52 protein-coding genes and 1 tRNA gene are annotated in these 55,201 nt (G+C 69.7%); 25 read left to right on the top strand and 28 right to left on the bottom strand.

Features of this window, described 5'->3' with window-relative positions; all coding sequences use genetic code 11:
• Window positions 1–48 precede the first annotated feature (48 nt).
• The gene (gene hemJ / locus ACE3OG_RS10825; RefSeq protein WP_374308460.1) at window positions 49–477 is read right to left on the bottom strand and encodes a protoporphyrinogen oxidase HemJ; all 429 of its coding nucleotides are present in this window, start codon (window positions 475–477) and stop codon (window positions 49–51) included.
• Window positions 474–1,511 (bottom strand): uroporphyrinogen decarboxylase, encoded by a 1,038-nt coding sequence (hemE, locus tag ACE3OG_RS10820; RefSeq protein WP_374308458.1) that lies wholly within the window; start codon window positions 1,509–1,511, stop codon window positions 474–476. The genes hemJ and hemE overlap by 4 nt, the downstream gene beginning before the upstream one ends.
• Window positions 1,512–1,949: 438 nt before the next feature.
• Between hemE and ACE3OG_RS10815 the strand changes: the two genes are divergently transcribed.
• The 5 genes from ACE3OG_RS10815 to dnaQ are packed head-to-tail and all read left to right on the top strand — an operon-like array spanning window position 1,950 to window position 5,616.
• On the top strand, window positions 1,950–2,783 hold the full coding sequence (locus tag ACE3OG_RS10815) for a pyruvate, water dikinase regulatory protein (protein WP_374308456.1): 834 nt from the start codon (window positions 1,950–1,952) through the stop codon (window positions 2,781–2,783).
• Window positions 2,780–3,397 (top strand): Maf family protein, encoded by a 618-nt coding sequence (locus tag ACE3OG_RS10810; protein ID WP_374308454.1) that lies wholly within the window; start codon window positions 2,780–2,782, stop codon window positions 3,395–3,397. Before ACE3OG_RS10815 ends, ACE3OG_RS10810 begins: the two co-directional genes overlap by 4 nt.
• The gene (locus ACE3OG_RS10805; protein ID WP_374308452.1) at window positions 3,394–4,272 is read left to right on the top strand and encodes a shikimate dehydrogenase; all 879 of its coding nucleotides are present in this window, start codon (window positions 3,394–3,396) and stop codon (window positions 4,270–4,272) included. The genes ACE3OG_RS10810 and ACE3OG_RS10805 overlap by 4 nt, the downstream gene beginning before the upstream one ends.
• On the top strand, window positions 4,273–4,893 hold the full coding sequence (coaE, locus tag ACE3OG_RS10800) for a dephospho-CoA kinase (protein WP_374308450.1): 621 nt from the start codon (window positions 4,273–4,275) through the stop codon (window positions 4,891–4,893).
• 6 nt (window positions 4,894–4,899) lie between these two features.
• Window positions 4,900–5,616: a DNA polymerase III subunit epsilon gene (gene dnaQ / locus ACE3OG_RS10795; protein ID WP_374308448.1), complete on the top strand. Its 717-nt coding sequence runs from the start codon at window positions 4,900–4,902 to the stop codon at window positions 5,614–5,616.
• A gap of 1 nt (window position 5,617) precedes the next feature.
• Here the strand turns inward: dnaQ and glcF are convergent, their stop codons facing one another.
• The 12 genes from glcF to ACE3OG_RS10735 form a co-directional block, all read right to left on the bottom strand.
• Complete coding sequence (gene glcF, locus ACE3OG_RS10790) at window positions 5,618–6,913, bottom strand: glycolate oxidase subunit GlcF (protein WP_374308446.1); 1,296 nt, start codon at window positions 6,911–6,913, stop codon at window positions 5,618–5,620.
• 17 nt (window positions 6,914–6,930) lie between these two features.
• On the bottom strand, window positions 6,931–8,136 hold the full coding sequence (glcE, locus tag ACE3OG_RS10785; RefSeq protein WP_374308444.1) for a glycolate oxidase subunit GlcE: 1,206 nt from the start codon (window positions 8,134–8,136) through the stop codon (window positions 6,931–6,933).
• Between the two features lie 105 nt (window positions 8,137–8,241).
• Window positions 8,242–9,255 carry a type I pantothenate kinase gene (gene coaA / locus ACE3OG_RS10780; protein ID WP_374308576.1) on the bottom strand — a complete coding sequence of 338 codons (1,014 nt, stop codon included), beginning with the start codon at window positions 9,253–9,255 and terminating at the stop codon, window positions 8,242–8,244.
• A gap of 26 nt (window positions 9,256–9,281) precedes the next feature.
• Entirely contained in the window at window positions 9,282–9,632 is a 351-nt protein-coding gene (locus ACE3OG_RS10775; RefSeq protein ID WP_374308442.1) for a phosphoribosyl-ATP diphosphatase, read from the bottom strand.
• A 24-nt stretch (window positions 9,633–9,656) separates the two neighbouring features.
• Window positions 9,657–10,427 carry an imidazole glycerol phosphate synthase subunit HisF gene (gene hisF / locus ACE3OG_RS10770; RefSeq protein WP_374308440.1) on the bottom strand — a complete coding sequence of 257 codons (771 nt, stop codon included), beginning with the start codon at window positions 10,425–10,427 and terminating at the stop codon, window positions 9,657–9,659.
• A 14-nt stretch (window positions 10,428–10,441) separates the two neighbouring features.
• On the bottom strand, window positions 10,442–11,188 hold the full coding sequence (hisA, locus tag ACE3OG_RS10765) for a 1-(5-phosphoribosyl)-5-[(5-phosphoribosylamino)methylideneamino]imidazole-4-carboxamide isomerase (protein WP_374308438.1): 747 nt from the start codon (window positions 11,186–11,188) through the stop codon (window positions 10,442–10,444).
• Window positions 11,176–11,829, bottom strand: coding sequence for an imidazole glycerol phosphate synthase subunit HisH (gene hisH, locus ACE3OG_RS10760; protein WP_374308436.1), 654 nt, complete (start codon window positions 11,827–11,829; stop codon window positions 11,176–11,178). Before hisH ends, hisA begins: the two co-directional genes overlap by 13 nt.
• Window positions 11,829–12,290, bottom strand: a complete 462-nt coding sequence (locus tag ACE3OG_RS10755; RefSeq protein ID WP_374308434.1) for a DUF2628 domain-containing protein — start codon at window positions 12,288–12,290, stop codon at window positions 11,829–11,831. Before ACE3OG_RS10755 ends, hisH begins: the two co-directional genes overlap by 1 nt.
• 23 nt (window positions 12,291–12,313) lie before the next feature.
• Window positions 12,314–12,907, bottom strand: coding sequence for an imidazoleglycerol-phosphate dehydratase HisB (gene hisB / locus ACE3OG_RS10750; RefSeq protein WP_374308432.1), 594 nt, complete (start codon window positions 12,905–12,907; stop codon window positions 12,314–12,316).
• A gap of 236 nt (window positions 12,908–13,143) precedes the next feature.
• Window positions 13,144–13,629: a glutathione peroxidase gene (locus tag ACE3OG_RS10745; protein WP_374308430.1), complete on the bottom strand. Its 486-nt coding sequence runs from the start codon at window positions 13,627–13,629 to the stop codon at window positions 13,144–13,146.
• 23 nt (window positions 13,630–13,652) lie between these two features.
• Window positions 13,653–15,017, bottom strand: a complete 1,365-nt coding sequence (gene hemN, locus ACE3OG_RS10740) for an oxygen-independent coproporphyrinogen III oxidase (RefSeq protein WP_374308428.1) — start codon at window positions 15,015–15,017, stop codon at window positions 13,653–13,655.
• Between the two features lie 208 nt (window positions 15,018–15,225).
• A complete protein-coding gene (locus ACE3OG_RS10735) occupies window positions 15,226–16,200 on the bottom strand; it encodes an SMP-30/gluconolactonase/LRE family protein (protein ID WP_374308426.1) in 975 nt (324 codons plus the stop codon).
• A 227-nt stretch (window positions 16,201–16,427) separates the two neighbouring features.
• Here ACE3OG_RS10735 and hslV point away from each other — a divergent pair, with 227 nt between their 5' ends.
• Window positions 16,428–17,000 carry an ATP-dependent protease subunit HslV gene (hslV, locus tag ACE3OG_RS10730; protein ID WP_374308424.1) on the top strand — a complete coding sequence of 191 codons (573 nt, stop codon included), beginning with the start codon at window positions 16,428–16,430 and terminating at the stop codon, window positions 16,998–17,000.
• Between the two features lie 103 nt (window positions 17,001–17,103).
• The gene (gene hslU, locus ACE3OG_RS10725; protein ID WP_374308422.1) at window positions 17,104–18,411 is read left to right on the top strand and encodes an ATP-dependent protease ATPase subunit HslU; all 1,308 of its coding nucleotides are present in this window, start codon (window positions 17,104–17,106) and stop codon (window positions 18,409–18,411) included.
• 10 nt (window positions 18,412–18,421) lie between these two features.
• On the opposite strand, the gene ACE3OG_RS10720 is transcribed toward hslU, so the two are convergent.
• A complete protein-coding gene (locus ACE3OG_RS10720; protein ID WP_374308420.1) occupies window positions 18,422–19,138 on the bottom strand; it encodes an MgtC/SapB family protein in 717 nt (238 codons plus the stop codon).
• 260 nt (window positions 19,139–19,398) lie between these two features.
• Here ACE3OG_RS10720 and trpS point away from each other — a divergent pair, with 260 nt between their 5' ends.
• Window positions 19,399–20,433, top strand: a complete 1,035-nt coding sequence (gene trpS / locus ACE3OG_RS10715; protein WP_374308418.1) for a tryptophan--tRNA ligase — start codon at window positions 19,399–19,401, stop codon at window positions 20,431–20,433.
• A 16-nt stretch (window positions 20,434–20,449) separates the two neighbouring features.
• Here trpS and ACE3OG_RS10710 read toward each other — a convergent pair whose 3' ends face one another.
• Window positions 20,450–20,812 carry a metalloregulator ArsR/SmtB family transcription factor gene (locus ACE3OG_RS10710; protein ID WP_374308416.1) on the bottom strand — a complete coding sequence of 121 codons (363 nt, stop codon included), beginning with the start codon at window positions 20,810–20,812 and terminating at the stop codon, window positions 20,450–20,452.
• A 119-nt stretch (window positions 20,813–20,931) separates the two neighbouring features.
• Between ACE3OG_RS10710 and ACE3OG_RS10705 the strand changes: the two genes are divergently transcribed.
• Both ACE3OG_RS10705 and ACE3OG_RS10700 read left to right on the top strand, forming a co-directional pair.
• Window positions 20,932–21,120, top strand: a complete 189-nt coding sequence (locus tag ACE3OG_RS10705) for a DUF2892 domain-containing protein (protein WP_374308414.1) — start codon at window positions 20,932–20,934, stop codon at window positions 21,118–21,120.
• Window positions 21,121–21,152: 32 nt separating this feature from the next.
• Window positions 21,153–21,482, top strand: a complete 330-nt coding sequence (locus ACE3OG_RS10700; RefSeq protein ID WP_374308574.1) for a carboxymuconolactone decarboxylase family protein — start codon at window positions 21,153–21,155, stop codon at window positions 21,480–21,482.
• Window positions 21,483–21,543: 61 nt separating this feature from the next.
• On the opposite strand, the gene ACE3OG_RS10695 is transcribed toward ACE3OG_RS10700, so the two are convergent.
• Window positions 21,544–22,542, bottom strand: a complete 999-nt coding sequence (locus ACE3OG_RS10695; protein WP_374308412.1) for a Dyp-type peroxidase — start codon at window positions 22,540–22,542, stop codon at window positions 21,544–21,546.
• 13 nt (window positions 22,543–22,555) lie between these two features.
• Window positions 22,556–24,409: a M3 family oligoendopeptidase gene (locus ACE3OG_RS10690; protein ID WP_374308410.1), complete on the bottom strand. Its 1,854-nt coding sequence runs from the start codon at window positions 24,407–24,409 to the stop codon at window positions 22,556–22,558.
• Window positions 24,410–24,732: 323 nt separating this feature from the next.
• Between ACE3OG_RS10690 and ACE3OG_RS10685 the strand changes: the two genes are divergently transcribed.
• The 4 genes from ACE3OG_RS10685 to ACE3OG_RS10670 all read left to right on the top strand — a co-directional run bounded on the left by ACE3OG_RS10685 (window position 24,733) and on the right by ACE3OG_RS10670 (window position 31,315).
• Window positions 24,733–26,148: a sigma-54-dependent transcriptional regulator gene (locus tag ACE3OG_RS10685; protein WP_374308408.1), complete on the top strand. Its 1,416-nt coding sequence runs from the start codon at window positions 24,733–24,735 to the stop codon at window positions 26,146–26,148.
• Window positions 26,149–26,395: 247 nt separating this feature from the next.
• The gene (locus ACE3OG_RS10680) at window positions 26,396–28,216 is read left to right on the top strand and encodes a murein L,D-transpeptidase (RefSeq protein WP_374308406.1); all 1,821 of its coding nucleotides are present in this window, start codon (window positions 26,396–26,398) and stop codon (window positions 28,214–28,216) included.
• A 164-nt stretch (window positions 28,217–28,380) separates the two neighbouring features.
• On the top strand, window positions 28,381–29,055 hold the full coding sequence (locus tag ACE3OG_RS10675) for a TerC family protein (protein ID WP_374308572.1): 675 nt from the start codon (window positions 28,381–28,383) through the stop codon (window positions 29,053–29,055).
• Between the two features lie 7 nt (window positions 29,056–29,062).
• Entirely contained in the window at window positions 29,063–31,315 is a 2,253-nt protein-coding gene (locus ACE3OG_RS10670; protein ID WP_374308404.1) for a primosomal protein N', read from the top strand.
• Window positions 31,316–31,380: 65 nt separating this feature from the next.
• On the opposite strand, the gene ACE3OG_RS10665 is transcribed toward ACE3OG_RS10670, so the two are convergent.
• A complete protein-coding gene (locus ACE3OG_RS10665; protein ID WP_374308402.1) occupies window positions 31,381–33,432 on the bottom strand; it encodes a thioredoxin domain-containing protein in 2,052 nt (683 codons plus the stop codon).
• A 45-nt stretch (window positions 33,433–33,477) separates the two neighbouring features.
• Here ACE3OG_RS10665 and mnmE point away from each other — a divergent pair, with 45 nt between their 5' ends.
• From mnmE to ACE3OG_RS10640, 5 genes are all read left to right on the top strand, one after another.
• Window positions 33,478–34,803: a tRNA uridine-5-carboxymethylaminomethyl(34) synthesis GTPase MnmE gene (gene mnmE, locus ACE3OG_RS10660; RefSeq protein WP_374308400.1), complete on the top strand. Its 1,326-nt coding sequence runs from the start codon at window positions 33,478–33,480 to the stop codon at window positions 34,801–34,803.
• Between the two features lie 46 nt (window positions 34,804–34,849).
• The gene (gene mnmG, locus ACE3OG_RS10655; protein ID WP_374308398.1) at window positions 34,850–36,709 is read left to right on the top strand and encodes a tRNA uridine-5-carboxymethylaminomethyl(34) synthesis enzyme MnmG; all 1,860 of its coding nucleotides are present in this window, start codon (window positions 34,850–34,852) and stop codon (window positions 36,707–36,709) included.
• Window positions 36,706–37,365, top strand: coding sequence for a 16S rRNA (guanine(527)-N(7))-methyltransferase RsmG (gene rsmG, locus ACE3OG_RS10650; protein WP_374308396.1), 660 nt, complete (start codon window positions 36,706–36,708; stop codon window positions 37,363–37,365). Before mnmG ends, rsmG begins: the two co-directional genes overlap by 4 nt.
• 67 nt (window positions 37,366–37,432) lie before the next feature.
• A complete protein-coding gene (locus ACE3OG_RS10645) occupies window positions 37,433–38,254 on the top strand; it encodes a ParA family protein (RefSeq protein ID WP_374308394.1) in 822 nt (273 codons plus the stop codon).
• Window positions 38,255–38,270: 16 nt separating this feature from the next.
• Entirely contained in the window at window positions 38,271–39,158 is an 888-nt protein-coding gene (locus ACE3OG_RS10640; RefSeq protein ID WP_374308392.1) for a ParB/RepB/Spo0J family partition protein, read from the top strand.
• An 8-nt stretch (window positions 39,159–39,166) separates the two neighbouring features.
• Here ACE3OG_RS10640 and ACE3OG_RS10635 read toward each other — a convergent pair whose 3' ends face one another.
• Window positions 39,167–39,895 carry a response regulator gene (locus tag ACE3OG_RS10635; RefSeq protein ID WP_374308390.1) on the bottom strand — a complete coding sequence of 243 codons (729 nt, stop codon included), beginning with the start codon at window positions 39,893–39,895 and terminating at the stop codon, window positions 39,167–39,169.
• A gap of 1 nt (window position 39,896) precedes the next feature.
• Window positions 39,897–40,451 (bottom strand): MarR family winged helix-turn-helix transcriptional regulator, encoded by a 555-nt coding sequence (locus ACE3OG_RS10630; RefSeq protein ID WP_374308388.1) that lies wholly within the window; start codon window positions 40,449–40,451, stop codon window positions 39,897–39,899.
• 268 nt (window positions 40,452–40,719) lie between these two features.
• Between ACE3OG_RS10630 and ACE3OG_RS10625 the strand changes: the two genes are divergently transcribed.
• The 3 genes from ACE3OG_RS10625 (at window position 40,720) to ACE3OG_RS10615 (ending at window position 43,293) form a co-directional block, all read left to right on the top strand.
• Window positions 40,720–41,607, top strand: a complete 888-nt coding sequence (locus tag ACE3OG_RS10625; protein WP_374308386.1) for a branched-chain amino acid aminotransferase — start codon at window positions 40,720–40,722, stop codon at window positions 41,605–41,607.
• Window positions 41,608–41,644: 37 nt separating this feature from the next.
• A complete protein-coding gene (locus ACE3OG_RS10620; RefSeq protein ID WP_374308384.1) occupies window positions 41,645–42,613 on the top strand; it encodes a hypothetical protein in 969 nt (322 codons plus the stop codon).
• Window positions 42,614–42,687: 74 nt separating this feature from the next.
• Window positions 42,688–43,293 carry an ABC-type transport auxiliary lipoprotein family protein gene (locus ACE3OG_RS10615; RefSeq protein WP_374308382.1) on the top strand — a complete coding sequence of 202 codons (606 nt, stop codon included), beginning with the start codon at window positions 42,688–42,690 and terminating at the stop codon, window positions 43,291–43,293.
• A gap of 4 nt (window positions 43,294–43,297) precedes the next feature.
• Here ACE3OG_RS10615 and ACE3OG_RS10610 read toward each other — a convergent pair whose 3' ends face one another.
• The 5 genes from ACE3OG_RS10610 to gshB all read right to left on the bottom strand — a co-directional run bounded on the left by ACE3OG_RS10610 (window position 43,298) and on the right by gshB (window position 50,418).
• Window positions 43,298–44,323 carry a zinc-binding alcohol dehydrogenase family protein gene (locus ACE3OG_RS10610; protein ID WP_374308380.1) on the bottom strand — a complete coding sequence of 342 codons (1,026 nt, stop codon included), beginning with the start codon at window positions 44,321–44,323 and terminating at the stop codon, window positions 43,298–43,300.
• A gap of 78 nt (window positions 44,324–44,401) precedes the next feature.
• Window positions 44,402–45,592, bottom strand: a complete 1,191-nt coding sequence (locus tag ACE3OG_RS10605) for a glycosyltransferase (protein WP_374308378.1) — start codon at window positions 45,590–45,592, stop codon at window positions 44,402–44,404.
• Window positions 45,593–45,949: 357 nt separating this feature from the next.
• Complete coding sequence (gene grpE, locus ACE3OG_RS10600) at window positions 45,950–46,537, bottom strand: nucleotide exchange factor GrpE (RefSeq protein ID WP_374308376.1); 588 nt, start codon at window positions 46,535–46,537, stop codon at window positions 45,950–45,952.
• A gap of 103 nt (window positions 46,538–46,640) precedes the next feature.
• Complete coding sequence (locus ACE3OG_RS10595; RefSeq protein ID WP_374308374.1) at window positions 46,641–49,424, bottom strand: [protein-PII] uridylyltransferase; 2,784 nt, start codon at window positions 49,422–49,424, stop codon at window positions 46,641–46,643.
• 43 nt (window positions 49,425–49,467) lie between these two features.
• Entirely contained in the window at window positions 49,468–50,418 is a 951-nt protein-coding gene (gene gshB, locus ACE3OG_RS10590; protein ID WP_374308372.1) for a glutathione synthase, read from the bottom strand.
• A gap of 217 nt (window positions 50,419–50,635) precedes the next feature.
• Here gshB and ACE3OG_RS10585 point away from each other — a divergent pair, with 217 nt between their 5' ends.
• Both ACE3OG_RS10585 and ACE3OG_RS10580 read left to right on the top strand, forming a co-directional pair.
• Window positions 50,636–51,640, top strand: a complete 1,005-nt coding sequence (locus tag ACE3OG_RS10585; RefSeq protein WP_374308370.1) for a transporter — start codon at window positions 50,636–50,638, stop codon at window positions 51,638–51,640.
• Between the two features lie 138 nt (window positions 51,641–51,778).
• Window positions 51,779–51,855: transfer RNA gene (locus tag ACE3OG_RS10580), tRNA-Arg, on the top strand.
• On the opposite strand, the gene ACE3OG_RS10575 is transcribed toward ACE3OG_RS10580, so the two are convergent.
• On the bottom strand, window positions 51,826–53,502 hold the full coding sequence (locus ACE3OG_RS10575) for a recombinase family protein (protein WP_374308368.1): 1,677 nt from the start codon (window positions 53,500–53,502) through the stop codon (window positions 51,826–51,828). The genes ACE3OG_RS10580 and ACE3OG_RS10575 overlap by 30 nt on opposite strands.
• Before the next feature lie 392 nt (window positions 53,503–53,894).
• Entirely contained in the window at window positions 53,895–54,524 is a 630-nt protein-coding gene (locus ACE3OG_RS10570; RefSeq protein WP_374308366.1) for a LysR family transcriptional regulator, read from the bottom strand.
• Between the two features lie 230 nt (window positions 54,525–54,754).
• Here ACE3OG_RS10570 and ACE3OG_RS10565 point away from each other — a divergent pair, with 230 nt between their 5' ends.
• Window positions 54,755–55,111 (top strand): MFS transporter, encoded by a 357-nt coding sequence (locus tag ACE3OG_RS10565; protein ID WP_374308364.1) that lies wholly within the window; start codon window positions 54,755–54,757, stop codon window positions 55,109–55,111.
• Window positions 55,112–55,201: the final 90 nt, after the last annotated feature.

The raw sequence follows: 55,201 nt of genomic DNA, 5'->3' as shown, positions 1-55,201 counted from the left end.
TCGCATCGCGCCCATTTTGACAAGCAAGGCGCGCCCGCGCCGGAAAGACTAGAACGGCTTCAGCGCCACGAGAAACACGACGCCGACCATCAGCAAAGTCGGCGCCTCGTTGAGAATGCGGTAAAAACGGGGGGAGCGGGCGTTCGTTCCTGCGGCGAAAGCGCGCCGCTCCCGTTCGAGGAAGACATGGATCGCGCTCATCGCGGCGACGAGGGCGAACTTGGCGTGCAGCCATCCCGCGCCAAAAAAGCCGCCGCTCCAGGCGAGGAAAAGGCCGCTCAGCCAGACGACGACGAGCGCCGGCGTCATGATCGCCCGCATCAGCCGCCGCTCCATCGTCTCGAAGGTCCGCGCCGGCTCGGCGCCGCGCGGCCGTCCGGCGTGATAGACGAACAGGCGCGGCAGGTAGAGCATCCCGGCCATCCAGGAGATGACGGCGAGGATGTGCAGCGCCTTGACGGAGAGATAGGCGCTCAACGGCCTTCCCTGCGCACGAGCTCGACCAGCGCCGCGACATGTTCGGGCGGCGTCTGCGGCGTCACGCCATGGCCGAGGTTGAAGATGTGCGGGCGGCCGCGGAAGGCGTCGAGGATGCGCCGCGCGCCCGCCTCCAGCGCCGGCCCGCCGGCGACGAGCGCGAGCGGGTCGAGATTGCCCTGCGTCGTCTGGCCGCGCGGCAGCGCCTTCGCCGCCCAGAACGAGTCGACGCCGCTGTCGAGGCCGACGCCGGCGACGCCGGCCGCCTCGCCGAAGCCGGCGAGCCGCGCGCCGATCCCTTTCGGAAAGCCGATCACCGGAACGCGCGGCGACACGGCCGCGGCGATGCGCCGCAGGGGCTCGAGGCACCAGCGCTCATATTCGCCGGGCGCGAGCGCCCCGGCCCAGGTGTCGAAGATCTGAACGACCTCGACGCCGGCGTCGATCTGACGATGGAGATAGGCGATCGAGGCCTCGACCAGCCGGTCGATCAGCGCCGCGAAAAGCTCGGGGTCGCGATAGGCCATGAGCCGCGCCGGCCCCTGGTCGGGCGTGCCGCGACCCGCGACCATGTAGCTCGCCACCGTGAAGGGCGCGCCGCAGAAGCCGATCAGCGCGGTCTCCTCCGGCAGCGTCTCGAGGATGCGTCCGATCGTCTCGAAGACGGGCGAGAGCCGCTCGAGGTCGATCTGCGGCTTCAGCCTTTCAAAACCGGCGCGGTCGAGGATCGGATCGAGCCGCGGCCCCTCGCCCGCTTCAAAGCGCACGACCTGGCCGAGCGCGTCGGGGACGACGAGAATGTCGCTGAACAGGATCGCCGCGTCGAAGCCGTAGCGGCGGATCGGCTGCAGCGTCGCCTCCGCCGCGATCTTCGGCGCGTAGCAGAAGTCGAGGAAGCTCGGCGTCCTCGCGCGCAGCGCGCGATATTCGGGCAGGTAGCGCCCGGCCTGGCGCATGAGCCAGATCGGAGGCGGGTCGACCGCCTCGCCGGCGAGGACGCGCAGGAGCGTCTTGGCGCTCGCCGGGCGGGTCAAGGAACTATCCTCACAGCGGCGTCCTTAAAAGAGAGAGAGTCTTAAAGAAGGATTTCTTCTTCTTCATATTGGGGCCTCGAATAGTCCGGCGCAGCGCTTTCCACAATCGCCTTGCGCGGGCGTTGCGCTATCCCCGCAACGCGCCGGGCCGGGGGCCGTTAGGATTTCGTTAAGGATTGCGTCTGGTTAACGCATTCTTAACGGTTTGCGGCCAACCTTCGCGAGGCTCCGCGCGCGGGTTGATCACAGCGCTGTGAATCCTTCGTCCCGAGCCCCGCCCCTGTGCCCGAATCTGTGGCCTGAGGGCGGCGGAGAACGTCAAGCCGGCGCGCGTCCTTGGTCGGACGGCGCGTTTGAGGTAGCTTATCCACTATAATCCTCAGCGTCAGACTGGGAGGCGAGCGCGTGCGACGCGTCGCGCATCGAGGGAGGGCGGCCATGGGACGCCAGCATGTCATCCTGCATCTCGTCTCCGACGCGACCGGCGAGACGCTCATCGCCGCGAGCCGGGCGGTCGCCTCGCAATATCAGGGCGTGGACCTGATCGAGCAGATCCATCCGATGGTGCGCAGCGCCGCCGCGCTCGAAGACGTGCTGCGGGAGATCGAGGCCGAGCCCGGCATCGTCCTTTTCACCCTCGTCGAGGAGGAGCACGCGCGCCGGCTGATGGCGGCGTGCGCGGCGATCGGCGCGCCCTGCCTCTCGCTTCTCGCCCCGATCATGGCGCTGTTCCAGTCCTATATCGGCGCCGCCGCCGCCTCGCGTCCGGGCGCGCAGCATTCGCTCAACGCCGAATATTTCCGCCGCATCGACGCCCTCAACTACACGCTGGGCCACGACGACGGCCAGCAGGCCGACAGCTACGAGGCGGCGGACGTGGTGCTCATGGGCGTCTCGCGCACCTCCAAGACGCCGACGAGCATCTATCTCGCCAACCGCGGCGTGAAGACCGCGAACATTCCCTTCGTGCCGGGCGCGGCGCTGCCGAAATCCCTCGAGGAGTTGCGCAACCCGCTCGTCGTCGGGCTCGTCGCGTCGCCCGACCGCATCGTCCAGATCAGGACCAACCGCATCCTGTCGATCGAGGCCGACCCTGAATCGCCCTATGTCGACCGTCGCCTCGTCGCCGAGGAGATCGCCCAGTCGAAGCGCCTGTTCGACGCCAGGGGCTGGCCGATGATCGACGTGACGCGCCGCTCGATCGAGGAGACGGCGGCGGCGATCATCAGCCTGCACAAGTCGCGCAAGGCGAAGCTCAAACCCGCCGCATGAGCGCTCTGTGGCTTGAAAGGGAGCCGCTCCTGCTCGCCTCCGGCAGCGCGACGCGGGCGGCCCTGCTGCGCGCCGCGGCCCTGCCCTTCGAGGCGCGCCGGGCCGACGTCGACGAGCGCGCGCTCGAGTCCCGGCTCGTCGAAGAGGGCGCGGACGGCGTCGCGGTGGCGCTGGCCCTCGCGCGCGAGAAGGCGCTCGCCGTGTCAAGGCTCGCGCCCGGCCGGCTGACGCTCGGCGCCGACCAGACGCTGACCTGCGGCGCGCGCCGCTTCGCCAAACCCGGGAGCCGCGCCGGCGCGGCGGCGACGCTCGAAGCGCTGTCCGGGCGCGTCCACGAGCTCCATTCCGCGCTCGCCCTCGCGCGCGGCGGGATCATCCTGTTCGACGTCGTCAAGACGGCGAGGCTGACGATGCGCGCGCTTTCGCCCGGATTCGTCGAAGCCTATCTTGACGCCGTCGGCGCGGCGGCGCACGCCAGCGTCGGGGCGTATCAGGCCGAGGGACCGGGCGTGCATCTTTTCGAGGAGATCGAGGGGGATCATTCGACGATCCTCGGCCTGCCGCTTCTTCCGCTTCTCGCCTTCCTGCGCGCGCAAGGGTTCGTCGCGTCATGAGCGCGGCGCCGTCCGAGGGCCCGCGCGCCTTCGTCGCCGGCTGGCCGGCCGCTCATTCGCGCTCGCCGCTGATCCATTCCTACTGGCTGCGCGAAAACGGCCTGCCCGGAAGCTATGTCGCGCGCGCCGTGCCGCCGCCGGACTTTCCCGGCTTCCTCGAAGGGCTCGCCGCCGAAGGCTTCGTCGGCGGCAACGTCACCCTGCCGCTGAAGGAGCAGGCCTTCGCGCTCGCCGCCGAGCGCACGGCGACGGCGCAGGCGATCGGCGCCGCCAACACGGTCTGGCGCGAGGACGGGCGCCTCATCGCCGACAACACCGACGCGGAAGGCTTTCTCGGCGCGCTCGACGAGGAGGCGCCGGGCTGGGAGCGCGCGACCGGCTGCGCGCTCGTGCTTGGCGCGGGCGGCGCGGCGCGGGCGGTCGTCGCCGCGCTCGCCTCGCGCGGGCGGGAGATCGTCGTCCTCAACCGCACGCGCGAGCGCGCGGAACGGCTCGCGGGCGGTTTTCGGGGCGCGACGGCGGCCGACTGGCGCGAGGCGCCGGGGCTGCTGGCGCGCGCCGGCCTTCTCGTCAATACGACCTCGCTCGGCATGCACGGCCAGCCGGAGCTCGACATCGACCTGTCGCCGCTGCCGCCGGAGGCGGTCGTGGACGACATCGTCTATTATCCGCTCGAGACCCGGCTCATCGCGCAGGCGCGCGCGCGCGGCCTTCGCGTCGCGCCCGGCCTTGGCATGCTGCTGCACCAGGCGGTCCCGGCCTTCGCCCGCTTCTTCGGCGTGCGCCCGAGCGTGAGCGCCGGGCTTCGCCGCTTCGTCGAGGCCGACATGGAGAAAAGCGCGCCGGGAGCGGCCGCGCTGGAGAAAACCTCCTGAATGTTCGTCCTCGGCCTCACCGGCTCCATCGGCATGGGCAAGAGCACGACCGCCGGCCTGTTCCGCAAGCTCGGCGTTCCGGTGCATGATTCGGACGCCGCCGTGCATGCGCTCTATCGCGGCGAGGCGGCGGCGCTGATCGAGGCGGCGTTTCCCGGCGTCCTGCGCGAGGGCGAGGTCGACCGCGCGCTGCTGGGCGCCCGCGTGCGCGAGGATCCCGTCGCCATGGCCCGGCTCGAGGCGCTGGTGCATCCGCTCGTGCGCGCCGAGCGTGAAAAATTCCTGCGGCGGGCCAGGGCGCAGGGCGCCCGCGTCGCGGTGCTCGACGTGCCGCTCCTCTACGAGATCGGAGCCGACCGCGAATGCGACGCCTGCGTCGTCGTGACCGCGCCGGAAGCTGTGCAAAGAAGCCGCGTCTTCGCCCGGCCGGGCATGACGCCGGAATGGCTCGAGGTCATAATGTCGAAGCAGACGCCCGACGCCGAGAAGCGGCGGCGCGCGCATTTCGTCATCGACACGAGCCGCGGGCTCGAGGCGGCGCAGCGGCAGGTCGAAGGCGTGCTCCGCGCCGTCGCCGGCCCGGCCGCCGGGCGCGGCGCGGCGAAACCCGACAGGGCCTGAATAAAGTTGCGCGAGATCGTCTTCGACACGGAAACGACCGGCCTCGACCCGGCGCAGGGCCACCGCGTCGTCGAGATCGGCGCGGTCGAGCTTTTGAACGCCATTCCGACCGGCCAGAGCTTCCACGTCTATCTCGACCCGCAGCGCGACATGCCCGAGGAGGCCTTTCGCGTGCATGGGCTGTCGAGCGAGTTCCTCGCCGGCAAGCCGGAATTCTCGGCCGTCCTGCCCGATTTCCTCGCCTTCGTCGGCGACGCGAAGCTCGTCGCGCACAACGCCGAATTCGATTTCCGCTTCCTCAACGCCGAGTTTTCGCGCGCCGGCGCGCCGCCGCTCGAATGGCGCCGCATCGTCGACACACTGGCCCTCGCGCGGCGAAAATTCCCCGGCGCCTCGAACAGCCTCGACGCGTTGTGCGCCCGTTTCGGAATCGACGCCTCGCGCCGGGTCAAGCACGGCGCGCTGCTCGACGCCGAGATTCTGGCCGAGGTCTACGCCGAGCTTCTCGGCGGGTGCCAGGCGGCGCTCATGCTCGGAGCCGGGACGCGCCGGGGCGCGGACGGCGGCGCTGCGGGCGAGGCGCTGCTGACCGCCCGTCCGGCGCCGCTCGCGCCGCGCCTTTCGGCGCAGGAGCTCGCCGCGCACGCGGCTTTCGTCGCGAGCCTCGGCGAGAAGGCGGTATGGCTTCAGTATGAGGAAGCGGAGACGGCGGCGGCGCGATAGCTCAAAGCTCCGCCGGCTTCTCCCCGCCATAAGCCCAGTCGAGCAATTCCACGGTATGCAGCGCCGGCGCGCCGTCGACCTCGCCGATCTGCGTCATGCAGCCGATGTTGCCGGTCGCCACCGCGTCCGGCGCCACGGAGCGGATGTTGGCGATCTTCCGCGCGCGCAGGCGCGAGGCGATCTCGGGCTGCAGGATGTTGTAGGTGCCGGCCGAGCCGCAGCACAGATGCCCCTCGGGCGGATCGCGCACCTCGAAGCCCGCCGCGCGCAGAAGCTCCTTCGGCAGGCTCGTGATCTTCTGGCCGTGCTGCATCGAGCAGGCCGAATGATAGGCGAGCACCATGTTCCGCGGCGCGAGCGGCGCAAGCTTCAGGCTCGCCAGAAACTCGGTCACGTCCTTCGCCAGCGCCGAGACCTTCGCCGCCTTCGCCGCATAGGCCGGATCGTCGCGCAACATGTAGCCGTAGTCCTTGATCACCGTGCCGCAGCCCGACGCGGTGACGACGATGGCGTCGAGCCCCCCGCCCTCGATCTCCCGCGTCCAGACGTCGACGTCGTGGCGCGCCTGGGCTTTCGCCTCCTCCTCGCGGCCGAGGTGATGGACGAGCGCGCCGCAGCAGCCCTCGTCCTTCGGCTGGACGACCTCGACGCCGTGCCGGGTGAGCAGCCGGATGGCGGCGTCGTTGATCGCGGGGCGCAGCGACTTCTGGGCGCAGCCGCCGAGAATGGCGACGCGGGCGCGGCGCGCCCCGGCCGGCTTCACCGCCTCCTGCGGAAACTGCGTCGGCTTCGGCGCGCCTGACGGCGCGAGCGCCAGCATGGCGGCGAGCCGCGCGCCGGCCTCGCCCATTTTCGCGAGCAGCGGAGCGAGCGGACGCGCGAGTCTGGCTGCGCGCGTCGCCAGGCGAAAGCGGCCGGGATGGGGAAGCACGGCGGCGAGCAGCGCCCGCACCGCGCGGTCCGCGGGCGGGCGGGCGAAGGTCTCCTCGACATGGGCGCGCGCTTCGTCGACGAGATGCATGTAGTTGACGCCCGAGGGACAGGTCGTCATGCAGGAGAGGCAGGACAGGCAGCGGTCGAGGTGCCTGACCGTCTCGGCGTCGGCCGGGCGGTCCGCCTCGAGCATCTCCTTGATGAGGTAGATGCGCCCGCGCGGGCTGTCGAGCTCGTCGCCGAGCAGCGTGAAGGTCGGGCAGGTGGCGGTGCAGAAGCCGCAGTGCACGCATTTGCGCAGGATCGGCTCGACCGCGGCGACGCGCGGGTCCTTGAGCCGTTCAGGGGAAAAATGCGTCTGCATGTCGTTTGATCAGCTCGTCAGCTCGCGGCGCGCAGGCGTCCGCGCTCCAGAATGGACCAGGGGTCGAACTGCGCCTTGAGCCGCCTCGACAGGGCTTCGAGCGCCGGCGGCGGCGGCTGGAACACCGGCGCCCGCGCGCGTAATTCGTCGGACGCGCGGATCAGCGTCGCGTGGCCGCCCTCCTGCACCGCGACCGCGCCGCGCACCAGCTCCGCCCCGCCGTCCGGCGCGGCGTCGGGGTCGAGCGCGAGCCAGACGAGCCCGCCGGACCAGTCGAACATCGCCTCGCCGCCGAGCGTGCGCTGGACGGCGGCGGCGACCGCCGGCCCGCTGGTCGGCGCGACCGACACGCGCCAGATGATCTTTTCACGCGCTTGCGCGAGGGGAACGACGTCGCGCACGGCGCGCCAGACGCGCTCCGTCTCCTGCGCGTCGAGGCGTTCGCCGGCCGCGAAGTCCGCAAGCTGCGCCCGCAGCCTGTCGAAGCGCTCGTCGACGGAGGGAGAAAAGCCTTCGAGCCGCAGCAGCGTCGCCGGCGCGGGAAAGCCCAGCGCCTTCGCCGCATACGCCGGCAGATGGGCGGCGCCTGAGACGTCGACCGGCGCGCCCATGGCGGCGCACAGCGCGGCGACGGCGGCTTTCGGCGCAAGCCCCGGCAGCATCAGCGTCGTCGCCGTCTGCGCGCGCGGCAGCACCTTGAAATTGACCTCCGTCACCACGGCGAGGGCGCCGTAGGAGCCGGCGAGCCCGCGCGCGAGGTCGTATCCGGTGACGTTCTTCACCACCGTGCCGCCGGCCTTGTAGGCCGCGCCGCGCCCGTCGATCGCCTTGAGCCCGAGAATATGGTCGCGCGCGGCGCCGGCCTTGACGCGGCGCGGGCCGGAGAGATTGGCCATCAGCGCGCCGCCGATCGAGCCCCGCCCCGCGCCATAGAGCGCGTCGAAGGACATCGGCTCGAAGGCGAGCTCCTGCTCGTTGGCGGCGAGCAGCGCCTCGATCTCCGCGAGCGGCGTCGCCGCCCTGGCGCACAGCACGAGCTCGGCCGGCTCATATGTCGTGACGCCGGAAAGGCGCGACAGGTCGAGCCGCCGCTCGGCGTTCCACGGGCGCCCGAGCGCGGCTTTCGAGCCGAGTCCGACGATCGAAAGCGAGGCGCGGTCGGCGGCGGCCTGCGCGACCGCCTCGGCGGCTTCAGCGGCGTCGGCCGGCGTGAGGGTGGTCATCGCACGTTTCCTGGCGGTCCTCCCGGCGGGACGTTCCGGGGCGAGCAAGCGCGTTTCCTAGGTCAATTTCATGAGGCGGCCTAATGATTTCTGGACCGTCCGCCGTCACAATTTGCGCAGCTCGACCTCGGCGATGTGGTGGTCGGAGCCCTTGGTCAGCACCAGATTGGCGCGCGCGCGCGTCGGAAGAAGATTCTCGCGCAGGTTGCGCAGGTTGATCTCGCGCCAGATCTCGCGCGCCGCCGCCTCCGCCGCCTCGGCGGACAGGTCGGCGTATTTGCGGAAGTAGGATTGCGGATCGCGGAAGGCGGTCCGGCGCAGGCGCATGAAGCGCTCGACGAACCACAGCTCAAGGTCGGCCTCGCCGGCGTGCAGATAGATCGAGAAGTCGAAGAAGTCGGACACGAACGGCAGGCCGCGCCCGTCCTTGGCCGGGCGGTTCGGCAGCAGCACGTTGAGCCCCTCGACGATCAATATGTCCGGCCGGTCGACGACGATGCGCTCGTCGGGCACGACGTCATAGACGAGATGCGAATAGACCGGCGCGGCGACGCGGCGGCGCCCGGCCTTGACGTCGGAGAGGAAGCGCAGCAGCGCCGTGCCGTCGTAGCTTTCCGGGAAGCCCTTCTTGCGCATCAGCCCCTCGGCCTCGAGCACCGCGTTGGGGTGCAGGAAGCCGTCGGTCGTCATGAGCTGGACCTTCGGCGTGTTCGGCCAGCGCGACAGCAGCGCGGTCATGACGCGCGCGAGCGTCGACTTGCCGGCCGAGACGGAGCCGGCGACGCCGATGATGTAGGGCGTCTTGCCGCCCTCGGCGCCGAGGAAGCGCTGCGTCGCCTTGTAGAGGCCCTGCGTCGCCGCGACGTAGAGCGCCAGCAGGCGCGACAGCGGCAGGTAGATCGCCACCACCTCGTCGAGCGAGATCGGGTCGTTGATGCTCTTGAGGCGCGAGAGGTCGTCGCGCGTCAGGGTCAGCGGCGTGTCGGCGCGCAGCGCCGCCCATTCCTCGCGCGTGAAATGATGATAGGGCGAAAGCTCCTCGACCGGGTCCTCGTCCGCCCCGTCCGCCGGGACGAGGCCCGGCGCGGAAGCGGAATGAGGCAGCGCGTCGCGCGCCATCTCGCGCGCTACGTCGCCCTTGGCGTTCACGTGGCGGGGCTCCCGACGGACGCGTCGGCTCGCCGGCGCGCGGCCTTCTCCTCATGGCCCGACTGCGCGGAGCGGCGCGCGAGCTCGCCCAGCACCTCGTCGAGCGCCACGCCGCGCGACTGCAGCACGACAAGGAGATGATAGAGCACGTCGGCGGCCTCGGCGACGACGTGCCGGCGCTCCGTCTCGACGGCGGCGATGACCAATTCGACCGCCTCCTCGCCGAATTTTTTCGCGGCGCGCGGCGGCCCGGCGTCGAGCAGCGACTTGGTGTAGGAGACGGCGGCGTCGGAGCGCGCCCTTTGCGCGATGACGGCGGCGAGGTCGTCGAGGGTGAAGGCGGCCATCGGTGCGTCCCGCTCCTTGAGGCTTCAGCCTAATCCATCCAGCCGCATCCGCAATCCGCATTTGGCCATATGGCGCTTGGCCTGCGCTATGCTGAACGTCCCGAAATGGAAGATCGAGGCGGCGAGCACGGCCGAGGCGCGGCCCTCGCGCACGCCCTCGACGAGATGGTCGAGCGTCCCGACCCCGCCCGAGGCGATCACCGGAACCTTCACCGCGTCGGCGACGGCGCGCGTCAGCGCCAGGTCGAAGCCGGTCTTCAGCCCGTCGCGGTCCATGGAGGTGAGCAGGATCTCGCCGGCGCCGAGCGCCGTGACTTCTCGCGCGAAGTCGACCGCGTCGATCCCCGTGGCCTTGCGCCCGCCATGGGTGAAGATCTCCCACCTCTCCGGCCCAACCTGCTTGGCGTCGATGGCGACGACGACGCATTGCGCGCCGAACTTCTCCGCCGCCTCGCGCACGAAGCCGCGATTGTTCACCGCCGCCGTGTTGATCGAGACCTTGTCGGCGCCGGCGAGCAGCAGCTGGCGGATGTCCTCCAGCTTGCGCACCCCGCCGCCGACGGTGAGCGGCATGAAGCAGGCTTCGGCCGTGCGGCGCACCACGTCGAGCAGGATCGGCCGCTCGTCGGAGCTCGCGGTGATGTCGAGGAAGCAGAGCTCATCGGCGCCGGCCGCGTCATAGCGAATCGCGCATTCGACCGGATCGCCGGCGTCGGCGAGATCGACGAAATTGACGCCCTTGACGACGCGCCCGTCCTTGACGTCGAGGCAGGGAATGATGCGGACCTTGAGCATGGGTCTGTCAGTCCTCAGGCGGCCTTCGCCCCGGCGATCAGCGCCAGCGCCGCCGCTGGATCGAGCCGCCCGTCATAGAGCGCGCGGCCGGCGATCGCCCCTTCGAGCCGCGCGCAGTCGGGCCGCAGCAGGCGCTTCACATCCTCGATCGAAGCGAGGCCGCCCGAGGCGATCACGGGAATCGTCAGCGCGTCGGCCAGCGCCGCCGTCGCCTCGAAATTGAGCCCCTTCAGCAGCCCGTCGCGCGCGATGTCGGTGAAGATGATCGCCGCGACGCCGGCGCCCTCGAAGCGGCGGGCGAGCTCAAGCGCGCTCACTTCGCTCACCTCGGCCCAGCCCTCGACGGCGACGAAGCCGTCGCGCGCGTCGATCCCGACCGCGATCCGGCCGGGAAAGCGCCGCGCCGCCGCCTTCACGAAATCCGGGTCGCGCAGCGCCGTCGTGCCGATGATGACGCGGGCGATTCCCTTGCCGAGCCAGCCTTCGACGGTCGCAAGGTCGCGCACCCCGCCGCCGAGCTGGACGGGAATCTTCACCCGCGCCAGCACGGCCTCGACCGCCGCGGCGTTTTGCGGCTTTCCGGCGAAGGCGCCGTCGAGGTCGACCATATGCAAATAGGAGAAGCCCGCCCGCTCGAAGCTTTCGGCCTGCGCCGCCGGATCGTGTGAGAAGACGGTCGAACGCGCCATGTCGCCCTGCACGAGGCGCACGCAGCGCCCCTCCTTGAGGTCGATGGCCGGAAACAGGATCATGGCGTCCACTTCAGGAAATTGGCGAGCAGGCGCAGGCCGAGCGCCTGGCTCTTCTCGGGATGGAACTGCACGCCGGCGATGTTGTCGCGGGCGATCATGGCGGCGAACTTTCCGCCGTAGTCGGCGCTCGCCGCGACCGCTTGCGGCTCCGTCGGACGAAAGGCGTAGGAATGCACGAAATAGGCGTGCAGGCCGTTCTCCCCGAGCGGAATTCCGCCGAGCAGCGGATGAACCCCGCCTTCGGGCTGAAGCGTGTTCCAGCCCATGTGCGGAATGCGCAGGCTTTCGTCGTCCGGCTCGAGCGCCGCGACCTCGCCCCCGATCCAGTCGAGGCCCTGCGTCTCGCCATGCTCGAGGCCGCGCGTCGCCAGAAGCTGCATGCCGACGCACACGCCAAGGAAGGGGCGGCCGCGCTCGAGCACGGCGTCGCGCAGCGCCTCGAGCATGCCGGGAACGGCGCGCAGGCCCTCGCGGCAGTCGGCGAAGGCGCCGACGCCCGGCAGCACGATTCGATCGGCGGCGCGCGTCTCCCCGGCGTCGGCGGTCACGGCGATCGTCGCGTCGAGGCCGGCCTCGCGCGCCGCGCGCTCGAGCGCCTTGTGCGCCGAATGCAGGTTTCCCGACCCGTAGTCGACGACGGCGACCTTCATCAAACTCCGCCCCGCGTCTGCGCCGGAGGCAGGCTGCCGAGGACGCCGAGCGGACGCGGCGGGACAGGCGGCGCGGGAGGCGCGGGAGGCGTCGCGCCGAGCCCGCGGAAGAAGGACATCTCGGCCTCCTCCAGCGTCGGGGCGGCGGCGATCAGGGCGAGGTCGTAGCCGCGCCGCGCCAGCCGTCTTTCGACGAACCGGCTCGCCTCGACGCCGAGCCAGGCGTGCATGAGCAGGGCGAGCGCGAAGGCGCCGCCGGGCCAGACGATCGAGGCGCCGGCCAGCGTGGCGAGGCCGAGGATCAGCGCAATCCAGATCGCCGCCGCGAGGAAAAATCCGCGCGCGAGAAGCCACAGCGGGCCGAACACGAAAGCCGGCCAGCAGAAGCCCTGCCGCACGAAGGCGGCGTCCGGCGCGTCCCTTGCGCCCTCCGGGGGCAGATGGACCGAGAAAACCGCCATGGCGCGTTACTCCCCGCGCGGGCTCAGCCCGCGAGCGTGCCCTTGGTCGAGGGGACCTTGCCCTTCTGGCGCGGATCGATCTCGATCGCCGCGCGCAGCGCCCGGGCGAGGCCCTTGAAGCAGGATTCGGCGACGTGATGCGCGTTGAGGCCGTAGAGCGTCTCGACGTGCAGCGTGAGGCCGGCGTTCATCGCGAAGGCCTGAAAGAACTCGCGCACCAGATCGGTGTCGAAATCGCCGATCTTCTCCTTGTCGAACTGCGTCCTGAACACGAGGAACGGCCGTCCCGACACGTCGATCGCGACGCGGGTCAGGGTCTCGTCCATCGGCAGCAGAACGTCGGCGTAGCGGGCGATGCCGGCGCGGTCGCCGAGAGCCCCTCGCAGCGCCTGCCCCAGCGCGATGCCGCAGTCCTCGACGGTGTGGTGCTGGTCGATGTGCAGGTCGCCCCTGGCGGCAAGCGTCACGTCGATCAGCGAATGGCGGGCGAGCTGGTCGAGCATATGGTCGAAGAAGCCGACGCCGGTCGAAATCGCGGACGCGCCCGTTCCGTCGAGGGCGACCTCGACTTCGATCTGCGTCTCTTTGGTGCTTCGGGCGATTTTCGCGGCGCGCATGGCGTGCTTTTTCAGGTCGGTTTCGGGCTTTCGGCGCAGGCGGTCTCTAGCAAGCCGGCCGCCGCTTGGCTAGCCGGCCCGCGCCGGCGCCGCCGCTCTTGGGTCAGCGAGACGGCGCCGGCGCCGCCGCTCTTGATCAACGAGGCGGCGCCAGCGCCGCCGCTCTTGGGTCAGCGAGACGGCGCCGGCGCCGCCGCTCTTGATCAACGAGGCGGCGCCAGCGCCGCCGCTCTTGATCAACGAGGCGGCGCCAGCGCCGCCTCTATGGCGCCTTCGAGCCGGCGCGGCGCGGTCGCCGGGCCGAAGCGGCGCAGCGGCCGCCCGTCTCGGCCGATCAGGAACTTGGTGAAGTTCCAGCGCACCTTGCGCCCGAGCAGGCCGGGCAGCGCCGCGGTCAGCCAGGCGAACAGCGGATGCGCGCGCTCGCCGTTGACCTCGACCTTCTCGAAGACGCGAAAGCCGACGCCGTAGCGGGTCAGGCAGGCCTCGATCTCGGGCCGCCCGCCGGGCTCCTGGCCGCCGAACTGGTCGCAGGGGAAGGCGAGCACGTCGAGGCCCCGCGCGCCATAGGCCTCATGCAGCGCCTCGAGCCCGGCGTATTGCGGGGTGAAGCCGCACAGGCTCGCCGTGTTGACGACGAGGGCCGCGCGGCCCTTGAAGCGCGAGAAGGCGATCTCCTCGCCCTCGAGGCTTCGCGCCGACAGCTCGTAAAACCGGCTCATGGCCTCTTATGGCGCGGAACGGCTCAGACGGCCAGCGAATGGCGCGCGCCGCCCGCCCCGAGATAGGCGTCGAAGCGCGCGGCGACCTGCCGCGCGAAGGGCCGCGCCCATTCGCGCAGACGGAAGCCGTCGAGGGTCGGCTCAAGGAAGCCGTCCGCGTCAGCCGCAAGGGCCGCCCGCGCCTCGCGCGCGAGAGGCTCGGCGAGGCCGCCGTAGCGCTCGGCGAGGGCGCGGCCGGGAAAAGAGAAGTCGCACATCAGCCGCTCGATGACGAAGCCGCGCATCTCGTCCTCGGGAGCGAGCGCGAAGCCGCGCCGGGTGGCGAGCCCGCCCGCCTTGACGAGCTCGGCGTGGACGCCGACGGGAACCGCGTTCTGGGCGTAGCCTTGCGGCAGGCGCGAGATCGCCGAGGCGCCGATTCCGATCAGCGCGCCGCACGCATCGTCGGTGTAGCCCTGAAAATTGCGTGATATCTGATTTTGCGCTATTTTATCGTCGGGCCTGGCGAAATGGTCGATGCCGAGCTGGACATAGCCCGCGCGCCTCAGGACGCGCTCGGCGAGCCGCGCCTGCTCGAAGCGCTCCTGCGCGCCGGGCAGCGTCGCCTCGTCGATCAGCCGCTGATTGGCGATCCTTTGCGGCAGATGGGCGTAGCCGAACAGCGCGAGGCGGTCGGGTGAAAGGCTCAGCGCCGCCTGAAGCGTCGCTTCGAGGCTCGCCAGCGTCTGGCGCGGCAGGCCGTAGACGAGGTCGAGATTGACCGAGCCGACGCCGCGCGCGCGGAAGGCCTCGACCGCGGCGCGCGTCGCCGCAAAGCTCTGCATGCGCCCGATCGCCTTCTGGACGCGCTCGTCGAAATCCTGCACGCCGAACGAAACGCGGGTGATGCCCGCCCGCGCGAAGGCGTCGGCTTTCTGTTCATTCATCAGCCGCGGGTCGATCTCGACGGCGAACTCGAGCCCGGGCTCGAAGGCGAACGTTCCCGCCAGCGCCTGCACGAGGCGGGCGACGTCCTGCGGCGTCAATATGTCCGGCGAGCCGCCGCCGAAATGCAGATTTTTCAGCTTCGGCGAAAAGCCCAGCGCGCCGGCGAGCGCGGCGAGCTCGGCCTCCAGCGCCTCGACATAGGCGGAGACGGGCGCGTAGCGGCGCGTCGCCTTGGTCGAGCAGCCGCAGTACCAGCACAACTCCTGGCAGAAGGGCACATGGACATAGGCGGAGACGGGCGCATCGCGCTCAAGCGACGCCAGCCAGCCGCGAAAGACGGTCTGGTCGACGCCGGCGTGGAAATGATTGGCGGTCGGATAGCTCGTATAGCGCGGCAGCGCCCGCGCGTGGCGCGCGACGAGGCCGGGGTCGACGGTCGGCTCGAAATTCTCATGGGTCATGGGAGGGTCCGGGGGCGGCGCTGTGCGGCCATTCTAGGCCCGCGTCCCTTCCTCCCGTTTGCGGGCGATCAAGCGGCGCGCGTTGCGCGCCGCCGCGAGCTCGCCCGCCTCGCCGTCGGGAGCCTCGATCCCATCCTCGTCGAGGATTCTGGTCGGCGCCGAGCTACGGGCGCGCGGGGGAGCGCCCGCGGCGAGGCGCCCGCACAGGTCATTTCTTCTCGACGGGAAGCGCGCGCAGATGGAACTGCGGCCGCGGCTTGCCCTTCAGCTCGGGATTGAACAGATAGCCGAGCTGGCCCTCGCAGACCCAGGCCGTGTCGCCGACGAGCGTGACGCCGGTCGGCCCGACGAAATCCTTGATCGTCTCGACATTGGCGCGGTCGCCGGAGATCGTCACGCGCGAGAGCGGCCCCGCGCCCTCGACCATCAGGAAGCCCGAGCCATAGGGGCGCATCCCGTCGGGATGGGTCAGCGGACGCGAGGTCTCGAGCTTCGTCAGCTTCTTCGCTTCTCCGTCCACGACGTCGACGCGGAAGAATTCGCCCGAATTGAAGGTGTTGACGTAGAGATTGCCGTCGGGGCCGAAGGCGAGGCCGTCGACGCCGCCCTTGAGCGCCGGATCGGCGAGCCAGACCTCGAGTTTTTCGCCGCCGGGCTTCAGGCGCAGAAGCTCGGGCTGGGCGACGTTGCTGACGATCGCCGTTCCGTCCGGCAAAAGCGCGATGTCGTTGCAGATCGAGGGCTTGTGCGGCGCGGGCGCGGAGACCTTCAGCGCGCCGGTCTCGAGGTCGAAGCCTTTCAGATAGCTGCCTTCGACCTTGCTCGGCCCGGGCAGGCCGATGAAGGAGGCGTCGTTCGAGCACACCCACAATGTGTTGGTCTTTTCGTCCGCGAGCACGCCGAAGGTCGAGCGGGTTTCGCCTTCGCCAGGCTTGATGAAGGCCTCCGCCTCGCTCGATCCCGGGCGCACGCGAACGACGCCGCCGTCCGAGATGCTCGACGAATAGAGCGTTCCGGCCCTGGTCGAGGTGATGCTTTCAGGGAAGGGCGCGAAGTCGGGCAGCAGCACGTCGGCGGCGGCCGGGGCGACGGCGGCGGCCAGAAGCGACGCGGCCAGGGCGAGGCCGCGGACGAGCCGGCGTCTCGACGCGCCGGAGGATTTACATTCCTCGATTGACTTCATGAAGCGCCGCTCCGCTCTTCCAGAAAGAGGCCGATCTCGGTCCCCGGCCGCCGCGAACGCTTTTATAGGGCTGGGATTTGTTCCCGATCAACCGTCGCGACGGGGAGGATTGCGCAAGTCGAGGATCGGCCTCGGCGCGCTTCACGCCCGCCTGTCCGCGCCCTTGCAACGCGCCTGCCCAGCCCATAGATCACGGCGGCCCGCCTTCTTTTTTCCCGAAAGCTCCCATGCCCTCCTTCGACGAGTCTTCCCCCCTGTGGCACGGCACGACCATCGTGCTCGTCAAGAAGGACGGGCGCGCCGTCATCGCCGGCGACGGGCAGGTTTCGATCGGCCAGACCATCGTCAAGGGCAACGCGAAGAAGGTGCGCCGGCTCGCCAAGGGCGAGGTGATCGCCGGCTTCGCCGGGGCGACCGCCGACGCCTTCACCTTGTTCGAGCGGCTCGAGGCCAAGCTCGAGCAATATCCGGGGCAGCTCATGCGCGCCTGCGTCGAGCTGGCGAAAGACTGGCGCACCGACCGCTACCTGCGCCGGCTCGAAGCCATGATGCTCGTCGCCGACGCCAAGGCCGCGCTGGTGCTCACCGGCTCCGGCGACGTGCTGGAGCCGCAGCCCTCCGAGCGCGGCTCGGTGATGGGCATCGGCTCGGGCGGCAATTACGCGCTCGCCGCGGCCCGCGCGCTCATCGATACGGACATGGACGCGCCCGCCATCGCGCGGCGGGCGCTGAAGATCGCCGCCGAAATCTGCGTCTACACCAACGACAGCGTCACGATCGAGGAGATCGCCTCGCCCTGAGCGGCCGCCGCGACGCGCGCAGCCCGTCGGATTGCGCGGCTGCGAACCCGAACGGCGCCAGCCTGAGCGTGCGCCGCGCTCAAGTTCCCCCTATATGGACTCCATGACCAGCTTCTCCCCCCGCGAAATCGTCTCCGAGCTCGACCGCTTCATCGTCGGCCAGAAAGAGGCCAAGCGCGCCGTCGCCATCGCGCTGCGCAACCGCTGGCGCCGCCTCAAGCTCGAAGGGCCGATGCGCGAGGAGGTGCTGCCGAAGAACATCCTGATGATCGGCCCGACCGGCTGCGGCAAGACCGAGATCTCGCGCAGGCTGGCGAAGCTCGCCAACGCGCCCTTCCTCAAGGTCGAGGCGACCAAATTCACCGAGGTCGGCTATGTCGGGCGCGACGTCGACCAGATCGTGCGCGACCTCGTCGAGACGGCGATCTCGATGGGACGCGAGGCGAAGCGCAAGACGGTGCGGGCGAAAGCCGAGCTCGCCGCCGAGGAGCGCGTCCTCGACGCCCTCGTCGGCCCGGCGGCGCAGCCTTCGACGCGCGACAGCTTCCGTCGCAAGCTGCGGGCGGGCGAGCTCGACGACAAGGAGATCGAGGTCGAGATCGCGCAGGCGCAGGCCGGCCTGCCGATGTTCGACCTGCCCAACATGCCCGGCGCGCAGATCGGCGCGATCTCGCTCGGCGACATGTTCGGCAAGGCGTTCGGCGGGCGCGGCAAGCCGCGGCGCATGAGCGTCAGGGACGCGCTCGAGCCGCTCGTCACGGAGGAGGCCGACAAGCTCATGGACCAGGACGCGATCGTGCGCGAGGCGATCGCCGAGGTCGAGAACAACGGCATCGTGTTTCTGGACGAGATCGACAAGATCTGCGTGCGCGAGGGCAGAGGCGGCGCCGACGTCTCGCGCGAGGGGGTCCAGCGCGATCTCCTGCCCCTGATCGAGGGCGCGAGCGTGCCGACCAAGCACGGGGTGGTGAAGACCGACCACATCCTGTTCATCGCCTCGGGCGCCTTCCATGTCTCGAAGCCTTCGGACCTTCTGCCCGAGCTGCAGGGGCGCCTGCCGATCCGCGTCGAGCTCTCTCCCCTCACCGAGGAGGATTTCCGCCGCATCCTGACCGAGACCGAGGCGAGCCTCCTGAAGCAATATGAGGCGCTGATGCGCACGGAGGGCGTCGAGCTCTCCTTCGCGCCCGACGCGGTGACGGCGCTCGCGCGCATCGCGGCGGAGGTCAACTCCAGCGTCGAGAACATCGGCGCGCGGCGGCTGCAGACGGTGATGGAGCGGGTGCTCGACGAGATCAGCTTCACCGCCGCCGACCGCTTCGGCGAGAAGATCGAGATCGACGCCGCCTATGTGGAGACGCATGTCGGCGACCTTGCGAGGAACGCCGACCTGTCGCGCTTCATCCTGTGAGCGGCGCGCCTCACCCGGCGACGCTGCCCTCCCATGTGGCGTGGCGCACGCCGGGCTCGCTCTCCATCGCCGCGGCGACGGCGTCGAGCTCGGCCGGTTCGACGGCGGTCGGAACCAGCGTCGCGACGATCTCGACGCCGTCCTCGCCCTGCTCCTCGCTTTCGACGTCGCCGACCGGATAATTCGCAGCTTCGAGCCGCTCGATGAGTTTTTCGCGCAACGCCGGCGCCGCGGCGGCGCTCGTCGTCACGCGCAGCTCATAGGTCGCCTCGGCGGCCTGCTCGCTGATCGGGATGCGGTCGATGACGTTGGCGAGGGGACGCAGCAGCGTGTTGCCGGCGATGACGAAGCCGGTCAGCACCGCGCCATCGGCGATCATGTCCGCGCCGGTGCAGGCGCCGACGGCGGCCGAGCACCACAGCGTCGCCGCCGTGTTGAGGCCGCGGATGTTCATGCCCTCCTTCATGATGACGCCGGCGCCCAGAAATCCGACGCCCGAGACGACATAGGAGATGACTTGCACGGATTTGACCGGCCCGGCGATCCGGTCGGCGAGGTCGACAAAGGCCGCCGCGCCCAGCGCCACGAGGACGTTGGTGCGCAGCCCCGCCGTGCGCTGGCGGTACTGACGCTCGACGCCGATGAGCGTCCCGAACAGGAACGCGGCGAGAAGGCTGATCGTGGTGTTGACGAGCGGCAGGAGCTCGAATGTTTCGATGAAGCGCATGTTTTCCGCGCCGGAGCATGTGAGAGGCCGCCCGGGCATGGCGTAAGGCGCGCTCCGGCGCAAGAGGCGTCTGGCTGGAGGGGCGCGTTGCGGCGAAGGGACGCTGCGGCGCGGCTCGCTCGGTCGTCGGCGGCCCGATGCCGTCGACGCCGTTGGCGCGGGCGCGCGTGACCCGCCCCGGACGCGGCCTTGCCTTGGCGGCGAAAGCTTGCGATAGCGCTGCGCTCCTGAAGAAGACCAACGGTCGGGAGCCCGAGGACATGGCCAATTTCCCCGAGCGGGTGTTTTCCGGCGTGCAGCCGACCGGCAACCTGCATCTCGGCAATTACCTCGGCGCCATCGTCAAGTTCGTCGAGCTGCAGCGCAGCCACGAATGCCTTTATTGCGTCGTCGACCTGCACGCGATCACCGTGCCGCAGAAGCCCGCGGAGCTCAAAGCCTCGATCCGCGAGCTGACCGCGGCCTACATCGCCTGCGGCGTCGATCCGGCCGCCCATGTCATCTTCAACCAGAGCCAGGTTTCGGGCCACGCCGAGCTCGCCTGGGTGTTCAACTGCGTCGCCCGCATCGGCTGGCTGAACCGCATGACCCAGTTCAAGGAGAAGGCCGGCAAGGACCGCGAGAACGCCTCCGTCGGGCTCTACGCCTACCCCTGCCTGATGGCCGCCGACATCCTGCTCTACAAGGCGACCCACGTGCCGGTCGGCGAGGATCAGAAGCAGCATATCGAGCTCGCCCGCGACGTGGCGCAGAAGTTCAACCTCGACTTTTCCGAATCGATCGCGGCGAACGGCTTCGGCGATCAGTTCTTCCCGCTGCCCGAGCCGCTGATCCAGGGGCCGGCGACGCGGGTGATGAGCCTGCGCGACGGCTCGAAAAAGATGTCGAAGTCCGACCCGTCCGACTATTCGCGCATCAACCTCTCGGACGAGCCCGACGCCATCGCCCAGAAGGTGCGCAAGGCGAAGACGGACCCCGAGCCGCTGCCCTCCGAGGTCGAAGGGCTCGCCGGGCGCCCGGAGGCCGACAATCTCGTCGGCATTTTCGCGGCGCTCTCCGGGCGCGCCAAGGCGCAGGTCCTGCAGGAGTTCGGCGGCGCGCAGTTCTCGGCGTTCAAGACCGCGCTCGCCGACCTCGCCGTGGACAGGCTCGCGCCGATCGGCGTCGAGATGCGCAGGCTTTCCGCCGACCCGGCCTACATCGACGGCGTGCTGGTGGACGGGGCCGCGCGCGCGAGAAAGATCGCCGACGAAACCATGAAGGCGGTCAAGGACGTGCTCGGCTTCGTGCGCTGAGCCGCGCCGCGGCCCCTCACGGCTTCGGACAATAGAGCCCGTAGAGCGTCGTCAGCACGGCGAGCGCCTTCTCGTCGGCGACCGAATAGAAGATGCGCTTGCCCTCGCGCCGCGTCGAGACGAGGCCTTCGGCGCGCAGCACGCCGAGCTGCTGGCTCAGCGTCGGCTGACGGATGTCGAGCAGCGCCTCGAGTTCGGAGACCGATTTCTCGCCGTCGACCAGCTGGCAGACGAGCAGCAGCCTGTCCTCGTTGGCGAGCGCGCGCAGGAGCGTCGTGGCGCGGCCTGCGGCGGCGCGCAACGCCGCGACGGCGATCGACGTCTCCTGCGGCGCCTGACGCGGCGCGCGCCCGTCCGGCGGCGGGGAGTCCAGCTTCATTTCACCTTCAGATAATATATTTACAGATATTATGTATGAAGCTATATTAATATCGAAACCCGGCGGCGTCACGCGCTGATCGCGGACGCGCCGCCGGCTTGCCCAAAGGGATTTGCATCATGACCCCCAACGTCGGGACGACCGATCGGCTCGTCCGTCTCATCATCGGCGCCGCCCTCGTCGGCGCGACGCTTTTCGGGGCGATCGGCCCATGGGGCTGGATCGGCCTCGTTCCGCTGGCGACCGGCGCGCTGGGCCGCTGTCCGGCCTATCGCCTGTTCGGCCTTTCCACATGCGGGAGCAAATGACCGTGAGCCTTTCAGCTTCCTCCTATCGCGAGCTGACGCAGGGGGTTTCGAAACATCTCGCCGCCTTCCGCGCCGATCTGCCCGACGTCGCCAAGGGCTTCTCCGCGCTCGCCCAGGCGGCGACGAAGGACGGCGCGCTCGACAAGAAGACGAAGGAGCTGATCGCCCTCGCGCTCGGCGTCGCCGCGCGCTGCGACGCCTGCATCGGCTTCCACGCCGAGACGCTGGTCAAGCTTGGCGCGACCAGGGCGCAGGTCGAGGAGGCGCTCGGCATGGCCGTCTACATGGGCGGCGGCCCGTCGCTGATGTACGCGGCGAACGCGCTGTCTGCCTTCGAGGAGTTTTCGGCGCAGGCCGCCTGAGCCGCGCTCATGATGAAACGGGAGCGGAACGCGCGGCGACGACGCGCGTCCGCGAGGCGCTTCATGCGGCCGAGGAGCCCTTCGCCGCGAGTCTCTTCTGGGCCTCCTGAACGAGCGCCTGCAGCGCCGGGCGCGCCGGCGCGAAGAAGGTCGCGCCCGTGTGCGGCGTCGAGACGTCGAGGATGCGATCGTAGGCCCCGGGCGGATCGCCGACATACATGCGCTGCAGCATCTTCTCGATCACCCACAGCCGCCTCGAATAGCCGATGAAATAGGTGCCGAACTCGCCCCGCGCCGGGCTGCCGAACGGCATATTGTCGCGCAGGATGTCGTGCTCCTGGCCTTCCTCGTCGACGATGGTGGCGAGCGACTTGTGCGACTTGCGCGGGGCGTCGTCGTCGTCGATCTCGACGTTGTCGATCTTGGTGCGGCCGATGATCGCCTCCTGCGCGGGCGTCGGGATTTTCGCCCAGGCGTCGAGGTCGTGCAGGTATTTCTGCACGACGACATAGCTGCCGCCGCGGAAATCGGCGTCCTCGTCGCCGACGAGCGCCGAGGCGGGCAGATCGACGCCGTTCGGATTGGCCGTGCCGTCGACGAAGCCGAGGAGGTCGCGCGCGTCGAAATAGCGAAAGCCCGAAACCTCGTCGACGACGTGAACGCTCGAGCCGAGGGCGGCGAGCAGGAGGCGCTCGAATTCGAAGCAGAGGTCGGAGCGCTCGGCGCGGATGTGGAAGAGCAGGTCGCCGGCGGTCGAGGGCGCGCTGCGGGCCGCGCCGGCGATCGGCGCGAACCGGCGCAGCTCCTGCGGGCGCCTGTCGACGCCGAGGCGATCCCACAGGTCGCGGCCGATCCCGGCGACGCACGACAGCCGGCCTGAAAGATCGCGGAAGCCGACGGTCTTGACGAGATCGTCGAGGCCGTCGAGCGTCGCGCAGACCTGCGAAAGGGCGTCTTGGTCGCTCGCGACGGTCGCCGTCAGAAAGACGGCGGCCCGCGACAGAGGAGCGTCGACGCTCTGCGCGTCGATCGTGGTCCTGTCCCAGTTTTTCACTGACATCGGCGCCGCGTCCCTAAGCCTGCGCCTCGAGCGCCTCGAGCTCGTCGATCATGTCCTCGATCATCGAAAGGCCGATGCCCCAGAAGGCGGGGTCGCGCGCGTCGAGGCCGAACGGCTTCAGCAATTCGCCATAGGGCTTCGAGCCGCCCGCCGAGAGCAGCGCGAAATAGCGCTCGGCGAAGCCTTCGCTCGCGTTGCGGTAGACCCCGTAGAGCGAGTTCACGAGGCAGTCGCCGAAGGCGTAGGCGTAGACGTAGAAGGGCGAATGCACGAAATGCGGGATGTAGGCCCAGTAAGGCCGGTAGTCGTCGGTGAATTCTATCGCCGGCCCGAGGCTTTCGCCCTGGACCTCCATCCAGAAATCGCAGAGCTGGTCGGCGGTGAGCTCGCCCTTGCGCCGCTCGACATGGACCTTGCGCTCGAAGCTGTAGAAGGCGATCTGGCGGACCACCGTGTTCAGCATGTCCTCGACCTTGGCGGCCAGCATCGCCCGCCGCTCGCGCGCGGAGCCTGCGCGCGCAAGGAGCGCCCTGAACGTCAGCATCTCGCCGAACACCGAGGCCGTCTCGGCGAGGGTGAGCGGCGTCGGCGCCATCAGCGCGCCGTTGGGCGCGGCGAGCACCTGATGCACGCCATGGCCGAGCTCATGGGCGAGCGTCATCACGTCGCGCGTCTTGCCCTGGAAGTTGAGCAGCACGTAAGGGTGCGCCGAGGGCACGGTCGGATGGGCGAAGGCGCCCGGGCTCTTGCCGGGGCGCACCGGCGCGTCGATCCAGCGCTCGTCGAAGAAGCGCCGCGCGATGTCGGCCATCTTCGGCGAAAAGCCGCCATAGGCCGAGAGCACCGCGTCGCGCGCCTGCCCCCACGAATGGACCTGTCGCGGCGCGTCGGGCAGCGGCGCGTTGCGGTCCCAGAACATCAGCGCGTCCTTGCCGAACCACTTCGCCTTGAGCCGGTAATAGCGGTGCGACAGGCGCGGATAGGCGGCGCGCACGGCTGAGACGAGCGCGTCGACGACCTCGCGCTCGACCCGGTTCGAGAGGTGACGGGCGTCGGCGACGTCCGCGAAGCCGCGCCAGCGGTCGGAGATCTCCTTGTCCTTGGCGAGCGTGTTCGTGATCTGCGAGAAGAGGCGCAGGTTCTCCCCGAGCGTCTTCCCGAGCGCCTTGGCCGCCGCTTCGCGCTTTTTCCCGTCGCGGTCCTGCATGAGGCTCAGCGTCGGCTCGATGGCGAGGCTTTCGCCGTCGACGTCGAAGCGCAGCGCGGCGATGGTCTCGTCGAACAGCCGGTTCCAGGCCGAATAGGAGGTCGTCGACTTCTCGAGGAAGAGCTTCTCCAGCTCGTCCGGGAGCTGGTGCGGCTTGCCCTTGCGGACGTCCTCGATCCATGGCCGGTAGCGGGAGAGCGGCCCGTCCTTCAGCGCGGGCGCGAGGGCGTCGTCGTCGAGCCGGTTGAGCTCGAGCTCGAAGAACAGCAGGTCGGCCGAGGCGGCGGTGATCTTCTCCTGCGCGTCGCCGTAGAACTTGGCGTTGACGGGGCTCGACGAATCGCCGGCGTAGACGAGGCCGGCGTAGGACATGACGCGGCCCAGAAGCTCGTCGAGCGCCTCGTAGTGGCGCACCGCGCAGGCGAGCGAGGCGCCGGTCCTGTCCTCGGCGAGCGTCGCGACCTTGCCCCTGTAGAGCGCCGCGAAGGCCGCGCATTCGGTCCCGGCGCGGGCGAGGTCGGCGGAAAATTCAGGCGAATCGGGCGCGGGATAGAGGGCGCCGAGGTCCCATTCGGGAAGCTCGCCGAGCGGCTGCGCGGCGCCCTCGCGCTCCTGCGCGGCGTCGCGGAGCGGGAGGAAGTTCGGGGACGGGTTCGGCATGAAGGACCCTGCGGCGTGAAGCGGACCGAAAAGGATAGGCTTTTCATATCGGAGCGCGGGCGGGGAGATCAACCTGGCGCGGGCGGGGCCGGGCTCGAATTTCTCCCCGCGCCTGCGTCGGGGGTCGAGCGCGCAGGCCTCTGCGGCCCCGAGGGCCGGGCCGGACAGGGCGGGAGCGTCGCCGCGGCGATCGTCGCCGGCGCCGGTCGAACGGAACCTTCCGTTAAGCGCGCGTTTACCCTGATCGGCGAGCATCCTCGCCGGCGGAGCGAAGTCGCTTCCGCCTCGAGGCGGCCCGCGCGGGCCGCCCCGCGCGAGGCCATATGCCCCCGAAAATCCTCATCGTCGACGCCGATCCCGTCGAACGGCTCCATGTCGAGGCCTGCGTCCGCCGCTTCGGCTTCGCGGCCGAGGCCCTGGCGCAGGGCGCCGAGGCGCTGGCGCGGCTGCGCGCGCCGGGCGCCGAGCGGCCCGACCTGATCATTCTCGACATCGACGCGCAGGGCTTCGAGCTCCTCGCCGCGCTCGACGCGCGCGGCTTCCCGCCGCCGGCGATCGTCCTCGCCTGCGGCGCGCTCGCGCAGACGCCGGGGCCGGCGCTCGACGCCGGCGCCTTCGACGTGCTGCGCAAGCCGCCCGATCCCGAGCGGCTCAAGGCGTCGATCCGCAACGCCCTGCGCGCCGCGCGCCTCGAGGACGAGCTGCGCCGCCTCGCGCGCCGGGACGGAAGCGGCGCGAGCCTCGAGGATTTCCACGGCGCCTCGCCGCAGATGATCAGGGCGCTCGACCTCGCCGCCCGCGCCGCGCGCGAGACCCTGCCCGTGCTGGTCGAGGGCGAGGCGGGGGTCGGCAAGGAGACGCTGGCGCGGGCGATCCACGCCGCCTCCGCGCGCCGCGAGCGCCCCTTCCTCGCGCTGCGCTGCGCCGCCCATGCGCCCGGGGCGCTCGAGCCGGCGCTGTTCGGCGGACCGGACGGCGACGGCCTCCTCGCGCAGGCGCGGGGCGGGACGCTGTTCCTCGGCGACGTCTGCGCGCTGCCGGACGGCGCGCAGGCGCGCCTTCTCGACGTTCTCGACGCTGGCGAAACGCGGGTGATGGCCGCGACGCGCCGCAACCTGATCGAGAGGGCGAAGGCCGGGCGGCTGCGCGAAGACCTCTATTTCCGGCTCGCCGTCGGGCCGATCTTTCTGCCGCCGCTGCGCCGTCGCGTCGACGAGATCGACGGGCTCGCGGCGGGGTTCTGCGCGCGGGCCTGCGTCGACCACGGCCGCTTCCCGCGGGCGATAAGCGCGCCCGCGCTCGCCCTGCTGCGCGCCTATGGCTGGCCGGGCAACGTGGGCGAGCTCGCGCGCGCGGTGGAGCGCGCCGCCGCCCTCGCCCGCGGCGGCGAGCTGGGGATCGAGGATTTTCCGGCGGTCGCGGCGCGCGTCGAAGGCTTTCTTCCGTTCGCGCCGCCGCTCGCCCGCGCCGCGGACGCGCGCGGCGCGCAGGGTTCGCCGTTCCTGCGCCTGCTCGACGACGACGGCGAGGCGCGCCCGCTCGCCGAGCTCGAGGAGCAGGCGATCCGCTTCGCGCTCGAGCGCTATCACGGCCGGATGTCGAAGATGGCGAAAGCGCTCGGCGTCGGCCGCTCGACGCTCTACCGCAAGCTGAAGGATTACGGCCTAGCCGGCTCCCGCGGGGAGGCGGAGCCCTCGCCCGCGCAAGGCGGCGCGCCGCGTCCGGACGCGGCGGCGTGAACGTGGCGCCGGCGCAACGAGCGGATGAAATTCGGCGCCGTTTGGCGCCGCACGCGCCGCTCTCGCATTATCTTGTAGAACATGCGCGGCGCTTGCGCCGCAATGTGAGGCGCCGATCGCGGCGCCGGTTTTGAAGCGCGTCGGGCCGGGGGGCCCGCGCCCCCCCCCCCCCACGCCGATGCGAGGAAGAGCGGAGTTGACACGAGCGATGGCCAGGCATCCGGCGCGAGGGCGCGCGGCGAACGTCTTGCGGCCTGCGCTTGGCCTCTCCCTTGCGCTTCTCCTCGCCGTCCCGCCCGGCGCGCTGGCGCAGGCGGATCTGGAGCTCGTCGGCGAGACGGCCCCCGCGCGTCCCGACGCCGACGTCACCGGCGCCATCGCCCCGGCGGGCGGCGCCTCCGCGCCGCGCAAGCCTTCGGACATTCGCGCGCCCCTCCTCGCCCAGACGCCGCCCGCGACCTCCGCCGCAATCCCCGCCGCAACGCCCCCCGTCGCGCCGGCCGCGGAGGAAGCTTCGCCCCCGGCGCCTGCGCCCGCCCCGTCGCAGACCCGCGCCGCCGAGACGCCGGCTCCGGCCGAACCGACGCTCTCGCCGGTCGCCGCCGCGGTCAAGGCGGCGCTCGAGGCGCGCGGCGAGGCAGACCGCGCCGGCAAGGTCGCCGCCTCGCGCCGGCGCGACGACGACGCGCTCGCCGCCTTCTACGCCGCTCGCGACTTCGCGCCGCTATGGTCGAAGGACGGGCAGCCGGTCGCGGAGGTCAAGCCGGCGCTGGCCCGCCTGCGCGCGGCGGCCGAGGACGCCCTCGCCGTCAAGGCGCCGGCGAGCCTTCTCGCCGCCGGCGCGCCGGAGGCGGTCGCGGCCTCCGACATCGCCTTCAGCGCCGCGGTCGTCGCCTATGCGAGGCAGGCCTCGGGCGGGCGCGTCGATCCGCGATCGATCTCCCCGCTGATCGGCCTCAAGCCCGAGGTCGCCGACCCTTCGCTGGCGCTCGCCGCCGTTTCGAGCGCCGGCGCGCAGGCGGGCGCCGCGCTGCGCGCCTTCAATCCGCCCCAGCCCGGCTACGCCGCGCTGCGCGAAAAACTGGCGCAGGTGCGCCGCTCCGGCGGCGCGATCGCCCGCCGCGGCGCGCCGGCCATCCCGACCGGCCCCACGCTGAAGCTCGGCATGAGCGATCCGCGCGTGCCGCTGATCCGCTCGCGCCTCAGCCTCGACGGGAGGCCCGGCGGCGCCGACGCGCTCGTCTACGACACGCAGGTCGCGAGCGCCGTCGCCGATTTCCAGAAGGCCAACGGCCTGCCCTCGTCCGGCCAGCTCAACGCCCGCACGCTGGCGCTCCTGTCGGGACCGGACCAGTCGCGCGTCGAGGGCGAGATCGTCGCCAACATGGAGCGCTGGCGCTGGACGCCGCGCGACATGGGCGCGAGCCGCATCGAGGTCAACATCCCCGAATTCGAGGTCGTCGTCGTCGACAATGGCGTCGAGGTCGCGCGCAACCGCGTCGTCGTCGGCAAGGAGACGAACCAGACGCCGGTGTTCTCCAACACGATGCGCTACCTGATCGTCAATCCGGCCTGGAACGTGCCGCAGTCGATCATCCGCAAGGAGATGATGCCGAAGATCGCGGCCGATCCCAATTATCTGCGCCGGCAGGGCTACCAGGCCGAATGGAGGGACGGGCGCCTCGCCATCCGCCAGCCGCCCGGCGAGCGCAACGCCCTCGGCCGCATCAAGTTCATGTTCCCCAACGACTACGCCGTCTATCTGCACGACACCCCGTCGCGAAAACTGTTCGGAGAGGAGCGGCGCCTGTTCAGCCATGGCTGCGTGCGCGTCGACGATCCGCTGCGTTTCGCCGAAATCGTGCTCGGCAAGGGATGGAGCGCCGAGCGGCTCGAAAAGATGTTCGGCGGCAAGGAGCGCTACGTGAACCTGCCGCGGCCGCTGCCGATCCATCTCGAATATTTCACCGCCAAGGTCGATTCGTTCGGCCAGCTCCAGCTTCTCGAGGACGTCTACGGCCATTCCCGCAAGCTGCGCGCGGCGCTGGGCTACGGCGACAAGGGCTGAGGCCGGGCGCCCACGCTTGACGCGCGGGCGATTTCTGCGCGAACTCGCATGGCCCGCCGGCCCGTCCGGCCTTCATATGGAGCCGAACGATCCCCGCGCTCGACAATCTGCTGGCGCTGGCCGCCGACCCCGCGGCCTGGTTCGCGCTGGCGACGCTCGTCGTGATGGAAGTCGTCCTTGGCGTCGACAACCTCGTCTTCATCGCGATCATCTCGAACAAGCTGCCGCCGCATCAGCGCTCGCGCGCGCGCCGCCTCGGCATCGGCATGTCGCTCATCCTGCGCATCGCCCTGCTGTTCACCATCTCGACCATCATCAGGCTGACGACGCCGGTCATAACCGTGCTCGGCCAGGGCTTCTCCTGGCGCGACATCATCCTGATCGGCGGCGGCCTGTTCCTCGTCTACAAGGGGACGACCGAGATCCACCACGCCGTCGATCCGGACGAGACGCCCGAGGCGGGAGCCAAGGGCGCCGCCAGCTTCGGCGCGGCGATCGTCCAGATTCTTATGATCGACCTCGTCTTCTCGCTCGACTCGATCATCACCGCCGTCGGCATGACCGAGCATCTGCCGATCATGATCGTCGCGGTTCTGGCGGCGGTGACGGCGATGATGCTGGCCGCCGATCCGCTCGCCAATTTCATCCACAAGAACCCGACCATCGTGATGCTGGCGCTGGGCTTCCTGATGCTGATCGGCGCGACGCTGATCGCCGAGGGCTTCGGCTTCCACTTCCCGAAGGGCTACATCTACACGGCGATGGCCTTCTCCGGCCTCGTCGAGGGGCTGAACATGTATGCGCGCTCAAAGCGCAAGGAGAGGGGCCTCGAACATTGACGCACGGGTGATCGAGCCGCCGCGATCCGCCGCGGCCCTCGTCGTCGACGTGCTCGTCCCGGTCGCCGTCGACGTCGCCTATTCCTACGCGGCCCCGGCCGGGATGGAGCTGCGCCCGGGCGACTTCGTCGAGGTCCCGCTCGGAACCCGCCGCACGGTCGGCGTCGTCTGGGAAACGCGCGCGGGCGGCCCGGGCGCCTCGAACCTGAAGCGCGTCGAGGCCCGCCTCGACCTCGCCCCGCTCCCCGACGCGCTGCGCCGCCTCGTCGATTTCGTCGCCCGCTGGACGCTTTCGCCGCGCGGCATGGCGCTGCGCCTCGCTGCCCGCGCGCCCTTTTCCGGCGCACCGGAGCCGGTCCGCTTCGGCCTGCGCCCGACGGGGGCGACGCCGGCGCGCATGACTCCCGCGCGCGAGAAAACCCTCGCGGCGGCGGGCGAGGCGCTGGCGCGGGGCGAGCTCCTGTCGAAGGCGGCGCTGGCTCGGGCGGCGCAGGCCTCGAGCGCCGTCGTCGACGGCCTCGTCCGCGAAGGCGCGCTGACGCTCGAGCCTCTGCCGCCGGCCCCGCTCGCCGGCGCGCCCGACGCCGGTTTCGCGCCGCCGATCCTCTCGCCCGATCAGGGCGCCTGCGCGCAGGTCCTGGACGAAGCGCTCGCGAGGCGCGCGTTCGACGTCACGCTGCTCGAAGGCGTCACCGGCTCGGGCAAGACCGAAGTCTATATGGAGGCGATCGCGAGCGCCCTGCGCGCGGGACGCCAGAGCCTCGTCATGCTGCCCGAGATCGCCCTGACGGGCGCCTTCGTCGAGCGCTTTGCGGCGCGGTTCGGCGCTGCTCCGCTCGAATGGCACTCGGGGATCGCGGCCGCGCGGCGGGCGTGCATCTGGAGCGCCGTCGCCGCGGGCGAGGCGAAGATCGTCGTCGGCGCGCGCTCGGCGCTGTTCCTGCCGTTCCGCGACCTCGGCCTCATCGTCGTCGACGAGGAGCACGAGGGCGCCTACAAGCAGGAGGACGGCGTGCCCTATCACGCGCGCGACATGGCCGTCGCGCGCGGCAGGTTCGAGCCTTGCGCCGTGGTGCTGGCGAGCGCCACGCCCTCGGTCGAGACGCGGGTCAACGCCGATCAGGGGCGCTATCGCCGCCTTGTCCTCAAGGATCGCCACAGCGGCCGCGCCACGCCGGGAATCGAGGCGATCGACCTGCGCCACTTTCCTCCGCCGCGCGGACGCTTCATCTCGGGCCCGCTCGCCGCGGCGACGGCGGAGGCGCTGGCGCGCGGCGAGCAGGCGCTGTTTTTCCTCAACCGGCGCGGCTACGCCCCGCTGACGCTGTGCCGAAGCTGCGGCCATCGTTTCGAATGTCCGAACTGCTCGGCCTGGCTCGTCGAGCACCGTTTTCGCGGCGCGCTCGTCTGCCATCATTGCGGCCATGCCGAGCCCCGCCCGCGGGCCTGCCCGCAGTGCGGCGCGGCCGACGCGCTCGTTCCGTGCGGGCCCGGCGTCGAGCGTCTCGCCGAGGAGACGGCGGCGCTGTTTCCCGACGCGCGGCTGATGGTCCTTTCATCCGACGCGCCGGGCGGGGCGGAGCGGATGCGCGCCGAGCTCGCGGCGGTGGCGGACGGCGCCTGCGACATCGTCATCGGCACGCAGCTCGTCGCCAAGGGGCATAATTTTCCATTGCTGACGCTGGTCGGGGTGATCGACGCCGACATCGGCCTCACCTCCGGCGATCCGCGCGCCGGCGAGCGCACCTTCCAGCTCCTGCGCCAGGTGGCCGGCCGCGCCGGCCGCTTCGAGCGCGAGGGGCGGGCGATGGCGCAGACCTACGAGCCCGGCCATCCGGTGACGCGGGCGATCCTTTCGGGCGAGTCGGAGCGCTTCTACGCGCAGGAGATCGAGGAGCGCCGGCGCGCCGGCCTGCCGCCCTTCGGTCGCCTCGCCGCGCTGATCGTTTCGGCCGATACGGCGCAAGCCGCCGAAGGCTTCGCGCGCGCGCTGGTCCGCGCGGCGCACGCGCTGCCGCCGTCCGACAAATGGCGCCTCGCGCCGGCGCCCGAGCTGGCGCAGGAGGACGAAATCGCCCTTTTCGGACCGGCCGAGGCGCCGCTCGCGGTCCTGCGCGGGCGCCGGCGGGTGCGGCTCCTCGCGCGCGCGCCGCGCTCGGCCGACCTGCAGGATTTCCTGCGCGCCATGCTGGCCGCCGGCCCGCGCCAGCGCGGCGGCGTCAGGGTCGAGGTCGACGTCGATCCGCAGAGCTTTCTCTGATGCGCGCTATGTTATAATACACAATTTAAGTGTACACAATTTAATATGTGATAATCAATTTGCGTCTACTCCATGAGCTGCGCCCGCAACGCCTGGACGTCGCGCGCCGGCGGCGAGCATGCGCCTTCGGCGCAGACGAAAGCGGCGGCTTCGCCGGCCGCCGCCAGCTGCGCCCGCGCGGGATGCCCTTCGGGAAGCGCCTCCGGCCGGTCGACGTCCATCACGAAGCGGCCGATGAACGGCGCGGCGAGCGCCGCTTCGTAGAGCGGCCGGCGCAAAGGTCCGGCGGTGACGATCTCGCGTCCGCGCAGCCGCAGGTCGAGCGCGTTGAGGACGCCGGCGTGGCCGACGACGTTCTCGGCGATCGCCGGCTCGAGCGCCGCAAGGAGCGCGTCGGCGCGCCGCAGCGGCTGCGGATCGCCGGCGATCGCGGAAAGACGCAGCAACGCGTCGAGATAGACCGCATGGGCGTTGGGGATGGCGTCGTCGCCCGTCGGCGCAAGGCGCAATGGAACGTCGGCGGCGTCGCTGGCGGCCATCGCGAGAAGGCCGGTCTCGGGGATGACGTGATATGTCTCGAGCGTCTGCGCGAAGGCGCGCGCGTCGGCGAGGCAATCGCGGCCGCAACCGGCTTCGGGCAGGCCGCGCGCCTCGTGCAAGGCGAGCGCGGCGCGCATCATCGCGGCGTAGTCGAGGGCGAGTCCGGGCCTCACGAACACGCCGGCGCGCCAGCTGTGGGCGAGCCGCGTCGCGCCATTTTCGTCGCGATAGGACATCGTTTCGAGGATGAAGCGATAGGCGCGCGCGGCCGTCGCGATCCACGCTCTTTGGCCCGTCAGCGTTCCGGCGTTGACGAGGGCGGCGATCATCAGCCCGTTCCAGTCGGCCATGATCTTGTCGTCGAGGCCGGGGTGGGGCCGCGACGCCCGCGCGTCGAAAAGCTTCTGGCGTAGCGGCGCGAGCCGCGCCTCCTCCTCCATCGTGGGACGTTTGGCGTCAAGCCGGTTCAGGACGATGACGCCATCGGGATAATGGGCGTCCACCCAGTTGCCGATGGGGCCGGCGTTGTAGAATTTTCCGAAGACGCGGGCGTCCTCCTCGCCCAGCGCCGCGACGATCTCGTCCCACGTCCAGACGTAGAACTTGCCCTCCTTTCCTTCGGAATCGGCGTCGAGCGCCGCGCAGAAGGCGCCGCCCTCATGGGTCATCTCGCGCTTGAGCCAAGAGACCGTCTCGCGCGCGCGGGCCAGGAACAGATCGTCCCCGAAGGCGTCGAAGCACAGCGCCAGACATTCGAGAAGCTGGGCGTTGTCATAGAGCATCTTCTCGAAATGCGGCACGAGCCAGCGTTCGTCGGTCGAATAGCGCGCAAAGCCGCCGCCGAGATGATCATAGATTCCGCCCTCCGACATTCTTTCGAGCGTCAGGCGCATCGCTTCGCGATAAGCGGGGATTTGCGTGCGCAGCCCGGCGCGCCAGAGCAATTCAAGGATCGGCGCATTGGGGAACTTCGGCGCGCCGCGCAGCCCGCCGTCGACCGTATCGATCGCCGTGACGAGCTGCGCGGCGATGTGGTCGAGCTGGACGAGCGAAAGTTCGAAGCCGCCGCGCGCCGGAGCGCGCGTCAGCGCGCGCCGGACCGCCCCGACATTGGCGGCGATGCGCGCGCGGTCCCGGTGGAAGGCCGCGGCCACGGCGCGCAGCACAGTGACGAAGGAGGGGCGTCCGTATTGCTCCACCTTGGGGAAATAGGTGCCGCCCCAGAACGGCTCGCCCTGCGGCGTCAGGAACATGGTGAGCGGCCATCCGCCGCGCTCGCCGAACGCATGCAGCGCCTGCATATAGATATGGTCGATGTCGGGGCGCTCCTCGCGGTCCACCTTGATATTCACGAAAAGCTCGTTCATCACCGCGGCGGTGTCCGCGTCCTCGAAGCTTTCATGCGCCATCACATGGCACCAGTGGCAGGCGGCGTAGCCGATCGAGAGCAGGATGGGCCTGTCCAGCGCCTGCGCCTCGTCGAGCGCCGCCTGGGACCACATGCGCCAATGGACCGGATTGCCGGCGTGCTGAAGAAGATAGGGGCTCGCCGCGCGCGCGAGTTCGTTGGCTGACATGAGAGCGATCCTTCAGATTTCATGCGCCCCCGGGCTTGAGCGCGCATGAGCGCGACTGTCGATCGGCAGGGGACGATCTACGCCGTGAGCTCGGGAGCGGGCCGGTCCGCGATCGCGGTGCTGCGCCTATCGGGACCGGCCGCCGTCGCCATTGTCAAGGGCGTCGCCGGCGCGCTTCCGTCGCCGCGCGCGGCGCGCCTCATGCGGCTGCGGCATCCGCGGACGGGCGAAACGCTCGATCGCGGCCTCGTGCTGTTCTTCCCCGCGCCGGCGAGCTTCACGGGCGAGGATTGCGCTGAATTTCACGTCCATGGCGGGCGCGCCGTCATGGAAGGCCTGATCGCCGCGATCGCTGTCCATCCCGAGGCCCGCCCGGCGGAGGCCGGAGAGTTCGCGCGCCGCGCTCTCGCCAACGGCAAGCTGGATCTCGCGCAGATCGAGGGTCTTGGCGACCTTGTCGCGGCGGAGACGGCGCAGCAGCGCCGTCAGGCGCTGCGCCAGAGCGAAGGCGCGCTCGGCGCGCGCGCGGCGCGCTGGCGCGCCGTGCTGATCGAAGCCGGCGCGCGCCTCGAGTCCCGGCTCGATTTCGCCGACGAGGCCGAGGTTGCGAATGCCGGCGAGGACGCGCTCGCGCCGCTCATAGCTCCGCTCATCGCCGATCTCGAAGCCGAGCTCGCGAGCGCCAAAGCCGGCGAACGGATCCGGGAGGGCCTTTCGATCGTCATCGCCGGCCCGCCCAACGCCGGCAAATCCACTCTGCTCAACGCGCTGGCGCGGCGCGACGCGGCGATCGTTTCGCCTGAGGCGGGCACGACGCGCGACTGCGTAGAAGTGGCGCTCGATCTTGGCGGCTATGCCGTGACGCTGACCGACACCGCCGGCCTGCGCGAGGCCGACGGGGCGGTCGAACGCATCGGCGTCGCGCGCGCGCGCGAACGGGCGAGACGGGCCGATCTCGTGCTATGGCTGAGCGCGGCGGACGCGACGCAGGCGCCGGAAGCTGGCCTTTCCGACGCGCCGGTGTGGCGCATCGGCGCCAAGGCCGATCTCGGCGCGACCGTCGAAAACGTCGATCTGACGCTCAGCGCCGCGACGGGCGAGGGGCTCGACGCGCTGCTCGCGCGGCTCGAAAGCTTCGCCGCCGCTACGGGCGGTTCGGGCTGCGAGGGGGTGGTGACGCGCGAGCGTCACCGTCTGGCGATCCTCGACGCCGCGCAGGCGTTGCGGCCGCTCGTCGACGCGCGCCTGCCCGACGAGATCGCCGCCGAGCATCTGCGCATGGCGCTGTTCGCGCTCGAAAGGCTCGTCGGCCGCGTTGACGTCGAGGACATTCTCGACGAAATCTTCTCGCGTTTCTGCATCGGCAAATAGCGCGGACGAGCTGCCTGTTTCACGTGAAACAGGCGAGGGGTCGCATATGACGCATAAATTTGACGTCGTGGTCATCGGCGGCGGCCACGCCGGCTGCGAGGCGGCCGCCGTCGCCGCGCGCATGGGCGCGAAGACGGCGCTGCTCACCCTGTCGATCGACCGCATCGGCGTCATGTCCTGCAATCCGGCGATCGGAGGCCTCGGCAAGGGCCATCTCGTGCGCGAGATCGACGCGCTCGACGGGCTGATGGGCCGCGTCGCCGACGCCGCCGGCATCCAGTTCCGACTGCTCAACCGCGCCAAGGGGCCGGCGGTGCGCGGGCCGCGCGCCCAGGCCGACCGCAAGCTCTATCGCGCCGCGATGCAGGCGGCGTTGCGCGACATCGACGGACTTAGCCTTCTTGAAGGCGAGGCTGGCGCTCTTCTCGTCCACGGCGGCGCCGTCGAGGGCGTGACCACGGCCGCGGGCGAAGAGTTGCGTTGCGCCGCCGTCGTCGTCACCGCCGGTACTTTTCTGCGCGGGATGATTCATCGCGGCGCAGAGCGCACGCCCGCCGGACGTCTCGGCGAGCGTCCGGCCGCGCGGCTTGGCGAAACGCTGGAACGCCTCGGCTTCCGCATGGGCCGTTTGAAAACCGGCACGCCGCCGCGCCTCGACGGGCGCTCGATCGACTGGTCCGGGCTCGAACGGCAGAAGGGTGACGACGAGCCCGAACCCTTCTCCACGCTGACGGGGACAATCGCCAATCCGCAGGTCGATTGCTTCATCACTCACACCAATGAGGCGGCGCATGCGGTGATTCGCGCCAACCTCGCCCGCTCGCCTCTCTTCTCCGGGGCGATCAGCGGCCGGGGGCCGCGCTATTGCCCGTCGATCGAGGATAAGGTCACGCGCTTTTCCGATCGCGGCGCGCATCAGATCTTCCTCGAGCCGGAAGGGCTCGACGATGACACCATCTATCCCAACGGCGTCTCGACCTCGCTGCCGCCCGACGCGCAGCAGGATTTTCTGCGCGTCATTCCGGGTCTCGCCCATGTGCGGATGATCGAGCCGGGCTACGCCATCGAATATGATTATGTCGATCCGCGCGAGCTCACGCCCGGCCTCGAGACGAAGCGCCTGCCGGGGCTGTTTCTCGCTGGCCAGGTCAACGGCACGACAGGCTACGAGGAGGCCGGCGCGCAGGGTCTCGCCGCCGGGATCAACGCCGCCCTGAAAGCCGCCGGTTCGCCGCCGCGCCATTTCTCGCGGAGCGAGAGCTATCTTGGCGTAATGATCGACGATCTGATCTGCCGCGGCGTCAGCGAGCCCTATCGCATCTTCACCTCGCGCGCGGAGTTTCGTCTTTCGCTGCGCGCCGACAACGCCGACCAGCGCCTGACTCCGGCGGGCGTCGCGCTCGGCTGCGTCTCACGCGACCGTCGTGACGTTTTCACGCGCAAGGCCAAGGCGCTCAATGAAGCGAAGGCGCTGCTGACCGCACGCAGCCTGACGCCGAACGAGGCCGCGCGCCACGGCCTCGCCGTCAATCAGGACGGCCAGCGCCGCTCCGGCTTCGACCTCCTGGCGCTCGAAGGTATCTCCATAGCAACGCTCGCGCGCATCTGGCCGGAGCTCGCCGCCGTCGCGGCGCCGACTGCGCGACAGATCGAAATCGACGCCAAATACGCCGTCTATCTCGACCGGCAGGCGCGCGAAATCGCCGCCGCGCAGCGCGATGAGGAGCTCAAGCTTCCGGCCGATTTCGACTATGAATGCGTGCCGGGGCTTTCGAACGAGATAAGGGCGCGGCTCGGCGCGACGCGGCCTGCGACGCTTGGGCAGGCCGGCCGCATCGAGGGCGTGACGCCGGCGGCTCTCACGCTGCTCGCGGCGCGGCTGCGCCTGCTGAAGGCCGCGTCTTGAAGCGTCCGCGCCATCCGCTGCTCGACGGGCTGCCGCCCGAGACGCTGGAGCGTCTCGCCGTCTATGAGGCGCTATTGCTCAAATGGGTGCGCACGATCAATCTGGTGTCGCCCTCGACGCTGTCGGAAATCTGGGTGCGGCATTTCGCTGATTCGCTGCAGGTTTGCGCCGCCGCGCCCGCCGCGCGGCGCTGGCTCGACCTCGGCTCGGGCGCGGGCTTTCCCGGTCTCGTGACGGCGATCCGCCTCGCTGGCGAGCCCAGCGCGGAAGTGCATCTCATCGAATCGGATCAGCGCAAATGCGCCTTCCTGCGCGCTGTTTCACGTGAAACGGGGGCGGGCGCGATCGTCCATTGCGGGCGCATCGAGGCCGTCGTTCCGCAGCTTGCGGTCGACATAGAGGCGGTCAGCGCGCGCGCGCTGGCGCCGCTGCCGCAGCTCGTCGCCTACGCCGAGCCGTTCCTGCGAAAAGGCGCGGTCGGCGTCTTTTCCAAGGGCGCCAACGCACAGCTTGAATTGACGCAGGTCGAGGCCGCCGGTACATATCAATTGCGTTCCGCGCCGAGCCTTACGCGCGATCTGGCGCAGATCGTCGTGGTCGAGCGGCGGGACGCTCGCGCCGTTCCGACGGGCGCGTCGTCGGAGCCCTCGTTCTGACGCCGGAAATCCGCTTTCGGAATTTCCTTCCTGACGCCCGAATTTGTTTCCTGACGCCAAGGACGCCATGGCTGCTCCGCCTGAATTGCGGATTCTCGTGCTCGCCAACCAGAAGGGCGGCGTCGGCAAGACGACGACGGCGATCAATCTCGGCACGGCGCTCTCGGCCATCGGCGAGCGCGTGCTGCTCGTCGACATCGACCCGCAGGGCAACGCCTCGACCGGGCTCGGCGTCGACCGCAAGAGCCGCAAGATCTCGACCTATGACGTGCTGATGGGCGAAAAGTCGCTGAGCGAGGTGCTGCAGCCTTCCGCCGTGCCGGGCCTCTCCATCGCCCCCTCGACGCTCGACCTGCTCGGCGTCGAGCTCGAGATCGCCGCCCGCAAGGACCGCGCGACGCGCCTGAAGTCGGCCTTCGCCCGCTTCGCGCAGGAGGAGGCCGGACGCCCCGAGGGCGAACGCTTCACCTATGCGCTCATTGACTGTCCGCCGTCGCTGAATCTGCTCACCATGAACGCCATGGCCGCCGGCCACGCCGTGCTGGTGCCGCTGCAATGCGAATTCTTCGCCCTCGAAGGCCTGTCGCAGCTGCTCGCCACCGTCGACCAGGTGCGCGCCGCGCTGAACCCGGGCCTCGCCATCCACGGCGTCGTGCTCACCATGTTCGACGCGCGCAACAGCCTCGCCTCGCAGGTGGTCGCCGACGTGCGCGGCTTCATGGGCGACAAGGTCTATGACACGGTCATTCCGCGCAATGTCCGCGTCACCGAGGCGCCTTCGCATGGCAAGCCTGTGCTGCTGTACGACCTCAAATGCGCCGGCAGCCAGGCCTATCTCCGGCTCGCGTCGGAAGTGATACGGCGCGAACGGCTTTATCGCGCCGCCTGATCGGGAGAGCACGGCGATGAGCAGACCCAAGGGACTCGGGCGCGGGCTCGCCGCGCTGATCGGCGAGGGCGAGGCGCCTGGCGCGCCGCCGGTGCGGGCGCAGAAAAAGGCCCCGATCGAATTCCTGAGGCCCAATCCGCGCAATCCGCGCCGGAATTTCGACGAGGCGGAGCTTGAAGATCTCGCCGCCTCCATTCGCGAGAAAGGGCTGCTGCAGCCGATCCTGGCGCGCCCGCTCGCCGGCCTTGACGACGCCTATGAGATCATCGCCGGCGAGCGCCGCTGGCGCGCCGCCCAGCGCGCCGGGCTGCACGAGGCGCCGATCCTCGTCGTCGAGGCGAACGACTCCGAGGCGCTCGAGCTCGCCATCGTCGAGAACGTGCAGCGCTCGGACCTCAACGCGCTGGAGGAAGCTGCGGGCTACGAGCGCCTGTGCGCCGAGTTCGATTATTCGCAGGGCGATCTCGCGCGCGTCATCGGCAAGAGCCGCAGCCATGTCGCCAACACCCTGCGGCTCCTGAAGCTGCCCGAGCGGGTCAAGGCGCTGCTGACGGAAGGTCTCCTGTCGGCGGGCCACGCCCGCGCCTTGCTCGGCGTCGAGAATCCGGAAAGACTCGCCGAGCGCATTCTCGCCGACAACCTGAGCGTGCGCGAGGTCGAGCGCATCGCGCAGGAGGAGGCGGCGCAGGCGGAAGCAGCCAAGGCGGGCGAGGCCGCGCCGGCGCGCGCCTCCGCGCGACGCGAGAAGGACGCCGACACGCGCGCGCTCGAATCGACGCTTTCGACCGGCCTCGGCCTCAGGGTGACGATCTCGGGCAAGGGCGAGCGCGGCGAATTGCGCATCGCCTATCAGAGCCTCGACCAGCTCGACGCCCTCTGCCGGCGCCTCGATCCCTCGCTCTGACGCCTCGCTCAGCGGTCGACGAGCAGCCGATAGCCCGCGCCGCGCGCCGTCTGCAGGTGCAGCGGATTGGCCGGGTCGCGCTCGATCTTGCGCCGCAGCCGGTTCACCTGCACGTCGACGGTGCGCTCGTTGCCCGCCGCGCCCGAGCCTGCGAGCGCCTCGCGCGGCACCGTCTCGCCGGCGTGCTCGGCGAGGAGGCGCAGCATCTCGCGCTCGCGGTCTGTGAGGCGCACCACCTCGTCGCGCTGACGCAGCTCGCCGCGGTCGATGTCGAAGCAGAAGTCGGAGAAGCGCACCTGCGTCGCCGGCCCGTTCGTCGGCCTGGGCTGGGCGCGCCGCAGGATCGAGGCGATGCGCAGCGCGAGCTCGCGCGGCTCGTAGGGCTTGCCGAGATAGTCGTCGACGCCGGTCTCGAAGCCGCGCACGCGGTCGTCCGCCTCGGTCTTGGCGGTCAGCATCAGGATCGGCACCTGCGCGCCCTCGCCGCTCTCCTGACGCAGGCGCGCGGCGAAGTCGAACCCGTTCTCGCCCGGCATCATGACGTCGAGGACGATGAGGTCGAAGGTGAGGCTCCTGAGGCAGGCGCTGGCCTCCGCGGCGGATCCGGCGATGGTGACGCGGTAGCCCTGATCGGAGAGGAAGCGCGAGAGCAGCGCGCGGATGCGTCGGTCGTCGTCGACGACGAGAAGATGGGCGGCGTCGTCCGCCGGCGCGGCCCGGCGCGGAGTTTCGGACATGTCAGGCCTTTCTGGCGCGTCGCGCAGGCGCGCCGGGACGCGTCGCAGCGCTCGCAAGGACGTCGCGCCCGCCCTCGTCGATCATGGCGAGGAGAAAGGAGAGCGCGGCCGCCCGGCTCGGCGCCTGCGGCCCGTCGAAGACGCGCGCGAAGCGCTTCGACTGGACGCGCGCCGCCTCGCAGGCCAGCGCGCGTCCCTGCGCCGTGGCGTAGAGCCGCCTCTGGCGGCGGTCGCTCTCGCCGGGCGCCGCGTCGACGTAGCCCTGGTCGAGCAGGTCCTTGAGGACGCGGTTGAGGCTCTGCTTGGTGATTTGCAGGATGTCGAGCAGCTCGGCGATCGAAAGCCCCGGCCGGCGGCTGACGAAATGCAGGACGCGATGATGCGCGCGGCCGAAGCCGAAGCCTTCGAGCAGCAGGTCGGCGTCGCGCACGAAATCCCGATAGGCGAAGAACATCAGCTCGATGAGCTCGAAATCGACCTCGCCGGACGTCTCGCGCGTCGACTGCGAGCTCCATGCGTCTTGCGGGCGCAGATCCCGCAGGCGGGGGTCTCGCAAGGGCTGGTCCACGTTTGCTCCCGTCCGCCGCGGCGGCTTATAGTTCCGCACAATTTCAGGCGGGTCAATATATCGCGCCCTCAGCGGTCCGAGCGCGCCTTGGAGGTTTTCCAACGCCGTATTTTTGGATATGGTGCGCCGCGCTCCCCCCGCCTCCGAAAACGGGCCTGCGCCGCGCCCATCCCGGCGTAGAGCGCGAGCCAGGCGCATGGCGCGAAGATCCAGCGCGCGACGGCGTCGCCGCGCGAGATTTAAGGAATTGAGATCAATGTCGGTTCTGCCCTTCGATCAGCGCGACGGCTTCATCTGGTTTGACGGCGATTTCGTCGCGTGGAAGGACGCGAAGCTGCACGTGCTGTCGCATGGGCTGCACTACGCCTCCTGCGTGTTCGAAGGCGAGCGCGCCTATGGCGGACGCATCTTCAAGTCGCGCGAACATTCCGAACGCTTCCGCGCTTCGGCCGAGCTCCTCGATTTCTCGATCCCCTATTCGGCCGCCGACCTCGACGCGATCAAAGCGGAAGTCGTCGCGCGCAACAATTTCTCCAACTGCTACGTGCGTCCCGTCGCCTGGCGCGGCAGCGAGATGATGGCCGTCGCCGCCCAGCACGCGAAAATCCATGTCGCGATCGCCGCCTGGGACTGGCCGAGCATGTTCGACATCGCCACCAAGATGCGCGGCATCAAGCTCGACGTCGCCGAGTATCGCCGCCCCGATCCCGCCACCGCGCCGTGCCGCTCGAAGGCGGCCGGGCTTTATATGATCTGCACCATTTCAAAGCATCGCGCCGAGCGGCGCGGATACGCCGACGCGATGATGCTCGACTGGCGGGGGCGCGTCGCCGAATGCACCGGCGCCAACATCTTCTTCGTCTCCGGGGGGGCCCTGCATACGCCGATCGCCGATTGCTTCCTCGACGGCATCACGCGCCGCACGGTGATCGACCTCGCCCGCCGCCGCGGGATCGAGGTCGTCGAGCGCCGCATCATGCCCGAGGAGCTCGAAGGCTTCGAGGAGTGCTTCATCTGCGGCACCGGCGCGGAGGTGACCCCGGTCGCCGAGATCGGCCCCTACCGTTTTCTCCCCGGCGCGCTGTCGCGCGCCATGATCGACGACTACGCCGCCGAAGTTCAGCCGCAGCAGAAAGCCGCCTGATCTCTCCGCCAGTCCGCGTCCTGCCGAAAGGGCCGCCGTGGCCTTCGCCGTCTCCAGCGTCCCGCTCTACGGCCTGCTCCATGTCGCGTCCGATCACGGCGCGCACGCCAATCTGCGCGCCGGCGCCGCCGATCCGATCGACGTCTACCTCAAATGCGCGGCGCTCTGCGCGGCGTCCGTCGAGGCCGCCGGCTCGACCTTCACGCTCGTCACCAATGACATGGCGCGGCTCGAGACGCGGCGCGCCGCGCTCGGCCTCAGCGGGCCCAGGATTGTCGCGCGCGATTTCGTATGGCCGGTGCCGCGCGGAATCGCGTTCTACTCGGCGCATTACAAGCTCGAGCTGATCGAGGCTTTCGGCGCCGGCGCCTATGGCGAGCGGGTCGGGCTCATCGACGTCGACGCGCTGCTCACGAGCCCTTTCGCCCTCCCCTCGCTCACGGACGAAGCGCTCGCGGTCTACGACATTACGGCGATCGAGTCGGCCTCCTATGGCGCGGCGCGCGTCAGGGCCGATCTCGAAACCGTCGCCGGACGCCCCTTGACCGATCCGCGCTGGTACGGCGGCGAATTCATCCTTGGCGCCGCCGGAGCCTTCATGGCTCTCTTTGAGCATGTCAGGGCGTGCTGGGCGCGCTACGAGGCGGCGATCGGCGACCTGCATCATGTCGGCGACGAAATGATCGTCTCGGCGGCGCTCAATCTCGCGCGCGCCGACGGAATGAAGCTTCTGAACGCCGACCAGCCGGGCGGCGTCGCGCGCTGGTGGACGGCGCGCACCGACGCGCCCATTCCGCCCTTCTCGGCGATCGCCGACCGCAGCCTCCTGCATCTTCCGGCCGACAAGGAGTTCCTCGCCGCCTATCCCGCCGCCGGCTTCGACGGCGCCCGCTTCCTCTCCGGCTTCCGCGCCTACGCCGCGCGAAAACTGTTCGCGCGGCGGCTCGTCAACGTGGGCGCGGCGCTGCTCGGGCGCGGGCGCAAGCATGTGGCGCGGCTCAGCTGAGCCTGTCAGGGCGCCTTGAACTTCGCCCATTATCCGTCTCTATGGCGGCGTCGGCTCTTTATCCAGCGAGGCGCATGATCTTGCTCAACGCGAACGACAGGGCTCGGGCGCGCTTTCCTTTCGCGCGCTGCGCCGGCGCGGCCGCCGCGCTGGCGCTTTCGGCTTGCGCCGCCGCGCCGCCCCCCGCCTTCGACCTGTCCGCCGCGCCGGGCGGCTATGGCGCGCGGCAGGCGCGCCGGGCGCAGATCGCCGTCGCCGAGCCGACCGCCCTGCCGCTTCTCGACTCCAACCGGATCGTCGTGCGCCAGGGCGGTTCGGAGGTCTCCTACCTCGCCGGCGCCCAATGGGCGGAGCGCCTGCCGGCGCTGCTGCAGGCGCGGCTCATCGCGAGCTTCCAGAACGCCAGCCTGATCCGCGCCGTCGTCGCGCCTGGCCTTCTCGCCGACTACGAGCTGCGCAGTCAGTTGCGCCGCTTCGAATACGACGCCACGCGCGGAGCGGTCGAGGTCGAGCTCGCCGCGCAGATCTTCGGCGCGGCCGGGCGCATCGTCGCCGGGAAGATCTTCGCCGCGACCGCGCCGGCGCCGGGCGGCGGCCCGGAGGCCGTCGTCGCCGCCCTCAACGTCGCGAGCGCCGACGCGATGCGCCAGATCGTGCTGTGGACCGCGCCGAAGATCTGAGGCGTCAGCCCGGGCCGAAGCCCTCGAGCACGATCTTGCCGCGCGTCGTCCCGCTCTCGATCGCCTTGTGGGCGCGGCGCAGATTGGCGGCGTTGACCGGGCCGTAGCGCTCGGCGAGCGTGGTGCGCAGCTCGCCCGCGTCGACGAGGCGCGACACCTCGTTGAGGATCGCCCCCTGCTCGTCCATGTCAGGCGTCGCAAAGGTCGAACGGGCGAACATGTTCTCCCACACGATCGTCGCGCATTTGCGCTTGAACGCCATGACGTCGAGGCCGCCGGCGGGGTCGTCGATCACCGCGAAGCGTCCGAACGGGGCGATGAGCTCGACGATGTCGGCGAGATGTTCCCCGGTCTGCGTCGTCGAGAAGACGAAGCCCGGCGCGCCGAGGCCGAGCGCCTCGACTTGCGGCGCGAGCGGCCTTGAATGGTCGAGGACGTGATGCGCGCCAAGGGCTAGCGCCCAGTCGCGCGTCTGCGGCCGCGAGGCGGTGGTGATCACCGTGAGGTCGGTGAGCCGGCGCGCCAGCTGCACGGCGATGGAGCCGACGCCGCCGGCGCCGCCGATGATGAGCACGGCGTTCGCTGCGCCGGGGACGGGATCGCGGACCCGCAACCGGTCGAACAGCGATTCATAGGCGGTGAGCGAGGTCAGCGGCAGGGCCGCCGCCTCGGCGAAGCCGAGCGTCTTCGGCTTCGCCCCGACGAGGCGCTCGTCGACGAGATGAAGCTCGGCGTCCGCTCCCGGGCGCAGCTGCGCGCCGGCGTAGAACACTTCATCGTCGGGCCTGAACAGGCTCGCCTGCCCGCCGGCCGCGCGCACGACGCCCGCCGCGTCGAAGCCGAGGATCGCCCATTGGCCCGGGGGCGGGGCCCCCCGCTTGCGCATCTTCGCGTCGATCGGGTTGACCGAGACGGCGCGGACCTCGACGAGGAGGTCGCGGCCCTTCGGCGTCGGCGCGTCGATCTCGATGTCGACGAGCGCTTGCGGGTCGTCGATGGGCAGGGACGCCTGATATCCGACTGCGCGCATGAAAATCCTCCAGTTTCGTCGCCGAGCCCCGCTCCGGCGAACTGCGCCGGAACTCTCGACGCCCGACGTCGGCTCCCCTCAGAGCCGATCGGCGATGGAGTTCTCGGCCGGCGCGTTGGCGAGCTGCGCGAATCCGCGCTCGCGGTCGCGGTCGCCCATCAGCTCGAGCGCCGACTGGGCGAAGCGCGAGGCGTCGCCGAGCGCGGAAAAGGGACCGGTGGCGAGGCTCATCCTGCGCCACAGCGCCTCGTCGCGGTCGAGAAGGCCCATGAAGAAGGCGAGGCCCTGCGGATTGTCGGGTTCGACGACGAAGCCGTTGACGCCGTTGCGCACGAGCAGATCGCGCGCGCCGCAATTGTCGGAGACGATCACCGGCAGGCCGAGCGCCTGCGCCTCGATGACCACATTGCCGAACTGCTCCTGAAGGCTCGGCAGGATCAGCGCCAGGCTGGAGCCCAGCAGCGGGCAGACCTCCTCGATCTGCAGGAAGCCGTGGAACACCACCATGTCGGCGACGCCGAGCCGCTCGGCCTGCGCGCGCAGCTCCTGCTCAAGCGGGCCGGAGCCGCAAAGCCGCAGCTTGCGCGGGGCGGCCGAGGCGGCGCGGTAGAGCGCATAGGCCTCGAGCGCCATGCCGATGTTCTTCTTCGCGATCATGCGCGCGACGATGATGAAATCGCGTTCCGCGAAAGGGGGGCCGCCAGGGGCGCGGTCGACGCCGGCGAGGCGCCGGATGCGGTCGGTCGAGAGCGCGTCGTAGTTCAGGACGATCTGGCGCGCAGGCAGGCCGAGGAAGCGGAAATAGTCGGCCGAGCGCGCGCCGGCGGCCATCGCGCCATTATAGGGAAGGTAGAACAGCTTCTTGATGAGTTCGCGCCCGACGTAGCGGCGATAGTCGTCGAATTTCGAGTCGTTCATGACGAAGACGCGGCTGCCGGTGAGGCGCAGCAGCAGGGCGGTCATGAAGACGTGGGGCGTCTCGTAGTGGCAGAAGAAGAAATCCGCCGGACGCAGCCCGAAGCAGGTCTTCAGGAGGGTCGTGAATTTGCGCCAGTTCGAGACGTCGTCGATCGAAACGCCCTCGAACAGCGTGCGCTTCTCGAAATGCGCGCCGTCCTCGGGCCGCCAGTCGTAAACGACGCTCGAGCCGCCGAGCTCAACGCCAATCACCTTGCGGCGGTCGCCGAGGCGCAGCGCGAGGGCGTCGCAGCGGTCGGAGTGGACGGGACCGAAATTCTCCCAGACGAAGACGACCAGGGACTTGCTCATGCGCGAAGGTCCGTCCGCGTCGGGAAAGCGCGGAGCCGCCCGGCGCGTCGGGGCACCGAACGCCATTTTCCCGTCGCGACGGCCGCTCCTGGCGCAGCGCTCTCCAAATTCTTTTTCCTTACGCGGAGCGGAACGACCGCCGGCGTCGCCTGGAGATTTTCAGACGCTTCGGCGCGTTCGGGCCCGAGGCGTTCGACGTCTGCATTCCGCGCAAAGCATGTGCGGGAAAGCGCCGCCGTCGTCAATACGGCGCAGGTTGCAACGCACCGGCCCGGCGCAAGCTTAGCGCGGGTCGAGGCCGCCCGCCGTCCGTTCGCCGCGCATCCGCTAGTCCGCCTGGAGCCGCCGCGGGAAGCTCTAGGCCTTGGGGCCGCCGCGCGCGACGCCGACCTTGGCCGGGCGAAGGACGCGGTCGGCGATGACATAGCCGGGCTCGACGACCTGGGAGACCGTGCCGGCCGGCACGGAAGGGTCAGGCTGCTCGAACAGCGCCTCATGCAGATTCGGATCGAATTTCTGTCCCGCCGGGTCGATCTTTTTGACGCCGAACCGTTCGAGCCGCGAGGCGAGGTCGCGCTCCGTGAGCTCCAGCCCCTCGACCAGGGTCTTGAGCCCGCCCTCGGCGCCGGCGCGCGCTTCGGCTGGAACGCTCGCCAGCGCGCGGGAAAGATTGTCGGCGACGGTCAACATTTCGCGAGCGAAGGAGGCGACGCCATAGGCCTTGGCGTCGGAGACTTCCTTCTCCGTGCGCCGGCGCAGATTCTCCATCTCGGCGAGCGTGCGCAGCACCCGGTCCTTGAGCTCGGCGTTCTCGGTCTTCAACTTTTCGAGGACTGCGAACGGATCTTGCTCCGCCTGCGCCTCCGGCGCCGGCTCGCCGGGCTGGCCCGCGCTTTGGTCGCCCGCCTCGCGCGGGCCGTCGTCGGCGTTCCTGAAATCGCTCATGGCTCAATCTTCATCTGACGCGCTTCGTGTGAACGCGCTTCATCCGCAGCCTGTCGGCAAGTCGGCCCGCGGCGCCTCGGATATCAGCCCTGCCCGCGAAAAATCAAGCGGCGCGCGCCGTTTCAGGCGTGAAGACGGCGAGCAGCTTGCGCCGGATTTCGTCGTGGACGCTCCGGTCGACGATTTTCTCGCCGGCAAGGTCGGTGACGTAGAAGACGTCCGCCGCCTTCTCGCCGAAGGTCGCGACATGGGCCGAGCCGATGTTGAGCTCGAGCTCGGAGAGCGCCGCGGTGAGGTCGAACAGGAGGCCCGGACGGTCGAGCCCGGAGGCCTCGACGACGGTGAAGCGCTTGGAGAGCGAATTGTCGATCACGACCTCCGGATGCACCTTGAAGGTCTTGAGCCGCCCGGCGGCCGGGCCGGCGCGCGCGGCGACCATCTCCTTGATCGTCATCTCGCCGGCGAGCGTCTTCTCGACGGCGTAGGCGATGCGGCTCGCGCGGCGCAATTCGTCCTCGTCGAAGTCGAACTCGCGCGAGATGACGATGGTGTCGAGGGCCATGCCGTCGGTCGTCGTGAACACCTGCGCGTCGACGATGTTGGCGGAGGAGGCGGCGCAGGCGCCGGCGATGATCGACAAGAGGTGCGGCGAATCCGGCGCGATGACGGTGAGGGCGGTGACGCCGCGCAGCGGGTCGATGGAGACATGCGTCACCGGCGCCGGCATCTCGACTTCCGTCATGTTGAGAAGCTTGGCGTGCAGGATCTGCTGGTCGAGGTCGGCCTTGAGCCAGTAGGCCGGCGGATGGCGCTGCGCGTAGGCCTCGAAGTCGAGGTCGGACCAGTTGGGCAGGCCGCGGCGCAGCTCGAGCTGCGCCTGCGCCACGCGGCGGCGCCGGTCGATGGTCGAATGTCCTCCGGCGAGGAACATCTCCGTCTCCCAGTAGAGGGTCCGCATCAGCTCGGCCTTCCAGTGGTTCCACACGCCCGGGCCGACGGCGCGGATGTCGCAGACGGTGAGGATGAACAGCATCTTCAGCCGCTCGAGCGTCTGCACCTTGCGGGCGAAGGTCGAGATCGTCTGGCGGTCGCCGAGGTCGCGCCGCTGCGCGGTGTCCGACATGACGAGATGGTGCTCGATCAGCCAGGCCACCGTGTCGGTCTCGGCCTCGCTGAGGCCGAGGCGCGGGCAGAGCTCGCGGGCGACGCGCGCGCCGGCGATCGAATGATCCTCGACGCGGCCCTTGGCGACGTCGTGCAGGAACAGGGCGACGATCAGCGCCGTGCGGTTGGCGATCGACTGCAGGATCTCGCTCGCCAGCGGGTGCTCGCTCGAAAAGCGGTTCTGCTCCATGCCGACGAGATTGCCGACGGTGCGCAGGAGATGCTCGTCCACCGTGTAATGGTGGTACATGTTGAACTGCATCAGCGCGACGATGCGGCCGAAGTCGGGCACGAAGCGGCCGAGCACGCCGGCCTCGTTCATCTGCCGCAGCACGATCTCGGGCGTGTTGCGCGAGGTCAGCACGTCGAGAAAAAGGCGGTTGGCCTCCGGGTCGGCGCGCAGCTTCGCGTCGATGCGCTTCAGCGAGCGGGTGACGAGCCGCGTCGCGTCGGGATGGATGGCGAGGCCGTTGCGGTCGGCGACCCAGAACAGCCGCAGGAGGTTGACCGGCGCCGTCTCGAAGACGTCGAGCGAGGAGACGGTGACGCGGCCGTTCTCGATCGCGAAGTCGCCCGCGGCGATGGACGAGGGCGGCGGCAGGAACGGGCCGAAGCGGTCGAGCATGGCGGCGGGCTTGGCGTGGCGCTCCTCAAGCGCCGCGCAGAGGATCGCCGTGAGGTCGCCGACGTCCTTCGCCACCAGGAAGTAATGCTTCATGAAGCGCTCGACGCTGGCGAGGCCGCCGCGCTCGCTGTAGCCGAGCTTGCCGGCGATCGGCGGCTGCAGGTCGAAGGAGAGCCTCTCCTCCGCGCGTCCGGCGGTGAAATGCAGGTGGCAGCGCACCCGCCACAGGAAATCCTCGCAGCGGCGGAACAGGCGGGCTTCCGCCCTGGAGAACACGCCGGCGGCCACGAGGTCGGCCGTCTCGCGCGCCCGGTAGACGTATTTGGCGATCCAGAACAGGGTGTTGAGGTCGCGCAGGCCGCCCTTGCCGTCCTTGACGTTGGGCTCGACGAGATAGCGCGAGCGTCCCGCCTTGGCGATGCGCGCGTCGCGCTCGGCGAGCTTGGCCGAGACGTATTCGGCGGCCGAGCCCTCGACGATCTCGCGCTGGAACCGCTCGCGCATCGCCTCGAAGGCCGCCTGGTCGCCGAGCAGGAAGCGCGCCTCGAGCAGGGCGGTGCGCACGGTGAAATCCGAGCGCGCCTCCGAAACGCATTCGGCGGCGGTGCGCGCCGAATGGCCGACCTTCTGGCCGATGTCCCACAGGACATAGAGGACCGCCTGGACGATCGCCTGCGTGCGCGCCGTCGGCTCGTCGGGCAGCAGGAACAGGAGATCGATGTCCGAGCCCGGCGCGAGCGTCGCCCGGCCGTAGCCGCCGACCGCCGCCAGCGCGTAGTTCTGCTCGCTTTCGCCCGCCGGGAGCGGGTGGACGAACGTCACCACATATTCGTGGATCGCGCCGATCAGCGCGTCCTCAAGATGGGAGAGCTGCGCGGCGCAGGCGTAGCCGCCGCCCTTGGCCTCCAGCGCGGCCCTGGCCCGGGCGCGGCCGCGCTCCAGAGCCTCGCGGAACGCGGCGAGCGCTTCGGCGTGGCCGACGCGCGCCGCGGCGGCGACGGAGGCGCGCAGGGCGGCGGCGTCGATGAGGAGGGCGGCCGCCGACGCGGACGAGGGTCGGCGGCGTTTGACGGGAGAAGGGGAAACGTCCAGCGTCACGCAGCGAGAATCCGGTTGGCCGCTTTCAGCGGCGCATGAAAGATCATCCGCGCGCCCTCAGCCGCGCCTCGATCGCGTCCCATGCGGCGACGGCGAGATCGGGGCCGCCCACGCGCCTGATCGCGCGCACGCCGGTGGGCGACGTCACGTTGATCTCGGTCAGGAATCCGTCGATGACGTCTATCCCGACGATAACGAGACCTCGGCTTTTTAGTTCCGGTCCGATCGTCGCGCAGATCTCGCGCTCGCGCCCGGTCAGCTCCGTCGCCAGCGCGGCGCCGCCGCGGACCATGTTCGAACGGATGTCGTTCTCCGCCGGCACGCGGTTGACCGCGCCGAGCGCGAGGCCGTCGATCAGGATGATCCGCTTGTCGCCGCGGCTGACCGCCGGCAGAAACTGCTGCGTCACCCAGGGCTCGCGGAACGTCGCGGCGAACAGGTCGTAGAGCGAGCCGAAGTTCGGGTCCTTCGGCGCGACCTTGAACACGGCCGCCCCGCCATGGCCGAACAGCGGCTTCATGACCACCTCGCCATGCGCGTCCCGGAACGCCTCGATCGCCTTTCGGTCGCGCGAGATCAGCGTCTTCGGCATAAGTTCGGGAAATTTCATCACGAACAGCTTCTCGGGCGCGTCGCGCACGCTCGCCGGGTCGTTGACGACGAGGACATGCGGCGGCAGCGCCTCGAGGAGGTGCGTCGTCGTTATATAGGCGAGGTCGAACGGAGGATCCTGGCGCAGCAGCACCACGTCGACGTCGGAAAGGTCGAGGGTCCGCGCCGCCTTCTGCGAGAAGTGGTCGCCCGGCGCGTCGCGCACCTCGACCTCGCGCGCGCGCGCGGTCACGACCCCCTCGCGCAGCGAAAGACTTTCCGGCCGATAGTAGAAGAGGCGATGGCCGCGCGCCTGCGCCTCCAGCATCAGGGCGAAAGTGGTGTCGCCGGCGACGTTCAGGGACTCGATGGGGTCCATCTGGACCGCGACGGCGAGAGGCATTCGGGCGGTTTCCCGGGCCGGCGGAACGAGCGGCCCTTCGGCTCTTCTTTTAAGCCTGCGTCGGCGTCGCGCAAGCGGCGGCCGCGGCGTTGTAGCTTATATGTGACGACAAGCGTCAATCCTGCGCCCACGCCTCCCATTCGCCGCAATTCACGTCGCGCGGGCGAGCGCCGCGCTCTAGACTTCGGCCGTCCGCTCCCATCTACGGGTTTCGCCCATGCCGAGGCAACGCATTCGTCCGAAGACCGCAAGCTGGACGCTCGCGCGCCTTGCGCTCGCCCTGCTGCCGCTCGGCGCGGCCGCGCCCGCCGGCGCGGTCGAATACGGGCTGAGCCTCTACCAGCTCGGCCTCGTGACGCCTTCTCCCGGGGTGACGCCGCCGCCGGGGCTCTATTTCTACGACGTCTTCGCCTATTATCGCGGATCCGGCGAATTGCACGAGCACGCCCGCGTCCCCGATCCCACGCGCGTCACCTACAAGATCACCGGCGACCTCGCGATCTTCGCTCTCTACACCGATTTCGAGCTTTTCGGGGGCACGCTCGGCTTCGCCACGACCAACGCCGTCGGGGCGCAGCAGACGAGCGTCGCGACCCCTTACGTCGACGCGCAGGGCGTTCCGTCCGTCCTGCGCGCCAGCAGGGAGATCAACGGCTTCGCCGACAGCGAGCTCACGGCGCTTCTGGGCTGGCGCGCCGGCGACAATCATTTCAAGCTCTACGTCAGCGGCTTCATCCCGACGGGGAACTACGATCCCGCGCGCATCGCGCAGACCGGGCTCAACCGCCCGGCGCTCGACGTCAAGGGCGCCTATACGTTCATCGGCTCCGACACCGGCTTCGAGGCCTCGGCGGCGCTGGGGATGACGCTCAACGCCACCAACGTCAAGACCGATTACACGAGCGGCGCGGAGCTTCATTTCGAGTGGACGCTCGGCCAGCATCTGCCGCAGGGCCTGTTTCTCGGCGTCGGCGGCTATTTCTACCAGCAGGTGACGCCCGACAGCGGCCCAGGCGCGATCTACGGCGGGTTCGAGGGGCGGGTGGCGGCGGCAGGCCCGGTGGTGAGCTATCGGCTGCGGCTGGACGGCCAGGAGGCCTATTTCTCCGCCAAATGGTACCATGAGTTCGCCAATTACAATCGCGTCGCCGGCGACGTGCTTTTCGCGACGATGGGATTTCCGCTCTGGTCTCCGCCGCCGGCGGTTACGGCGAGCCGCTGACGCGGGCGCGCCGGACCGGGGAGACGCCGTCGCCGCAAAGCGTCGCCTGCGCCGCGCGCGGGGCTTGCGCGGCGCGGCGCAAGCGGCTAAGTGTGCCCCGCCTTCGGACGGCGCGGATCAAACGCCGCCCCGGCATGCGCGCCCGTAGCTCAGCTGGATAGAGCACTAGACTACGAATCTAGGGGTCAGGAGTTCGAATCTCTTCGGGCGCGCCATTCCGGTCCTAAACCACGAACCAGTGCGTTCGGGGACCGATTGCCGGAAATTGCCGCATGCAGCACGTCCTTGCTGCCGATAATGCGGACGGTTTTCTCGCCAACGACGATCGCGCTCAACAGGCTGCGCAGATAGGCCTTGCGGGCCGGCGTCTCGCCATTGTCGAGCAGTTCGTTCATCAGCGCCGCGAATTTCGCGACCTTCTCTGGATCGAGGCTGGCGGAACTTGTCCCATGCGCCTGGGCCCGTTCGAACGCGGCCTTGGCCTTCTCGCGTTCTCCCTTGAGGCAACCGATTCGATCCTTGAGCAGGTCGTCGATCTCGACGACGCCCTCTTCAAGGCTGCGATAGAGGCGCTTGAGGCGATCCTCGACCTCAACGATCCGGGCCTGCAGCGAAACCAGCCGCTGGTCGATTTGAGCGTTGCGAAGCTGCCTCTTCTCGACAAGGCCGGCGAGGCATTCGACGAGCCGCTCGGGCGTGAACAGCTTTTCCTTGATCGCGCGGAGCACGAGATCGTCGAGGAAAGCCATTCGAATGGAATTGCCCTTGCAGGCGGTCGGCCCCTTCTGGGCGCGGCTGGCGCAGGCGTAATAGGTGTAGACCCGGCCGGACCTCGAGGTGCCCGTGCGCTGGGTCATGCCGCCGCCGCAATGCGCGCAGGAAGCGAGGCCCGTCAGCAGGATCGGTCCATTGACGACGCGCGGCGCAGTAACGCGGGGATTGTTGGCGGCGAGCTTCGCCTGGACGCGGTCGAAGGTCGACTGGTCGAGGATCGCCGGCACCGCAATCTCGACGATCTCGGCTTCCGGCTTTTTCTCGCGGGTTTTGGCGCTCCGGATGTTGTAGCGCCATCGGCCGACATAGGCGGTGTTGGTCAGAATGTGGTGCAGTGGGCCGATGCCGAAGGCACCGCCTCTCTTCGTGCGATAGCCGCGGCTGTTGAGCCAGTTGACGGTCTGCTTCAATCCGAGGGCGGGCGTGTTCGTTAGGTGATCGCCTTCAATGCAGAGCCGATAGATCAAGCGCACGGTCTCGGCCTCGACCGGATCGACGGCGAGCCGCTTCTTGATTTTCTGGCCGCGCTTTTCCGCCTCGACGATGGTGTAGCCGAGAGGGGGCGAAGCGCCGTTCCAGAAGCCCTGCCGCGCATTCTCCTTCATGGCACGGGTGACGTTCTTGCCGTTCTCCTTGGATGTGTATTCGTCGAAGATGCCGATGATCTGACGCATCATCTCCTGGCTCGGATCGCTGCCCGTTGGCTGTGTCATCGAGACCACTTCGACGCCATGCCGGCGCAGCTTGCGGACAGTCAGTTCCATTCCCACGCCATCGCGGAAGAAGCGTGAGAAGGCGTGAACGACGATCACGTCGTAGGGGCGATCGGCATCGCAGGCACGCTCCAGCATCGCCTGGAAGACCGGACGGCGATCGTCCGTAGCGGTCGCTCCGGGTTCGACATACTCATCGACGATCTGCCAACCGTTGCCGAGGCAGTACCGGGTGGTAAGGTCACGCTGAGACGGCAACGAGACCTCGCCCTCCGCCTGACGCCCGGTCGAGACGCGCAAATAGAGCGCTGCCCGCAGCGGCCGGACGTTCGGGATGACTTCAGCAGTGGCCGTTTGTTTCGTAGCTCTTTTCATCGTCTCTCTATCCACACCCGGTCCGGAGTCTTGCAGCATGGGACTCGAGACGCAACGTCGGATGCGCTTCAACTTAACTTATTGGTCCAACAACTCATCCAAAGCCCGCCCCAGATAGGTTTCCAGGACGCGAAGTTCCGCGTCTGAAACGGGCAACGGGTCCGGTAAATCCAATGTCACGGACCAGTCCGCAGGAGTTTGAGGAGGAAGATGCTCTCGGCGATCGGTCCGACGACGCCCACGGCCCAGCCCTTCCTTGTTCTGATCTTTCAGCGCAGGCACCGCTCGCCCCCGGTTTTTCGGAGGCAAACAAATGATGGATTTTCAGGCCGGTCGGGGAAGCGATAAGTGGGAAGCTCCCAGAATGCTCTCGCGCCGGCTTCGCGGTCGCCTCAGCTTCTGATATCGCTGACCAAACGAGGATGACGTTGGTTTGCAGCCTCTTTTTCGCTCAACAGGGCGCGCAGCCAGTCGCGGAAGCTGACAATCTCAGGGCAATCCGCGGCGCCTTCGGCTGCAATTAGCCAATCACCCAGACCAGCTCCCTCATTGACCCGGTCGCAGCGATAGCCCGGATGGTGACCAAGTCCCCGAGCTATCAGCAGATCGATCTTGCCCTCCACCAACTCGTGCAGACCGGCGGGCTGCAGCACCCGCAAACCGATTTCCGCGTGTTCACTGCGAAACTCTGCCAAAGCAAGGCGGCGAAGATCGAAGCCGCCGTGGACGCCCAAATGCAGTTGCGCCGCGCCTATCGGTTTCAATTGCGCGGTTGCGTCCGCAATGCGGCGAAAGCCACCGGATATCTCAGGCAGATAGGACTGCCCCGCGGGTGTCAGGATAAGCTGCTTATGCAGCCGCTCGAACAGGCGCACGCCAAGGCGTGCTTCCAGTGATTTCACCTGGTGCCCCACGGCGGCCGGCGTCACGTGCAGCTCGTGCGCGGCCAGCTTGAAGCTGAGGTGCCGAGCGGCAGCTTCAAAAGCGCGGAGCGCGTTGAGAGGTGGGAGGGCGTAGGTCATCGCATATTGTGGCACTGACCGGCTGCGGTCTTGCAATAGATCTTCTAGGGCTGAACCGCAGGAACTGTGCTTTGCGCCGATTTCCTGCCCACAGTTACCGTCTGGCTTCCCAGTGTCGTGAGGACTTTCCTGCATGCGCATTGGCGCGGAGAGCCAGATTGCCTACTTCTTCCGATCGAAGACCGACCGTTTCGACCTTTGTGCCGGATTCATCGGCGGCCTGGCGGCGATTGCTGATCACGCTTGCCATAGCCACGATCGGCAGCGTCGGCCAATGGTCGGTCGTGATCGTGCTGCCCCAGGTGCAGGCCGATTTCGGTGGCACACGTGGCGCCGCTTCCTTGACGTATACCCTCACGACGATCGGCTTTGCCCTCGGCGGCCTCATCACTGGCCGTCTGACGGACCGCCTCGGCATCGTCCCCGCGATGGGGATCGGCATTCTGTTCCTGTTGCTCGGCTACCTCGCGGCCGGCGCTTCGGCGGCGTTGTGGCAGTTCATCGCCGCGCAGTTCGTCATCGGACTGGGAGCATCATCGACCTTCGCGCCACTAAGAGCGCCTAACAAAACCGTCTCAAGGCCCTGAAGCAAATGATAGCGGCGGCGAGGACGATAAAGGCGCGGTAGAGGTCGGCGTGTCGCTCATAGCGGACGACGAGGCGACGGAACTGATTGA

The organism is Methylocella sp. (assembly GCF_041905455.1).
Lineage (GTDB): Bacteria > Pseudomonadota > Alphaproteobacteria > Rhizobiales > Beijerinckiaceae > Methylocapsa.
Note: the sequence above shows the minus strand (reverse complement) of the source record. Positions and strands in the feature narration are given on the sequence as shown.

Coding starts and splice junctions, on each gene's coding strand:
- glcE (WP_374308444.1), bottom strand. CDS start 8,136: ATGACCACCCTCACGCCGGCCGACGCCGCTGAAGCCGCCGAGGCGGTC.
- ACE3OG_RS10755 (WP_374308434.1), bottom strand. CDS start 12,290: ATGGCGGTTTTCTCGGTCCATCTGCCCCCGGAGGGCGCAAGGGACGCG.
- trpS (WP_374308418.1), top strand. CDS start 19,399: ATGGCCAATTTCCCCGAGCGGGTGTTTTCCGGCGTGCAGCCGACCGGC.
- hslV (WP_374308424.1), top strand. CDS start 16,428: ATGCCCTCCTTCGACGAGTCTTCCCCCCTGTGGCACGGCACGACCATC.
- ACE3OG_RS10745 (WP_374308430.1), bottom strand. CDS start 13,629: ATGAGCCGGTTTTACGAGCTGTCGGCGCGAAGCCTCGAGGGCGAGGAG.
- hisF (WP_374308440.1), bottom strand. CDS start 10,427: ATGCTCAAGGTCCGCATCATTCCCTGCCTCGACGTCAAGGACGGGCGC.
- ACE3OG_RS10735 (WP_374308426.1), bottom strand. CDS start 16,200: ATGAAGTCAATCGAGGAATGTAAATCCTCCGGCGCGTCGAGACGCCGG.
- ACE3OG_RS10675 (WP_374308572.1), top strand. CDS start 28,381: ATGGAAGTCGTCCTTGGCGTCGACAACCTCGTCTTCATCGCGATCATC.
- ACE3OG_RS10645 (WP_374308394.1), top strand. CDS start 37,433: ATGGCTGCTCCGCCTGAATTGCGGATTCTCGTGCTCGCCAACCAGAAG.
- ACE3OG_RS10775 (WP_374308442.1), bottom strand. CDS start 9,632: ATGGCCGCCTTCACCCTCGACGACCTCGCCGCCGTCATCGCGCAAAGG.
- glcF (WP_374308446.1), bottom strand. CDS start 6,913: ATGCAGACGCATTTTTCCCCTGAACGGCTCAAGGACCCGCGCGTCGCC.
- ACE3OG_RS10610 (WP_374308380.1), bottom strand. CDS start 44,323: ATGCGCGCAGTCGGATATCAGGCGTCCCTGCCCATCGACGACCCGCAA.
- ACE3OG_RS10625 (WP_374308386.1), top strand. CDS start 40,720: ATGTCGGTTCTGCCCTTCGATCAGCGCGACGGCTTCATCTGGTTTGAC.
- hisB (WP_374308432.1), bottom strand. CDS start 12,907: ATGCGCGCCGCGAAAATCGCCCGAAGCACCAAAGAGACGCAGATCGAA.
- ACE3OG_RS10710 (WP_374308416.1), bottom strand. CDS start 20,812: ATGAAGCTGGACTCCCCGCCGCCGGACGGGCGCGCGCCGCGTCAGGCG.
- ACE3OG_RS10570 (WP_374308366.1), bottom strand. CDS start 54,524: ATGACCTACGCCCTCCCACCTCTCAACGCGCTCCGCGCTTTTGAAGCT.
- ACE3OG_RS10665 (WP_374308402.1), bottom strand. CDS start 33,432: ATGTCAGCCAACGAACTCGCGCGCGCGGCGAGCCCCTATCTTCTTCAG.
- ACE3OG_RS10695 (WP_374308412.1), bottom strand. CDS start 22,542: ATGTCAGTGAAAAACTGGGACAGGACCACGATCGACGCGCAGAGCGTC.
- hisH (WP_374308436.1), bottom strand. CDS start 11,829: ATGAAGGTCGCCGTCGTCGACTACGGGTCGGGAAACCTGCATTCGGCG.
- ACE3OG_RS10605 (WP_374308378.1), bottom strand. CDS start 45,592: ATGAGCAAGTCCCTGGTCGTCTTCGTCTGGGAGAATTTCGGTCCCGTC.
- mnmG (WP_374308398.1), top strand. CDS start 34,850: ATGACGCATAAATTTGACGTCGTGGTCATCGGCGGCGGCCACGCCGGC.
- ACE3OG_RS10585 (WP_374308370.1), top strand. CDS start 50,636: ATGCCGAGGCAACGCATTCGTCCGAAGACCGCAAGCTGGACGCTCGCG.
- hemN (WP_374308428.1), bottom strand. CDS start 15,017: ATGACCCATGAGAATTTCGAGCCGACCGTCGACCCCGGCCTCGTCGCG.
- ACE3OG_RS10635 (WP_374308390.1), bottom strand. CDS start 39,895: ATGTCCGAAACTCCGCGCCGGGCCGCGCCGGCGGACGACGCCGCCCAT.
- ACE3OG_RS10815 (WP_374308456.1), top strand. CDS start 1,950: ATGGGACGCCAGCATGTCATCCTGCATCTCGTCTCCGACGCGACCGGC.
- ACE3OG_RS10690 (WP_374308410.1), bottom strand. CDS start 24,409: ATGCCGAACCCGTCCCCGAACTTCCTCCCGCTCCGCGACGCCGCGCAG.
- mnmE (WP_374308400.1), top strand. CDS start 33,478: ATGAGCGCGACTGTCGATCGGCAGGGGACGATCTACGCCGTGAGCTCG.
- gshB (WP_374308372.1), bottom strand. CDS start 50,418: ATGCCTCTCGCCGTCGCGGTCCAGATGGACCCCATCGAGTCCCTGAAC.
- coaA (WP_374308576.1), bottom strand. CDS start 9,255: ATGGCGCGCGACGCGCTGCCTCATTCCGCTTCCGCGCCGGGCCTCGTC.
- grpE (WP_374308376.1), bottom strand. CDS start 46,537: ATGAGCGATTTCAGGAACGCCGACGACGGCCCGCGCGAGGCGGGCGAC.
- ACE3OG_RS10640 (WP_374308392.1), top strand. CDS start 38,271: ATGAGCAGACCCAAGGGACTCGGGCGCGGGCTCGCCGCGCTGATCGGC.
- ACE3OG_RS10575 (WP_374308368.1), bottom strand. CDS start 53,502: ATGAAAAGAGCTACGAAACAAACGGCCACTGCTGAAGTCATCCCGAAC.
- ACE3OG_RS10810 (WP_374308454.1), top strand. CDS start 2,780: ATGAGCGCTCTGTGGCTTGAAAGGGAGCCGCTCCTGCTCGCCTCCGGC.
- hslU (WP_374308422.1), top strand. CDS start 17,104: ATGACCAGCTTCTCCCCCCGCGAAATCGTCTCCGAGCTCGACCGCTTC.
- ACE3OG_RS10805 (WP_374308452.1), top strand. CDS start 3,394: ATGAGCGCGGCGCCGTCCGAGGGCCCGCGCGCCTTCGTCGCCGGCTGG.
- coaE (WP_374308450.1), top strand. CDS start 4,273: ATGTTCGTCCTCGGCCTCACCGGCTCCATCGGCATGGGCAAGAGCACG.
- ACE3OG_RS10720 (WP_374308420.1), bottom strand. CDS start 19,138: ATGCGCTTCATCGAAACATTCGAGCTCCTGCCGCTCGTCAACACCACG.
- ACE3OG_RS10705 (WP_374308414.1), top strand. CDS start 20,932: ATGACCCCCAACGTCGGGACGACCGATCGGCTCGTCCGTCTCATCATC.
- ACE3OG_RS10685 (WP_374308408.1), top strand. CDS start 24,733: ATGCCCCCGAAAATCCTCATCGTCGACGCCGATCCCGTCGAACGGCTC.
- ACE3OG_RS10615 (WP_374308382.1), top strand. CDS start 42,688: ATGATCTTGCTCAACGCGAACGACAGGGCTCGGGCGCGCTTTCCTTTC.